The 57,069-nt window shown below is 59.8% G+C and carries 50 protein-coding genes, 4 tRNA genes and 1 pseudogene (2 of these 55 running past the window's edge); 16 read left to right on the top strand and 39 right to left on the bottom strand.

Annotation, left to right across the window (positions count from 1 at the left end; all coding sequences use genetic code 11):
* Nucleotides 1–175, bottom strand: the start of a protein-coding gene (locus tag GH769_RS05615; protein WP_014717764.1) for a polyamine ABC transporter substrate-binding protein. Its footprint begins 929 nt before the window's first position; the window shows 175 of its 1,104 coding nt (coding positions 1–175); it begins with the start codon at nt 173–175; its stop codon lies off the left edge, out of view.
* A gap of 137 nt (nt 176–312) precedes the next feature.
* On the opposite strand from GH769_RS05615, the gene GH769_RS05610 reads away from it, so the two are divergent.
* Nucleotides 313–1,104, top strand: a complete 792-nt coding sequence (locus GH769_RS05610; RefSeq protein WP_014717763.1) for a LuxR C-terminal-related transcriptional regulator — start codon at nt 313–315, stop codon at nt 1,102–1,104.
* 79 nt (nt 1,105–1,183) lie between these two features.
* On the opposite strand, the gene GH769_RS05605 is transcribed toward GH769_RS05610, so the two are convergent.
* From GH769_RS05605 to GH769_RS05590, 4 genes are all read right to left on the bottom strand, one after another.
* Nucleotides 1,184–1,259 (bottom strand) — tRNA-Gly (locus GH769_RS05605).
* Nucleotides 1,260–1,262: 3 nt separating this feature from the next.
* A tRNA-Glu gene (locus tag GH769_RS05600) sits at nt 1,263–1,338 on the bottom strand.
* Nucleotides 1,339–1,443: 105 nt separating this feature from the next.
* A tRNA-Gly gene (locus GH769_RS05595) sits at nt 1,444–1,519 on the bottom strand.
* A 3-nt stretch (nt 1,520–1,522) separates the two neighbouring features.
* Nucleotides 1,523–1,598, bottom strand: a tRNA-Glu gene (locus GH769_RS05590).
* A 371-nt stretch (nt 1,599–1,969) separates the two neighbouring features.
* Here GH769_RS05590 and GH769_RS05585 point away from each other — a divergent pair.
* Nucleotides 1,970–2,728, top strand: coding sequence for a hypothetical protein (locus GH769_RS05585; RefSeq protein ID WP_019816693.1), 759 nt, complete (start codon nt 1,970–1,972; stop codon nt 2,726–2,728).
* Nucleotides 2,729–3,037: 309 nt separating this feature from the next.
* On the top strand, nt 3,038–3,850 hold the full coding sequence (locus tag GH769_RS05580; RefSeq protein WP_032903006.1) for an alpha/beta fold hydrolase: 813 nt from the start codon (nt 3,038–3,040) through the stop codon (nt 3,848–3,850).
* 36 nt (nt 3,851–3,886) lie between these two features.
* On the opposite strand, the gene GH769_RS29330 is transcribed toward GH769_RS05580, so the two are convergent.
* The 4 genes and pseudogenes from GH769_RS29330 to GH769_RS05565 form a co-directional block, all read right to left on the bottom strand.
* Nucleotides 3,887–4,729: a methyl-accepting chemotaxis protein gene (locus GH769_RS29330; protein ID WP_370706333.1), complete on the bottom strand. Its 843-nt coding sequence runs from the start codon at nt 4,727–4,729 to the stop codon at nt 3,887–3,889.
* Between the two features lie 15 nt (nt 4,730–4,744).
* A pseudogene (locus tag GH769_RS29325) lies at nt 4,745–4,972 on the bottom strand (HAMP domain-containing protein); the annotation flags it as partial.
* A 995-nt stretch (nt 4,973–5,967) separates the two neighbouring features.
* Nucleotides 5,968–7,380 (bottom strand): PLP-dependent aminotransferase family protein, encoded by a 1,413-nt coding sequence (locus tag GH769_RS05570; RefSeq protein ID WP_032903001.1) that lies wholly within the window; start codon nt 7,378–7,380, stop codon nt 5,968–5,970.
* 200 nt (nt 7,381–7,580) lie between these two features.
* The gene (locus GH769_RS05565) at nt 7,581–8,342 is read right to left on the bottom strand and encodes an SDR family oxidoreductase (protein WP_014717758.1); all 762 of its coding nucleotides are present in this window, start codon (nt 8,340–8,342) and stop codon (nt 7,581–7,583) included.
* A gap of 228 nt (nt 8,343–8,570) precedes the next feature.
* Here GH769_RS05565 and GH769_RS05560 point away from each other — a divergent pair, with 228 nt between their 5' ends.
* Complete coding sequence (locus tag GH769_RS05560; protein ID WP_032902999.1) at nt 8,571–9,578, top strand: NADP-dependent oxidoreductase; 1,008 nt, start codon at nt 8,571–8,573, stop codon at nt 9,576–9,578.
* A gap of 123 nt (nt 9,579–9,701) precedes the next feature.
* Here the strand turns inward: GH769_RS05560 and pyrF are convergent, their stop codons facing one another.
* Nucleotides 9,702–10,400, bottom strand: a complete 699-nt coding sequence (gene pyrF, locus GH769_RS05555; RefSeq protein WP_003190068.1) for an orotidine-5'-phosphate decarboxylase — start codon at nt 10,398–10,400, stop codon at nt 9,702–9,704.
* A gap of 259 nt (nt 10,401–10,659) precedes the next feature.
* On the opposite strand from pyrF, the gene GH769_RS05550 reads away from it, so the two are divergent.
* Both GH769_RS05550 and GH769_RS05545 read left to right on the top strand, forming a co-directional pair.
* Complete coding sequence (locus tag GH769_RS05550; RefSeq protein WP_014717756.1) at nt 10,660–11,424, top strand: response regulator; 765 nt, start codon at nt 10,660–10,662, stop codon at nt 11,422–11,424.
* Entirely contained in the window at nt 11,424–12,455 is a 1,032-nt protein-coding gene (locus GH769_RS05545) for a HAMP domain-containing sensor histidine kinase (RefSeq protein WP_032902998.1), read from the top strand. Before GH769_RS05550 ends, GH769_RS05545 begins: the two co-directional genes overlap by 1 nt.
* 207 nt (nt 12,456–12,662) lie before the next feature.
* On the opposite strand, the gene GH769_RS05540 is transcribed toward GH769_RS05545, so the two are convergent.
* The 9 genes from GH769_RS05540 to GH769_RS05500 form a co-directional block, all read right to left on the bottom strand.
* On the bottom strand, nt 12,663–13,727 hold the full coding sequence (locus GH769_RS05540) for an AI-2E family transporter (RefSeq protein WP_003190063.1): 1,065 nt from the start codon (nt 13,725–13,727) through the stop codon (nt 12,663–12,665).
* Nucleotides 13,728–13,800: 73 nt separating this feature from the next.
* Nucleotides 13,801–14,619: a DUF4892 domain-containing protein gene (locus GH769_RS05535; RefSeq protein WP_019816697.1), complete on the bottom strand. Its 819-nt coding sequence runs from the start codon at nt 14,617–14,619 to the stop codon at nt 13,801–13,803.
* Nucleotides 14,620–14,721: 102 nt separating this feature from the next.
* Entirely contained in the window at nt 14,722–15,576 is an 855-nt protein-coding gene (locus GH769_RS05530) for an alpha/beta hydrolase (RefSeq protein ID WP_032902996.1), read from the bottom strand.
* Nucleotides 15,573–16,376 carry an alpha/beta fold hydrolase gene (locus GH769_RS05525; protein ID WP_032902995.1) on the bottom strand — a complete coding sequence of 268 codons (804 nt, stop codon included), beginning with the start codon at nt 16,374–16,376 and terminating at the stop codon, nt 15,573–15,575. The genes GH769_RS05530 and GH769_RS05525 overlap by 4 nt, the downstream gene beginning before the upstream one ends.
* 97 nt (nt 16,377–16,473) lie before the next feature.
* Entirely contained in the window at nt 16,474–16,917 is a 444-nt protein-coding gene (locus GH769_RS05520; protein ID WP_014717751.1) for a hotdog fold thioesterase, read from the bottom strand.
* Nucleotides 16,918–16,947: 30 nt separating this feature from the next.
* Nucleotides 16,948–18,597, bottom strand: coding sequence for an AMP-binding protein (locus GH769_RS05515; RefSeq protein ID WP_032902993.1), 1,650 nt, complete (start codon nt 18,595–18,597; stop codon nt 16,948–16,950).
* Nucleotides 18,598–19,056: 459 nt separating this feature from the next.
* Complete coding sequence (gene sixA / locus GH769_RS05510) at nt 19,057–19,506, bottom strand: phosphohistidine phosphatase SixA (protein WP_014717749.1); 450 nt, start codon at nt 19,504–19,506, stop codon at nt 19,057–19,059.
* Complete coding sequence (locus GH769_RS05505; RefSeq protein ID WP_014717748.1) at nt 19,503–19,850, bottom strand: DUF4389 domain-containing protein; 348 nt, start codon at nt 19,848–19,850, stop codon at nt 19,503–19,505. Before GH769_RS05505 ends, sixA begins: the two co-directional genes overlap by 4 nt.
* Before the next feature lie 10 nt (nt 19,851–19,860).
* On the bottom strand, nt 19,861–20,886 hold the full coding sequence (locus GH769_RS05500) for an NAD(P)H-dependent glycerol-3-phosphate dehydrogenase (RefSeq protein ID WP_014717747.1): 1,026 nt from the start codon (nt 20,884–20,886) through the stop codon (nt 19,861–19,863).
* A gap of 195 nt (nt 20,887–21,081) precedes the next feature.
* On the opposite strand from GH769_RS05500, the gene GH769_RS05495 reads away from it, so the two are divergent.
* From GH769_RS05495 to fabB, 5 genes are all read left to right on the top strand, one after another.
* The gene (locus GH769_RS05495; RefSeq protein ID WP_317147082.1) at nt 21,082–23,202 is read left to right on the top strand and encodes a TonB-dependent siderophore receptor; all 2,121 of its coding nucleotides are present in this window, start codon (nt 21,082–21,084) and stop codon (nt 23,200–23,202) included.
* Between the two features lies 1 nt (nt 23,203).
* Complete coding sequence (locus GH769_RS05490; RefSeq protein WP_020301703.1) at nt 23,204–24,133, top strand: ABC transporter substrate-binding protein; 930 nt, start codon at nt 23,204–23,206, stop codon at nt 24,131–24,133.
* Nucleotides 24,130–26,031, top strand: a complete 1,902-nt coding sequence (locus GH769_RS05485) for an ATP-binding protein (RefSeq protein WP_014717744.1) — start codon at nt 24,130–24,132, stop codon at nt 26,029–26,031. Before GH769_RS05490 ends, GH769_RS05485 begins: the two co-directional genes overlap by 4 nt.
* 249 nt (nt 26,032–26,280) lie before the next feature.
* Entirely contained in the window at nt 26,281–26,796 is a 516-nt protein-coding gene (gene fabA / locus GH769_RS05480) for a 3-hydroxyacyl-[acyl-carrier-protein] dehydratase FabA (RefSeq protein ID WP_003190035.1), read from the top strand.
* Between the two features lie 11 nt (nt 26,797–26,807).
* The gene (fabB, locus tag GH769_RS05475; protein ID WP_003190033.1) at nt 26,808–28,028 is read left to right on the top strand and encodes a beta-ketoacyl-ACP synthase I; all 1,221 of its coding nucleotides are present in this window, start codon (nt 26,808–26,810) and stop codon (nt 28,026–28,028) included.
* 186 nt (nt 28,029–28,214) lie between these two features.
* Here fabB and GH769_RS05470 read toward each other — a convergent pair whose 3' ends face one another.
* Nucleotides 28,215–29,840 (bottom strand): methyl-accepting chemotaxis protein, encoded by a 1,626-nt coding sequence (locus tag GH769_RS05470; protein WP_020301701.1) that lies wholly within the window; start codon nt 29,838–29,840, stop codon nt 28,215–28,217.
* A 96-nt stretch (nt 29,841–29,936) separates the two neighbouring features.
* Nucleotides 29,937–30,959 carry an amidohydrolase family protein gene (locus GH769_RS05465; protein ID WP_032902990.1) on the bottom strand — a complete coding sequence of 341 codons (1,023 nt, stop codon included), beginning with the start codon at nt 30,957–30,959 and terminating at the stop codon, nt 29,937–29,939.
* A gap of 139 nt (nt 30,960–31,098) precedes the next feature.
* Between GH769_RS05465 and GH769_RS05460 the strand changes: the two genes are divergently transcribed.
* A complete protein-coding gene (locus tag GH769_RS05460) occupies nt 31,099–31,515 on the top strand; it encodes an OsmC family protein (RefSeq protein ID WP_014717741.1) in 417 nt (138 codons plus the stop codon).
* A 62-nt stretch (nt 31,516–31,577) separates the two neighbouring features.
* Nucleotides 31,578–32,444, top strand: a complete 867-nt coding sequence (locus tag GH769_RS05455; protein WP_032902988.1) for a pirin family protein — start codon at nt 31,578–31,580, stop codon at nt 32,442–32,444.
* Between the two features lie 99 nt (nt 32,445–32,543).
* Here the strand turns inward: GH769_RS05455 and GH769_RS05450 are convergent, their stop codons facing one another.
* The 4 genes from GH769_RS05450 to GH769_RS05435 all read right to left on the bottom strand — a co-directional run bounded on the left by GH769_RS05450 (nt 32,544) and on the right by GH769_RS05435 (nt 36,258).
* Complete coding sequence (locus tag GH769_RS05450; protein ID WP_032902986.1) at nt 32,544–33,272, bottom strand: dienelactone hydrolase family protein; 729 nt, start codon at nt 33,270–33,272, stop codon at nt 32,544–32,546.
* A gap of 66 nt (nt 33,273–33,338) precedes the next feature.
* On the bottom strand, nt 33,339–35,243 hold the full coding sequence (gene htpG, locus GH769_RS05445) for a molecular chaperone HtpG (protein WP_014717738.1): 1,905 nt from the start codon (nt 35,241–35,243) through the stop codon (nt 33,339–33,341).
* An 89-nt stretch (nt 35,244–35,332) separates the two neighbouring features.
* The gene (locus tag GH769_RS05440; RefSeq protein WP_032902985.1) at nt 35,333–35,785 is read right to left on the bottom strand and encodes a PaaI family thioesterase; all 453 of its coding nucleotides are present in this window, start codon (nt 35,783–35,785) and stop codon (nt 35,333–35,335) included.
* Nucleotides 35,782–36,258 carry a PaaI family thioesterase gene (locus GH769_RS05435; protein WP_032902984.1) on the bottom strand — a complete coding sequence of 159 codons (477 nt, stop codon included), beginning with the start codon at nt 36,256–36,258 and terminating at the stop codon, nt 35,782–35,784. Before GH769_RS05435 ends, GH769_RS05440 begins: the two co-directional genes overlap by 4 nt.
* 157 nt (nt 36,259–36,415) lie before the next feature.
* On the opposite strand from GH769_RS05435, the gene GH769_RS05430 reads away from it, so the two are divergent.
* The gene (locus tag GH769_RS05430; RefSeq protein ID WP_003190018.1) at nt 36,416–36,673 is read left to right on the top strand and encodes a hypothetical protein; all 258 of its coding nucleotides are present in this window, start codon (nt 36,416–36,418) and stop codon (nt 36,671–36,673) included.
* A gap of 84 nt (nt 36,674–36,757) precedes the next feature.
* Here GH769_RS05430 and GH769_RS05425 read toward each other — a convergent pair whose 3' ends face one another.
* The 11 genes from GH769_RS05425 to sdhC form a co-directional block, all read right to left on the bottom strand.
* Nucleotides 36,758–37,498: a DUF599 domain-containing protein gene (locus GH769_RS05425; protein ID WP_019816707.1), complete on the bottom strand. Its 741-nt coding sequence runs from the start codon at nt 37,496–37,498 to the stop codon at nt 36,758–36,760.
* Between the two features lie 256 nt (nt 37,499–37,754).
* Nucleotides 37,755–39,068, bottom strand: a complete 1,314-nt coding sequence (gene brnQ / locus GH769_RS05420; RefSeq protein WP_003190014.1) for a branched-chain amino acid transport system II carrier protein — start codon at nt 39,066–39,068, stop codon at nt 37,755–37,757.
* A 428-nt stretch (nt 39,069–39,496) separates the two neighbouring features.
* Nucleotides 39,497–40,378, bottom strand: coding sequence for a succinate--CoA ligase subunit alpha (gene sucD, locus GH769_RS05415; protein ID WP_003190013.1), 882 nt, complete (start codon nt 40,376–40,378; stop codon nt 39,497–39,499).
* The gene (sucC, locus tag GH769_RS05410) at nt 40,378–41,544 is read right to left on the bottom strand and encodes an ADP-forming succinate--CoA ligase subunit beta (protein ID WP_003190011.1); all 1,167 of its coding nucleotides are present in this window, start codon (nt 41,542–41,544) and stop codon (nt 40,378–40,380) included. Before sucC ends, sucD begins: the two co-directional genes overlap by 1 nt.
* A 204-nt stretch (nt 41,545–41,748) precedes the next feature.
* Nucleotides 41,749–43,185, bottom strand: a complete 1,437-nt coding sequence (gene lpdA / locus GH769_RS05405; protein ID WP_014717733.1) for a dihydrolipoyl dehydrogenase — start codon at nt 43,183–43,185, stop codon at nt 41,749–41,751.
* A gap of 99 nt (nt 43,186–43,284) precedes the next feature.
* The gene (gene odhB / locus GH769_RS05400; RefSeq protein ID WP_032902983.1) at nt 43,285–44,514 is read right to left on the bottom strand and encodes a 2-oxoglutarate dehydrogenase complex dihydrolipoyllysine-residue succinyltransferase; all 1,230 of its coding nucleotides are present in this window, start codon (nt 44,512–44,514) and stop codon (nt 43,285–43,287) included.
* Nucleotides 44,515–44,558: 44 nt separating this feature from the next.
* Nucleotides 44,559–47,390 carry a 2-oxoglutarate dehydrogenase E1 component gene (locus GH769_RS05395; RefSeq protein WP_014717731.1) on the bottom strand — a complete coding sequence of 944 codons (2,832 nt, stop codon included), beginning with the start codon at nt 47,388–47,390 and terminating at the stop codon, nt 44,559–44,561.
* 262 nt (nt 47,391–47,652) lie between these two features.
* A complete protein-coding gene (locus GH769_RS05390; RefSeq protein ID WP_003172807.1) occupies nt 47,653–48,357 on the bottom strand; it encodes a succinate dehydrogenase iron-sulfur subunit in 705 nt (234 codons plus the stop codon).
* Nucleotides 48,358–48,368: 11 nt separating this feature from the next.
* The gene (gene sdhA, locus GH769_RS05385; protein WP_014717730.1) at nt 48,369–50,141 is read right to left on the bottom strand and encodes a succinate dehydrogenase flavoprotein subunit; all 1,773 of its coding nucleotides are present in this window, start codon (nt 50,139–50,141) and stop codon (nt 48,369–48,371) included.
* 3 nt (nt 50,142–50,144) lie between these two features.
* Entirely contained in the window at nt 50,145–50,513 is a 369-nt protein-coding gene (sdhD, locus tag GH769_RS05380; protein WP_003172805.1) for a succinate dehydrogenase, hydrophobic membrane anchor protein, read from the bottom strand.
* A complete protein-coding gene (sdhC, locus tag GH769_RS05375; protein WP_014717729.1) occupies nt 50,507–50,881 on the bottom strand; it encodes a succinate dehydrogenase, cytochrome b556 subunit in 375 nt (124 codons plus the stop codon). Before sdhC ends, sdhD begins: the two co-directional genes overlap by 7 nt.
* A 365-nt stretch (nt 50,882–51,246) precedes the next feature.
* On the opposite strand from sdhC, the gene gltA reads away from it, so the two are divergent.
* On the top strand, nt 51,247–52,536 hold the full coding sequence (gltA, locus tag GH769_RS05370) for a citrate synthase (protein WP_014717728.1): 1,290 nt from the start codon (nt 51,247–51,249) through the stop codon (nt 52,534–52,536).
* A 228-nt stretch (nt 52,537–52,764) separates the two neighbouring features.
* Here gltA and GH769_RS05365 read toward each other — a convergent pair whose 3' ends face one another.
* The 3 genes from GH769_RS05365 to GH769_RS05355 all read right to left on the bottom strand — a co-directional run bounded on the left by GH769_RS05365 (nt 52,765) and on the right by GH769_RS05355 (nt 55,839).
* Nucleotides 52,765–54,423, bottom strand: a complete 1,659-nt coding sequence (locus GH769_RS05365; protein ID WP_014717727.1) for a cation acetate symporter — start codon at nt 54,421–54,423, stop codon at nt 52,765–52,767.
* Nucleotides 54,420–54,731 carry a DUF485 domain-containing protein gene (locus tag GH769_RS05360; protein ID WP_003190001.1) on the bottom strand — a complete coding sequence of 104 codons (312 nt, stop codon included), beginning with the start codon at nt 54,729–54,731 and terminating at the stop codon, nt 54,420–54,422. Before GH769_RS05360 ends, GH769_RS05365 begins: the two co-directional genes overlap by 4 nt.
* 256 nt (nt 54,732–54,987) lie before the next feature.
* Nucleotides 54,988–55,839: a glycine betaine ABC transporter substrate-binding protein gene (locus GH769_RS05355; RefSeq protein WP_003233255.1), complete on the bottom strand. Its 852-nt coding sequence runs from the start codon at nt 55,837–55,839 to the stop codon at nt 54,988–54,990.
* Nucleotides 55,840–56,171: 332 nt separating this feature from the next.
* Here GH769_RS05355 and GH769_RS05350 point away from each other — a divergent pair, with 332 nt between their 5' ends.
* Nucleotides 56,172–57,069, top strand: the 5' portion of a protein-coding gene (locus GH769_RS05350) for a glycosyl hydrolase family 17 protein (protein WP_032902981.1). It continues 656 nt past the right edge of the window; only the first 898 of its 1,554 coding nucleotides appear in the window; the start codon lies at nt 56,172–56,174; the stop codon falls past the right edge of the window.

Raw genomic sequence — 57,069 nt, 5'->3', positions numbered from 1 at the left:
CATCCATATGCAGCTTGATGCCGGTCTCCTGCTGGAATTGCTTGGGCGTCTGCGGTTCAAGAAACCCGAACCAGTTATACAGATACACCGAAGATTCAGCGGCGGCTGCGGGCGTGCTGATTGCAGCGCCCATAAGCGAAGCTAAAAAAATAGCTCGCAAGTGTGCTCGACTCATATGACTATCCCTGTCCACACGACGCGCCCTCATGGCTATCGTAAGCTCGGGGTGAATATACCGAGCCTCGACGAATAGTAAATACCTACAAGTACTTAGCTCTGGCCTGCAAAGCCCTAACCCTAAAGGGGTAGAACATGTCGCTTGACCTTCATAGCCTGGCTTGGCACCGATCGGTTGGAAAACTGATCATGCAGCTCAATCGCCCTGAGTTCTGGAGTTCGTTGATTCGCGTATTGAATGAATATGTGCAGATAGACAATTGGGTGGTGCTGGTTTTTGGCGACCACGCAGTGCGTGTGATCAGCCTGCCCGAAGTAGCAGACAGCGAAGAAATCGACGCCTTTATTCACCGCTATGTGAAAGGCCTGTATCTGCTGGACCCGTTTTATATCGCTGATCGAGAAAACCCACAGAGCGGGTTCTTCCATCTGCTCGACATTGCGCCGGAACACTTCCGGGAAACCGAGTACTACCAGCAATATTTCGCGCAATACATCTCGGTCGATGAGGCGCAATACAATGTAAGGCTCGATGCCGGTACAACGCTGTGCATGTCGTTTGGCAGCAACCTGCGATTCACCCAGGCGCAGATAACGGTATTGGACATGATCAAGCCGTGGGTAACGGCAATGATGCATCAACGCATGGGCTTTGAAACTGACCCGGCAAAAAATCTTGCCGAGCCGGCCCCATGGGCTGAGGCACTTACTCAGTTGGAAGCACAAGTAACGGCACGTGAAAAGGACGTACTCAAGTTACTGCTCAGTGGGTTCTCCAACAAAGAGATCGCCGGCAAGCTGTCGCTGTCGACGGAAACCATCAAGGTTCACCGCCGCAACATCTACAGCAAGCTGAATATCAAATCGCAGTCCGAACTGTTTGCGCGGTTTTTTATGCCACGGCAGGAGATTCCTTCGACGCTTTGAACGGGGGCGGTGCGCTGGCGAAGTAAATTGCGCACAAACAAAAACGCCGATCATCACTGATCGGCGTTTTCGTTAAATATGGAGCGGGAAACGAGACTCGAACTCGCGACCCCGACCTTGGCAAGGTCGTGCTCTACCAACTGAGCTATTCCCGCAAATGGCGTCCCCTAGGGGACTCGAACCCCTGTTACCGCCGTGAAAGGGCGGTGTCCTAGGCCACTAGACGAAGGGGACACGCTACTGAAACACATGGTGTGTGTTCCAGTGCCCAGAGGCCTTGTCCGAAGACTTGGTCCTGGTTTCACTCAATGCCGCCCGAAGGCCACACTGCTTGTAAATTGGAGCGGGAAACGAGACTCGAACTCGCGACCCCGACCTTGGCAAGGTCGTGCTCTACCAACTGAGCTATTCCCGCATATGGCGTCCCCTAGGGGACTCGAACCCCTGTTACCGCCGTGAAAGGGCGGTGTCCTAGGCCACTAGACGAAGGGGACACACGTACAACATTCACTCCCTACCGCGTTTCGCTGTGTGCTTTACGCTGTAAGTGGCGCGCATTCTATGGATGGATTGAAAGGTCGTCAACCCCCAAGGATAAATTTATTTAAATCAATGACTTCGCCATGGTTTCACGGCCTTCGCGGGCATTGGCACCGTCCGAGCCTTGACGCCTATATTCTGGCGTTCGACAAGACGCTATAGTTCACCCAGGCAAATGATGGCAATGTGCATCCATTCAGGGAACGCCTACTTATATAGAAGAAATCACCTGGGCAACTGGTCGATCGGTCCTATCCGCCGGATGACCCAGTCACTACACTCCACAGCAAACCCTATTAAAGAGGTCACACCAGTGACACCACTCATGATCACCCTGCTGGTAATAGCCGGGATCGTAATACTGATCGCCATTGGCTACATGAACCACGTGGTGGAAAACAACAAGCTGGAAAAGAAGCGTACCGAGATCGAGCTTAACGATCGGCTGCGTCGCTGCGGTGAAATTACCGAGACCTTCCCCGGCCAACTGATGACCCCAGCGCTCAAGCTGTTGCTGGCTCGCCTGGAACTGAACGTCAACCAGCGCCTGTTGAATCTCAACAAGTCCAGCACACCGCTCAAGGCGCGTATCACCGAACTGAATGCGCTGATCGCCCAAGGCGAATCGATTCCGGTGGCCAACCCACCGGCACCGATCCAGACCGAGGCCAAGGCCAAGGACGTGCGCTTCCTGCTCGAAGCCCTGCACGGCCAAGTCACCCGCGCCGCGCAGGATGGCTTCCTGCCGACCAACGAAGCCAAGCACTGGATCAAGGAAATCCGTCATATCCTGGTGCTGCTGCACATCGAGTTTTTCAACAACCTCGGCCAGCACGCCCTGCTGCAAGGCCAACCCGGCCAGGCACGCCTGGCGTTCGAGCGCGGCGTGCAGTACCTGCGCAAACAGCCGGAGCCTGTGCTCTACAGCGCCCAGTTGCAACTGCTGGAGTCCCAATTGGCGCGCGCCAACTCCACAGTGCTGACCAACAGCCAGCCTGCCGAGGACGAAGTCAACGAGTTGACCGAGGGCTTGAAAGTTGTTGACGCTGACGCCGAGTGGAAGAAGAAAGCTATTTACGATTGATGGCATCGCGAGCGCAATGCTCAAAGCAACGAAGGTCAAAGGTGGGGCTTGCCGGCGACGACGTCGGCTCAGCAAGGATTGATGTTGACTGACCCGCCGCTTTCGCGAGCAAGCCCGCACACAGTTCGATGGTGGGGTGTCAGGTAGATCAGCATCGGCTGGCAGGCCTTTATCGCAGGCAAGCCAGCTCCCACAATGGGGCCGCTAAGGAAAATCCGATTCTGCCACATGCCATTAATATGACCCTATCCCCCCGCCCCCGACTAGCGTAAAAAAGTGCCCCTCACTCCGTGAAACTAGAGGCCTGTTATGCCTGTCGCCGTGATTGATGGACAACCGCTGCACTATATCGACCAGGGCGCCGGCCCCGTCGTGCTACTGGGTTCGAGTTACCTGTGGGCCAGCGACATGTGGGCGCCGCAGATTGAAGCGCTGTCGCAGCAATACCGCGTGATCGTCCCCGAGTTGTGGGGCCACGGTGAGTCCGGGCCGTTGCCAGCAAACACCCATTCCCTGGATGACCTCGCCCGCCAGGCCCTGGCGCTGCTGGATCACCTGGGCATCGAGCAAGCCAACCTGGTGGGGCTCTCGGTCGGCGGCATGTGGGGCGCACGCCTGGCGCTGCTGGCTCCCGAGCGCATCAACAGCGTGGTGCTGATGGACACCTACCTAGGGGCTGAACCCGAAGCAACGCGCCAGTACTATTTCTCGCTGTTCAAGATGATTGAAGACGCCGGGGCGATCCCCGAACCGTTGCTGGATGTGATCGCACCGATCTTCTTCCGCCCGAACATCGACCGCGAATCCGCGCTGTACCAGGGCTTTCGCCAGTCACTGCAAGGCTTCCCCAAAGAACGCTTGCTGGACAGTATCGTGCCACTGGGCCGCCTGATCTTCAGCCGCAAAGACATCTTGGCGCACTTACCTGCATTGGACTCCGACACCACCCTGGTGATGTGCGGCGAGCAGGACAAACCCCGGCCACCCGCCGAGTCCGAGGAAATGGCCGACCTGATCGGTTGCAGCCTGATCCTGATCCCCGAAGCCGGGCATATCTCCAGCCGCGAGAACCCGGATTTCGTCAACGAGGCGCTGCTGACCTTCCTCGCCAACCACGCCTGATCGCCCAGCCCTCAGATCGCAGCGTCTACGCTGCGATCAAAGGCGGAAATGCCCCACCATCCCCTTGAGTTGCGCGCCCAACTGCGCCAACTGGATGCTCGAGGCGGCATTGCCTTGCATGCTCAACGCAGAATGATCGGCACTCGCCCGAATACTGGTGACACTGCGGTTGATCTCTTCGGCCACCGAGCTTTGCTCCTCGGCGGCGGCGGCGATCTGTTGGTTCATCTGCTGGATCAATGAAACAGCCGCCGCAATGCTGCCCAAGGCCCCTTCGGTCTCCAGTGCATCACTGACCGCCAGTTTCACCAGCTCGCCACTCTGCTGGATCTGCTGCACCGAGGACTGCGCCGCACTGCGCAGCGTGCTGACCAGCCGTTCGATTTCCTCGGTCGATTGTTGGGTGCGCTTGGCCAGTGCCCGCACTTCATCGGCCACCACCGCAAAGCCACGCCCCTGCTCACCGGCACGCGCCGCCTCAATCGCAGCGTTCAAAGCCAGCAAGTTGGTCTGTTCGGCCACGCTCTGGATCACGCTCAAGACGGTACCTATATTCTGGATTTGCGCGCTGAGGCTTTCGATGCTGGCGCTGGCACTGTTGCTCGACGTCGCCAGCAATTCGATACGCTGAAGGCTCATGCGTACCACCTGTTGGCCGCTATCGACTTTGGCATCCGCGGTCTGCGCGGCTTGGGCCGCCTGCTCGGCATTGCGTGCCACATCGTGCACCGTGGCGGTCATCTGGTTCATCGCCGTGGCGACTTGCTCGGTTTCGTCCTTCTGGTTGCTGACTTCGGCAGTGGTTTGCTCGGTGACGCTGGACAATGAATGCGCGGAGCTGGCGAGCTGTTCGATCCCCGCCTGCAACCCGCTGACCATCTGGCTCAAGCTATTGCCCATCTGCTGCATCGCCTGCATCAACTGGCCGATTTCATCACGACGGCTGATCTCCATGCGCCCACTCAGGTCACCCGAGGCGATCTGCTGGGCCACGGCGATCACCGCGCGCAACGGCGCAACAATCAAGCGAGTGATCACCCATGCAGCGATCAAGCCCACCAGCAGCGCCAGGGCGGATGAGCCGATGATCAGCAACGTGCTGTGCTGCAACTGTGTTTGCATGGACTGGTCTTCGGCGGCATACGCCTGGTTGACCCGGCTGACCACTTGCTCGGCGCGGTCATGCAATTGCGTGTAGACCACTTTTTCCTGGGCCAGCAGCCCGGTGTATTCGCCGAGCTTTTCACTGAACGACGCGATATGCCCGGCGACTTCGTTGAGCACGGTCTGGTAGCCGGGGTCCTTGACCGTGGTTTTGAGTGTCTCGACTTCAGCCAGGGCCTGGTCGGCTTGCTCGATCTTGCCCTGCGCGGCGTCGTCTGCGTCCGCCCTGCGGCTCTGATCCAGGCGCACCCGCGCTTCGTTCATGGCCTGCAACATCAGCCGCGACACCTGGCTGACCTGCCCTGCCTGCTCGATAAACGCCGCGCCCTCCTTGCCTTGGCTTTCCTTGAGGCCATAGGCGCCGTCGTCCGCCAGCCCGGCTTGCAGCACATCCAGGTTATTGGCCACGCTGGACACCGACCAACTGGCCATTTCCAGGGCGAGGTCTTTGGTCTGGGTCAACTCGACGAACTCATCGAATGCCTGGCGATAGGCGACCAAAGCTTGCTCAACATCACCCATCACTCGCTCGTTGCTGGCGGACCGTGCCTTGAGACGCGTGGCCTGGGCCATCAGCGCATCGACACTGGCACGCAGGGCCTCAACGGCCTTGGGGTCGGCGTGCAACGCATAGTCTTGCTCGATCAAGCGCACCTTGAGCAGGTCGCTGTTGAGCGTCGACATCGACGTAAGGCCTTCGAAGCGCTGGCCGATGGTCTGCAGGGACCACACACCGATGGCCGCTACCAGGGCCGTCAACAGCAGTACCAGGGTAAAACCCAAGCCGAGTTTTTTTGCCATACCGAGGTTGGCGAAACGTCGTTGCACGCCCGAAATCATTGCACTTGATCCTCTTGCGATGGCAAATGCCATAAGCCAGGTTTACAAGCAGCGAGATTCGCAACCCCGAGGCACTGAGCACAAGCCGCTGGCGCCGGAATAATGGCAAAAAGCTACATGTGCGTCGTTTTCAGAATGGTCGAGGTCGATCTCGCTGCACCCATAGCGCGGAACAGCGTCAATGCGCGTTGATCAGCGGCGTAGGCCACATTGATGCGCAGCCATTCGCTGCGCTCACCCGTGGGGCTGAACAACGCACCCGGCGACAGCAACACACCCAGCCGCTGGGCGCAGGCTTGCAATCGCAAGGGGTCGGCCAAGCCTGGTCGTGCCCACAGGAACATCCCGCCCGCGGGTGCGGCAAATACCTGCCACTCTTCATCCTCCAGCACCTGCAGAGTGGCAGCCATCTGCGCAGTCAGGCGCTTGCGCAGGCGCTGCATCCACTTACGGTAAGTGCCGTTACTCAGCAACGTCGCCACCATGGCTTCGGCAAACCGTGAGGTGCCGATGCCTGTCAGGGTCTTGAGCTGGACCAATTGCGTGATGATCGCGGCATTGGCGCACAGGTAACCCACGCGCAGGGCACTGCTCAGTGTCTTGGAAAAGCTCGACACATAGATCACCCGCTCATCATGGGCAAGCGCCGACAAGCGTGTGCAACTGGCATGTTGCAGGTCGCCGTAAACGTCCTCTTCGATAATCAGGAAGTCGCGCTCGCGTGCCAACTCCAACAAGCGCTCCGCCACCGGACGACTCAAACTGGTCCCCGTGGGGTTGTGATACAGGCTGTTGATGAACAGGCACTTGGGCCGGTGGGTGTGCAGCAGCGCTTCCAATGCCGGAATATCCGGGCCACCACGGGTGCGCGGCACTTGCAGCAGCGTAACGCCCTGAAAGGCCAGCTGGCGATAGAGATTGCCATACCCGGGTGTCTCGACCACCACCTTATCACCTGGCTTGAGCAGCGTGCGTATCAGCAGGTCCTGGGCATGGCTGGCGCCGTGGGTGGTGAGAATACGGTCCAGGCTGGTGGGCACGTGTATCTGGGTCAGGCGTTTGAGCAGTTGTTCGCGCAACGCCGGCAACCCCAAGGGTGTGCTGTAGTTGAACAGGCCGCCAGTGTCGGTACGGCTCAGTTCGCGGATCGCGTAGTTGATGTCATCGCTTTCGCGCCAGGTGTCGGGTAGCCAGCCGCAGCCCAGCTTCAGCTGGCCCAGTGGGCCATCGGTAAATGCCCCCCAGCCCTGTTCCGCACCCTCATACCAATGGTTTTCCTGGACCGTCGTGGGTGACGCCACCACAAACCCCGAGCCATGTCGGGGGGCCAGCAGCCCCTGGGCCACCAATCGTTCGAATGCCTCGATCACACTGGCCTGGCTCAGCAGGTTATCGAGGGCCAATTGGCGAATGGACGGCAAGCGTGTGCCAGGGCTCACCCCCTCCTTGCGAATCCATTCTGCCACCGCGCTGACGATCTGCTGAACAACCGGTACCAGGGCTTGTCGATCGATCCCTAAATCCATGAGCCACTCACTTCAACTGTCTGTTAACCCAAAACAGTTAAGCACAGAAGCTCAGTAAAACCGGCCGCCAACTTTTATTAAAGTATTGATTTTATTGGGTTATTTACCTAGTGAAACATATTCGGGCGCAGCCCACTGCCCGCCATGGAAACGCCCCACAGCACCTGGCTCTGTTTTCGAATGCCACGCGACCTGCCGTCCTAGATCGCTGTCGCGCCGCCGTCCACCGCCAGGGCCTGACCGGTGGTAAATGCTGCGCCATCACTGCACAGGTACAACACGGCGCTGGCGATTTCCTCAACCTTGCCAATGCGTCCGACCGGGTGCATGGCGGCGGCAAACTCAGCCTTGCGTGGGTCGGCCTCATAGGCGCGGCGAAACATGTCGGTATCAATCACGGCCGGGCAGACCGCATTCACGCGGATTTTCTTCTTCGCATACTCGATGGCCGCCGACTTCGTCAGCCCGATCACCGCATGCTTGGACGCCGCATAGATGCTCATCTTCGGTGCCGCCCCCAACCCCGCCACCGATGCGGTGTTGACGATGGCCCCACCGCCCTGGGCCAACAGCAACGGCAGCTGATACTTCATGCACAGCCACACGCCTTTGACGTTAACCCCCATGATCGCATCGAACTCATCAAGACTGCCGTCGGCCAGCTTGCCCTTCTCGATCTCGATGCCGGCGTTGTTGAAGGCGTAGTCCAGGCGTCCATAGGTGGCGACGGTCTGAGCCATCAATTGCTGCACGTCCGCGTCGAGCGTGACGTTGCAGCGCACAAATATCCCTTCGCCACCGGCCTGGTGGATCAATGCCACAGTGCCCTCACCTCCCGCCACATCAAGGTCAGCGACCACCACCTTCAAGCCTTCGGCGGCGAATGCCAGCGCGGTGGCGCGGCCAATACCAGCGGCGGCGCCGGTCACCAAGGCGACCTGGCCGGAAAACGTCATGCTCATGGGAACTGTCCTGTGGGGTTAGTAGCGATGGAGCGAGTCTAGCCAACGCCGGGAGCCGCACGTCAGCACTATCAGAAGGCCGGTTGGCGCTGCATGAATCGCAGTGATAAAGCGGACCGGCTGATTATCAATGAGGCCTATTGCCGGGCATTCGCCTGCGCCGCACACCCTTGCCCTTCTGCCACTGAGGGTCTATCACTCATGTTCCATTTCTAAAGAGTCCTTGCCATGACCGCCCAGACCAACCGCCAATTTCTGCTCGCCAAACGCCCGGTCGGTGCCGCCACGCGCGAGACCTTCACTTACCAGGAAGTACCGGTGGGCGAACCCCAGGAAGGCCAGGTGCTGGTGCGCAATGAATACCTGTCCCTCGACCCGGCCATGCGTGGCTGGATGAATGAAGGCAAGTCCTACATCCCACCAGTAGGCATCGGCGAAGTGATGCGCGCCCTGGGCGTAGGCAAGGTGATTGCCTCGAAGCATCCGAACTTCGCGGTGGGGGACTACGTGAACGGTGCACTGGGCGTGCAGGATTACTTCCTTGGCGAGCCCCGTGGTTTCTATAAGGTGGACCCCAAGCTAGCGCCCCTGCCCCGCTACCTGTCCGCCCTGGGCATGACCGGCATGACGGCGTACTTTGCCCTGCTGGACACCGGCGCACCGAAAACCGGTGACACCGTGGTGATCTCTGGTGCTGCCGGTGCCGTGGGTAGCATCGCCGGGCAGATCGCCAAGCTCAAAGGCTGTCGCGTGGTGGGGATCGCCGGTGGCGCCGAAAAGTGCAAGTTCCTGGTGGATGAGCTGGGCTTCGACGCCGCCATCGACTACAAAAACGAAGACGTGCCCGCCGCCCTCAAGCGCGAGTGTCCCAAAGGCGTGGACGTGTATTTCGATAACGTCGGCGGGGATATTCTCGACGCCGTGCTCAGCCGCCTGGCGCTCAAAGCCCGCGTAGTGATTTGCGGCGCAATCAGCCAGTACAACAGCAAGGAAGCGGTCAAAGGTCCGGCCAACTACCTGTCATTGCTGGTCAATCGTGCGCGCATGGAAGGCTTTGTGGTGATGGACCACGCGGCGAACTTCGCGGCGGCGGGCCAGGAAATGGCCGGCTGGATGGCCCAGGGCAAGCTCAAGAGCAAGGAAGATATTGTCGAAGGGCTGGAGACATTCCCGGAAACGCTGATGAAGCTGTTCAATGGCGAGAACTTCGGGAAGTTGGTGCTCAAAGTCAGCTGAAACAACACAAAAACAAATGTGGGAGCTGGCTTGCCTGCGATGCAAGCAACTCGGTTTCTAAGTGATACCCAGTTGATACTATCGCAGGCAAGCCAGCTCCCACATTTTTGCTCACTCTAAAAATCAGGCGATCTCGGCGACGACCGCTGCCAACGCCTTGGCAGGATCCGCCGCCTGGCTGATCGGACGGCCAATCACCAGGTAATCCGAGCCCGCATCCAGGGCCTGGCGTGGGGTCAGGATGCGGCGTTGGTCATCCTGGGCGCTGCCGGTGGGACGGATACCCGGTGTCACCAGTTGCAACGACGGGTGAGCGTTCTTCAAGGCCTGGGCTTCCAGGGCCGAACACACCAGGCCGTCGAGGCCGGCTTTCTGCGCCAGGGCTGCCAGGCGCAACACCTGAACCTGCGGCTCGATATCCAGGCCAATACCTGCCAGGTCTTCACGCTCCATGCTGGTGAGCACGGTTACACCGATCAACAACGGTTTTGGGCCGCTGCGCTGTTCCAGCACTTCGCGGCAGGCGCTCATCATGCGCAGGCCACCGGAGCAGTGCACATTGACCATCCACACGCCCATCTCGGCCGCGGCTTTGACGGCCATCGCCGTGGTGTTGGGGATGTCATGGAATTTCAGGTCCAGGAACACTTCGAAGCCTTTGTCACGCAGGGTGCCGACGATTTCCGCCGCGCAACTGGTAAACAGTTCCTTGCCGACCTTGACCCGGCAAAGCTTGGGGTCCAACTGGTCAGCCAGCTTCAGTGCGGCGTCACGGGTGGGGTAATCCAGGGCGACGATGATAGGAGTCTGGCAGACGGACATTGGAATGGGCTCTCAGGCAAGTCGAAATCGGCGCGGATTGTAGCGCAAGCAGCGCCGTTGCGGGATCCGATGATCGGTAAATACTGATCAAGCGCCCAATACCGGCGATTCAGAGCAATTGTTTCAACCCCGATACATTCACGACACGCCCCCAATACGCCGCCCGGCTAGCCTCGCGCACATGACCGTCCGCCCAGCACTTCCAGCCCTGGAACTGGGCGCCTATGCTGACAGCCACACTCAGGCAGATGACCTCGCTATGCATACCCCTTGCGACCCTGTAAACGAAGCGCCAAAAGACGCGGTGATCGCCGAAGACAAGCGCTGGAATACTCGCGCGCTGATTGTCGACGACGACGTGCCGATCCGCGAACTGCTGATCGACTACCTGGCACGCTTCAATATTCTCGCCTCGGGCGTCACCGACGGCACCGCCATGCGCCAGGCCATGCAAGCGGAGACCTTCGATGTGGTGGTGCTCGACCTGATGCTGCCGGGCGAAGACGGGCTGACATTGTGCCGCTGGCTACGCGCCGAGTCGGATATTCCGATTTTGATGCTCACCGCCCGCTGCGAACCTACCGACCGCATTATCGGCCTGGAACTGGGCGCCGATGACTATATGTCCAAGCCGTTCGAGCCGCGGGAGTTGGTCGCGCGTATCCAGACCATCCTGCGCCGGGTGCGTGATGACCGCACCGAACAGCGGGCCAATATCCGTTTCGACACTTGGCGCCTGAACAGCGTGCTGCGCCAGCTGGTGGCCGATGATGGCCTGGTGGTGCCGTTGTCCAACGCCGAGTTTCGTTTGTTGTGGGTGTTTATCGAACGCCCCCGCCGTGTGCTGAGCCGCGAACAGCTGCTGGACGCGGCCCGTGGGCGTTCCATCGAGGCCTTTGATCGCAGCATCGACCTGCTGGTGTCGCGCCTGCGCCAGAAGCTGGGGGATGACCCCAAGGCTCCGCAATTGATCAAGACGGTACGCGGCGAAGGCTACCTGTTCGACGCCCGGGATATCGGTTGATGCGCGCGCCCTTCAACACGCTGTTCGGGCGACTGTTCGGCCTGTTGCTGGTGGCGATTGTGCTGGCCCATGTGCTGGCGTTCTTCTGGTTCCACCACTACGGCCCGCCGCCACCACCCCGCGCGGCCTTCGTCGAACAACCAGATGGCAGCCTCACGCCCTTGCGCAAGGCGCCTCGCCCCTGGTTCGGCGGCCCGGTGGTGCCCCTGACATTTCAATTTATCTCGCTGATCATCGCTGCCTGGTACGGCGCCAAACTGCTGAGCCGGCCAATCCAGCGCCTGAGCGCAGCGGCCGAGCGCCTGAGCGTCGACCTCGACAGCCCGCCCCTGGTGGAAACCGGCCCTCGCGAAGCACGCCAAGCGGCCTCGACCTTCAACCTGATGCAAAAGCGCATCCGCGAACAAGTCAGCCAGCGCGCACGCATGCTCGGCGCGGTCTCCCACGACCTGCGCACCCCGCTCTCGCGCCTCAAGTTGCGCCTGGAACAAATCGAAGACCCCAAGCTGCAAGGCCAGATGCGCCAGGACCTGGACGACATGATCGGCATGCTCGATGCCACCTTGAGCTACCTGCACGAACAGCGCACCAGCGAGACACGGCACTGGCTCGATGTACAGGCGTTGGTGGAATCCCTGAGTGAAAACGCCCAGGACCAAGGCCGCGACGTGCAGTTTGCCGGCACCTGTACACCGTTGCAGGTACAGCCGATGGCCCTGCGTTCATGCCTGAACAATTTGATCGATAACGCCCTGCGCTATGCCGGCACCGCCCGGGTGGAACTGGCCGACAGCCGCGGTGCGTTGGTAATCCGGGTGATCGACCACGGCCCGGGAATCGCCGCCGATAAGCGCGAAGCGGTGTTCGAGCCTTTCTTTCGCCTGGAAGGGTCGCGCAACCGCAATTCGGGAGGGGTCGGTTTGGGGATGACCATTGCCAGGGAGGCCGTCGAGCGACTCGGCGGCCACCTGAGCCTGGAAGATACACCGGGCGGTGGGTTGACGGCGGTGATGTGGTTGCCGAGGGGGTGAAGTATCCAATTACACAACCATGGCACGACGCCGCACCTGTGGGAGCTGGCTTGCCTGCGAAAGCGGTAGTGCAGTCACAGATGCGGCGACTGACACACCGCCTTCGCGGGCAAGCCCGCTCCCACAGGGGATCTTCGCCTAACTGACTGAAATGAGGGCAATCTCCCTTCCACAGCTACAGTGCCGCACCACAGTTAGGTACACCCATCAGTTACACGGTTTGTCTTCACGACGCACTTGCGCCTGGCTCGCGCTCCAGTCTGTCAACAGGCTGTAGGCCACCGCCAGCAACGTCGGGCCAATAAACAGGCCGATAAAGCCGAACGCTATCAACCCGCCAAATACACCCAACAACACAATCACCAACGGCAGGTTGCCGCCACGGCTGATCAGGTACGGCTTGAGCACGTTATCCACGCCGCTGATCACGAACGTGCCCCACACGCCCAGGAATACCGCGTAGGTGTAGTCGCCCTTCCACGCCAGCCACGCCGTGGCCGGGATCCACACCAGCGGCGGCCCCATGGGAATAAGGCTGAGCAGGAAAGTCACGATACCCAGCACCAGCGCGCCCGGTACGCCGGCGATCAGAAAGCCGATCAGCGCCAGCAGCGCCTGGGCCGCAGCGGTGCCGATCACACCATTGACCACTCGCTGTACCGTGCCAGCCACCAGTTCGATGTAATAGCCGGCGCGTTCGCCGATCAGGCGCTCCAACAGGCGGTGCACAAACATCGCCAGGCGCGGCCCGTCACGGTAGAAAAAGAATACGAAGACCAGGCTCAGGGTCAGCTCGAGAATGCCGCCGCCAATTTGCGCACTGCGCGCCAACAACCAATTGCCGACCTGGCCCAGGTACGGCTTGATGCTCACCATCAGCGCCGCGCCTTGTTGATCAATGCTGTCCCAGGTCGCCACCAGGCGCTCGCCTACAAAGGGGATCGACCCCAACCAGGTCGGCGCCTCGGGCAAGCCGTCGACCTGGATGTCCTTGATCAGCGCCACCGCATCACGCACATGGTCCGCCAGGTTGAACCCCAGCCATACCAATGGCACCGCCACCAGCAACATCCAGCCCAACGTCAAGATGCCAGCGGCCAGGGACTCCCGGCCGCCGAGCCAACGGGTGAGCAAACGCATCAGCGGCCAGCTGGCAAATGCCAGCACCGCGCCCCAGAACAGCGCCGACCAGAACGGCGCCATGACCCAGAAGCTGGCACCAAACAGCACCAGCAGCAGGATTTGCACCAGCAGGCGATCGTTATTGAGCATCGGGTATCTCGAGAAGAAGGCTGTAGGAAGAGAGCTTAGGCGAACGGCGCGGGTCCGTTCGCCCGTGTGATGCTTAGCGTATCAGATGCAGATGCAGTCCTTGGGTTTCACCGGCGCCGGTTTCCAGACGGGCGGTGCGCACGCCCTTCTCCACCAGCGCCTGGCGCCAGGCCTCGGTGTGCGGCCCGCTCAGGCTCACGCGCAGGGTGGTGTCGAGGTTCAAGGCACGGGATATCAAGGTCAGCCAGGTGTCATCAGGCTCGGCGCCCAGCGCGGGGAAATCCAGCTCGCCGGTGCTTTTGAGTTCACGCAGCAGGGTGGCCGAGGTGGGCAGCAGGTTGCCCAGAGGCGCGCTGGCGTCGAGTTGCTCCACATGCAGGTAGGCGCGACGGTTTCCGCGGGTAATGCCATACAGCGCGACCAGGGAATTGTCCTGCGGGGCGGCCAGGCGAAGCAGCAGGTACTCCTGTTGGCCGTCGGCGCCCACTAGCTTGGCGTTACCAAACACCTCGTTGGCCCACAGGCTGCTTTCGCCACAATCGCGGGCCTTGCACCAGAACAACAACTGCGCGCCCTTGGCCTGCAAGGCTTCGCGTGTTGCGGTAAAGGCGGCGCTGGAGCTGTGTTCGGCGGGTAGTTCATAGGTGATGGCAGTGGCTGGGCCGCGTGCGATGGCCTGGCCTTCGTAGCGCAACTGGCCGCTGATCTTGCGGATTGCGCCCATGGGGTAGATGCGTTCCTTGTCTTCAGCAGGGCGGTAATCGACGATTTGCGCATCAACCTGACGGGCTACCGCCGGTAAATCCTGGCTGCCGGGCAGATCGGCGGCAAATACCAGGGGGCTGAAACAGCAAAGGCCAAGGGCACGGATACATCCTTTACCCAGGCTCATCGGATCAATGAGCCCTGGCCAATGGTGGTCACAGCAATATTGAGTGTGTTCATGGTTGACTCCCTTTCAATCCGCCCAGCCTCGGCAGTTGACCCCGCCAAGTCAAGGCGTGGAGAAGAACCGATTGAAACAGTCTGCAACAAGAGCTGCACCGGGCTCGTCATTCAGGTGTAAATGATGGCCGCCTGGCAGCGTGGTAACCGTGAAAGGTAGCTGAGAAAGCAATTCGGAATGTTTCGCCAGCATGCCGTCAGCCGCGACCACCAACTGGGTAGGGCACCCTACCCTTCGCACGAAAGCCATGGCCTGTTCATCGGTCAGGCGCATCGGCGACGCCAGGGTCAGGCGGCTATCGCTGCGCCAAGTGTAACCGCCCGGCACCGGCATCAAACCGCGCTGGGCCAGGAGTTGCGCCGCTTCACGGCTGACCGCCACCACGCCTTTCATCCGCGCCTCAACGGCCCGATCAAGGCTGTTGTAGACGGGTTTGCGCTTGTCCTGCAGGCTCAATTGCGCCTGCAACGCCATGCCCAGGCGCTCGGCCGCGTTCTCGCCGCTGGCGGTCGGTGGGATCACGCCGTCGATCAGGCCCAGGTGTGTCACCCGCTCCGGCAAGGCCCCGGCCAACACCAGGGAGACTATGGCGCCAAGGGAGTGGCCAAGTAATGCAAAACGTTTCCAGCCCAGTTGCTCGGCCACCTGCAGCACGTCGTAGACGTAATCCCACAAGGCATAACCGGCGCCAGCCGGGCGGTGCGCCGAATGCCCATGCCCCGCCATGTCCAGGGCGACGATGCGCAACCCGTGCAACTTGGGCGCCAGGCGCGCAAAGCTGTTGGCGTTGTCCAGCCAGCCATGCAAAGCAATCACCGGCAGCCCATCCTCGGCCCCGAACAGATGCGCGGCCAATTCGATGTGCGGCAAGCTCAGGCGAACCTCTTCGACAGGCGTACTCATGCGCAACTGCGCTCGCGGGCCTGCCAGCGGGCGAACAGGTTTTTGATCAAGGCAGCGGTGTCCTGGGGGCGTTCAAGAGGGAACATATGGCCCCCGGGCATGGTGAGCATTTCGCCCATGGGCAAGCGGTCGACACCGCTGGCATGGTGACGCATCACCACCTGGCTCTGGCGGCCACGCACCACGGCCAGCGGCACCTTCAACTGGCGCACCTGGCCCGGGCTGGTGTGGGGCACGCCGCGATAGATGCTGATTTCGGTGGCTGGGTCGAACCGCAGGCGCAGGCGATCGCCCACTTGCTGCAGACCATGTTGCAGGTACGCGTCAAAGCAATCGGGGTCAAAGCCACGGAACAGGGTCTTGCCGGCGAAATAGCTGCGCGCGGTGTCCAGGTCGGTGAATTCTTCGCGCCGGCCAAGCGTGCGCCCAGCCGGGGTGAGGCGGTCGATAAAACCAAAGCGCTTGGCAGCGCGGATCACCCAGCGGTCTGCGCGGGTGAGCACCGGCGAATCCAGCATCACCACGCCCCGGTACAGGTGCGGGCAGCGCATGGCCGCGTGCAAATGCAGCACGCCTCCCAGGGAATGGCCCACGCCCCATACCGGTTCTGGCTGCTGCTCCAGATGGTGGATCAGTTCGTCCACCAGGTTCTGCCAGTTATCATCCACCGGGAACCTGGGGTCGTGACCGTGCTGCGGCAGATGTGCCACCGCATATTCCGGGGCCAGGGCGGCAAACAGCTTGCCGTAAGTGGCCGAAGGGAAGCCATTGGCGTGGGTAAAAAACACGTGCTGCGACATACAGGTTCCATCAACAAAAACAGAGGGGGATTGTCACCATGCCCGGCCTCTATAGCAATGACTGTAACTGCCAGGAATGATGACACTCACGCCACGCCTATCGCGCCGGCGGTTGTTCACCCAGCGGCACCACGGCCATGGTCAGGCGCGAGACACAACTGGCCTTGCCCTCGTCGCTGCTCAAACGGATGTCCCACACTTGGGTAGTGCGCCCGATATGAATAGCCTTGGCCACCGCCGTCACCCGACCGCTGCGCACACCGCGCAGATGGTTGGCGTTGACCTCCAGGCCCACGCAATAGAACTTGCTTGCATCAATGCACAAGTAGGCGGCCATGGAGCCGACACTTTCGGCCAGCACCACCGAGGCCCCGCCGTGCAGCAGGCCGTAGGGCTGATGGGTGCGGTGGTCGACCACCATACTGGCGGTAAGGGATTCGTCGTCGAAGCTTTCGAAACGAATATCCAGCATTTCACCGATGGTGTTTTTCTGGATCGCGTTGAGGTGTTCGATATTCGGTTGGGTACGCCACAGGCTCATACGGTTGTCCTTGTTGGTTTTATTACGACCCTAATCCTGCCACAGAACGGTTTCGGCGCGCGCGCTCCATGCTTGCAATTGTGGCCCGTACGTCGACTCGATCACGTTGCGTTTGATCTTCAAGGTCGGCGTGAGAAAACCGTTTTCCACCGCCCAGTGGTCTTTCACCACCACCAATTGCCCCATGCGTTCGTGCTTGTCCAGGCCCGCGTTCACCTGTGCCAGCCAGCGTTCAAGACCACTGCCGAGGGCTTGGCGGTCCTCGCCGGGTGCCGACAAGACGCACAGCCCTATCGGCGCGCTGAGCCCCTCGCCGACCACACACACCTGTTCAATACGTGCATGTTCGGCCAGGCGGTTTTCAATCGGCGCCGGGGCCACGTATTTGCCTTTGCTGGTCTTGAAAATTTCCTTGAGGCGTCCGGTCAGGCGCAGGCGACCGTCCGCGTCCTGCTCGCCCTTGTCACCCGTGCGCAGGAAGCCATCTGCGGTGAGCGTATCCGCGGTTTTCTGCGGGTCCTTGAAGTAGCCCAACATGGTCGCGCCACTGTGTACCTGCACTTCGCCTGACGGGTCGATACGCACTTGCACGCCTGGGCAGGGCTGGCCGATCCAACCAAGCGTTTGCCCACCTGGGCGACACACATGGGAATAGCCGCAGTTTTCGGTCATGCCATATACCTCCAGCACATCCAGGCCCAGGCGCTGATACCAACGCAGCAACGCCTCGGGCACCGGCGCCGCGCCGGAAAGGGCGATGCGTAGCGCGTCCAGACCCAGGCCGGCGAGGACTTTATGGCCGACGCGCTTGCCGATAAAAGGCAGGCGTAACAGGGTATCAAGGCGTTTTTCCGGGATTTTGGCGTAGACGCCCAGTTGGAATTTGGTCCAGATGCGCGGCACGCCAAACAAGGCCGTCGGCCGCGCCCTGCGCAAATCGGTCAGGAAGGTCTCCAGGCTCTCAGCAAAAAAAACGGTTTGCCCGGTATAGATCGACGCCATTTCCACAAACATTCGCTCCGCCACATGGCACAGCGGCAGGTACGACAGCAACCGGTCATCCTCTCCCAGGCCAAACAACTCAGTACCGCGCGTGGCAGCACACCCCAAGGCGCCGAAACTGTGCATCACCCCTTTGGGCAGGCCGGTCGTGCCGGAGGTGTAGATGATGGTAGCCAGGCTGTCGGCATCCGGTAGCGGGTTGTCCTGAATCGGCGAGCAGGCTTGCAGGTTCGCCCAGTTGAAATCGAAAGCCCCGTCAGGACACAGCGGCAGGCTGATAGTCGGGACACCCGCAGGGATGCCAGGCGCCATCGCCGACCAATCATCAAGCTTGCCGATCAGCGCCAACCGCGCCTGCGAGTGAGTCAGCACATGGGCGACTGAGTCCGCGGTGAGGTTGGGATAAAGCGGCACCGACACATGCCCGGCCATCCAGATCGCCAGGTCGGCGATGATCCAGTGGGCGCAGTTTTTTGAAATCAAGGCAATGTGCGAGCCCTGGGGCAACTCCCGCGCACGCAGCCAGTGCGCAGCGCAACGGACCTGGTGGCCGACATCGCCCCAGGTGAGGGCCTGCACCTCACCGCCGCCGATGGGCTGAACGAGGAAGACTTTGCGCGGGTGCCGCGCTTCACGCTCGAAGAAGACCTGCAACGGCAAACGAAAAGCGACAGGCATGGGACGCGCTCCTTTGTGATCCGAGATACAGCCGACCAAGCACTTGCTTGGTTGACGGTATAGCACAGGTAAAGGAAATGGCTTGTCGCTAACCACGATGCGAAGCGAGCCGCTCTTGATCTGCTCTTGATCTTGATCTCAGGCGCCCCGTCGAACCACGCTGGCCGGAATTCCGGGTCCTTTTCCAAAAGTGACCCGCCGTTGGGCGGAACTCTAAGTGGCCGTTACCGCAGCAGTGGATATGTACTCGGTATAACAGTGTCGCCTGTCAGGTCGTCATCGCAGGCAAGCCAGCTCCCACATTTGGATTGCGGGGTGTCATGTAGATAGGCGTCGGCTGTCAAGCCGTCATCGCAGGCAAGCCAGCTCCCACAGTTGGATCGCGGGGTGTCAGCGAGATAGGCGTCGGCGGCAGGCCGTCGCGGGAGCAAGCGCCCTCGCCACAGCGTCGCACGATGCCTAGGGATTCTTCACACCCACCAGACTCATCAACCCCGCCAACGGAAAATCACCCTCAAGCTCCGCCAGGCTGGCCGTGTACATCGGCTGTGGCTGACGCTGATGCCCATGCTGCAAAAAACTGATCAGGCTGCCCACCAGCGGTTGGTGGCTGACCAACAGCACGTCGTCATCGCTGTCGAGTTTCTCCAGCACTCGCTGAACATCCCCATCGGGCGTCAGCCACGGCACAGTACGGATTTCGGGCTGAAACCCCAGCACATCGCGCACCAACTGCGCCGTCTGTTGCGCCCTTACATAAGGGCTGGCAATGATGGCGCCCAAGGGCTGGCCAATCAGGTGCGCAGCACTGCGCAAGACTTCGGCACGCCCATGCTCGGTAAGGTTGCGCTCGGCGTCCGTGGGTGCGTGCCCTTCAGCTTCACCGTGACGCAGAATCCATACCTTCATAGCTTCGGCTCTTCATCACGCACCGGGTGCGGTGCCGGCGGTACGCTGTGGGCCGCTTCGCCTTCGGGCGCACGTGGGGTTGGCCAATCGGCGAACGGCCAGGGCTTTTGCTCGGTGTGGAAGCTGCCGAAGCGGCCAATCTGCGCCAGGAACTGGCTGAGGCTGTCGCCAAAGTTCATCAGGCCCAGGTTCGGCGCTCCGTAGACCAGCCGGTAAATCAATTGCACCACCACCAACGCGCCGAGCAGGAATTGCGCCACCTGCCACACCAGCGCAAACACCAGCATCCACAGAATGCGCAAGACAATCGACTCGTATGGGGGGGCAGCTTTGGGATCGTTCATGACGCGCTCCTCAGTTAAAACCACTGGTGGAAATGAAGTCGACATCGGTCTTGGGCTCGGCCCGCATCAGTAACTCGATGACTTGGTTCAAGGTGCGCCCTTCGAACAGGATCGCGTGCAGCCCGGCGACCAGCGGCATGTACACGCCCACTTCCTGGGCCTTGGCCTTCAAAACCTTGAGGGTGTTGACCCCTTCGGCCACTTCACCCAGGCGCGTCACCGCCTCCTCCAGGCTCAGCCCTTGGCCCAGGGCAAATCCAACCTGATAGTTGCGGCTTTTAGGCGATGAGCAGGTGACGATCAAGTCACCCACGCCCGCCAGGCCGAGGAAGGTCATGGGGTTGGCGCCCTGGTTCACCGCAAAACGCGTCATCTCGGCCAGGGCACGGGTGATCAGCATGCTCTTGGTGTTTTCGCCCATGCCCAGGGCCACGGCCATGCCGGCGATGATCGCGTAGACGTTTTTCAAGGCGCCGCCCAATTCGACGCCGAAGCGATCGGCGCTGGCGTAGACCCGGAAAGTACGGCCATGCAGCACCGCCTGGACGCGCTCGCACAAGGCCTCGTCTTCACTGGCGACCACGGTGGCGGTCAACGCGTGCTCGGCGACTTCCCGCGCAAGGTTTGGCCCGGACAGCACGCCAATGCGCGCCTGAGGGGCGATTTCGGTGAGGATTTCACTCATCAACTTGAAGGTGTGGGCTTCGATGCCCTTGGTCAGGCTGACCAACAACTTGCCAGCCAGGCGTTCGGCGTGGGGCGCCAATACCGAACGCAAGGCGCTGGAAGGCAGCGCGACGAAGCACAGGTCGCAAGCCGTGAGGGTGTCCAGCAGGTCGGTCACCGGTTCGACGGCAGGATGAATCTTGATACCTTTAAGGTAACGGGGGTTTTCGCGATGCACGCGAATGGCTTCGGCCTGCTCGGGGTCGCGCATCCACTGACGCACCGCGTGGCCGTTCTCGGCCAGCAGGTTAGCCACGGCGGTACCAAAACTTCCGCCTCCCAGGACCGCAATAGGGCGCTGTTCAGTCATATGCAATCCGTTAATCCATACCAGTGGCGATGGCGGCATTATACGGGGCGCCCGGCTTGCGGCCAGCCCCCCTATCAATTCGCGGTTTTGTCAGAAAATGCCACGGGTGTGCGAAGTAAATGCAAGTCCGACGACTGGCAAATAGCCGCGCCTCGGTTAACATGGTCGGCTATCCGCAATTAACAAGGCCGTGCCGTGTATCTAGGCCCTCCTCCTCGCTCATCACTGTTATTGATGCTGGTGTGCGCTACCTGCGCACAGGCCGACGACCTGTTCCTCGACAGCCAGCCGCTGCCCCAGGTCTTGACCGCCACGCGCCTCAAGCAATCGGCCGCCGCCGTGCCCGGCAGCATGACGGTGATCGACAGCGAGCTGATCAAGGCCAGTGGTGCCCGGGACATCTCGGAACTGCTGCGGCTGGTTCCCGGGATGATGGTCGGCTACACCAGCGGCAACCAGGCCTCGGTGAACTACCACGGCACCAGCGCCAGTGATGCCCGGCGCATGCAGGTGTTGATCGACGGGCGCTCGGTCTACCGCGCTGGCCTGGCCACGGTGGACTGGAGCGATATCCCGGTGGCCATGGAGGATATCGAGCGCATCGAGGTCTTTCGCGGCCCCAACACCGTCAGCTACGGCGCCAATGCACTGATGGCGGTGGTGAATATCCTCACCCGCTCGCCGGCCAACAGCCAGGGTTCACGGATAAAGGTGGTCCGTGGCGAACGTGGCATCAATGACTTCTATGCCAGCCAGGGTGTGGGCTGGGAGACCGGCGATTTGCGCTTGTCCCTGTCCGGGCAACAGGACGATGGTTTTGACAGCGACGCAGCCGGCGCCGACCGCCGTGACGGGCGCCGTCTCAACCGTTTCAGCCTGGCGGTGAGCCAGACCTTGAATGGGCAACAAAGCCTCGATTGGCAACTGAACGTCAAGGAAGGCACGAACCAGCGCCCTTATACCTACACCCCGGTGTTTGCCGGGATTACCGAAGGCGGTAGCAATTCCGACGCCACCGCCAAAGACTATGCGGGCTCCCTGCGCTGGAACTTCGACTTCAACCCCGACCACAGCCTGTATATCCAAGGTTCGGCACAGCAATGGGACCGCAAGCAAATCTGGAAAGCCTGTGACGCCAAGGTCTCGTTCAGCCCGGAGCTGACCCAGCTATGGCAGCTCAACCCCAACTATGCCGAACAGCTGGCGCGGCACATGGACACCTACAGCCAAGGCTCCGCACCACCCGGCAGCGCCGCCGAACAGGCCTTGGCCAATCAGGTGCTGGGCCAGTGGCGCAACGGCGCCAACCAGAGCGTGTGCGGCGATATCGACCAGAGCGCCCGTGAAAGCCGCTACGACGTGGAGATTCAGGACACGCTCAGCCTTTCCGACAGCCTGCGCCTGGTCAGCGGCATGAATTACCGCTACGACCGCGCCGACTCCGAGACCTACTTCAATGGCACCCTGGACGACACCACCTGGCGTCTGTTCGGGCATCTGGAATGGCGCGCCAGCGAACACTGGCTGCTGCAAGGTGGCGCCATGTACGAAGACACGCACCTGAGCGGTAACTCGCTGACGCCCCGTGTGGCGGTCAATTACCTGATCAACCCCCGCCACGGCTTGCGCGCGGTTTACTCCGAGGCCATCCGCTCGCCGGACATGTTCGAGAACAACGTCAACTGGAGCTACCGTGTCACCAATCTCAGCTCCCCGACCTACGGGCAAAACGCCGGGCAATATTTTGTCGTGACGCGCGGCCCCGGCAACCTCGACAAAGAGTTGATGCGCTCACGCGAGCTGGGCTACAACGGCTTCTTTGCCGAGCTGGGGCTGAATGTCGACGTGAAGCTGTTCTATGACGAAATCACCGACATGATCAGCTCGCCGCTGCGCAACAACCAGTACATCGCCAGTAACGCCAACAGCTCGCGCTTCACCGGTGCCGAGTCACAGTTCGACTGGCGCGTGAGTAGCGCCGACCGCCTGCGCCTGACCTATGCTTATGTAGACGCCACCTCCAGCAACCCGCTGGACAAAGCGCAAACCGCGCGTAACAGCGGCTCGGCCGGTTGGCTGCGTGAATGGGGCCAGGGGTGGTCCAGCGCCTTGTTCTACTATGGCGACGACGCACTCAACCAATATCGCTTCCAGCGGGTCGACCTGCGGGTGGCCAAGCGCATTGCCGTAGGCAAAACCAACGTGGAGCTGGCGGGCATGTTGCAACAACGCCTGGATAACCAACCCACCACCTGGGCGGACAACAACTACGACCATCGCCACGTTCTCTACTTCAGCGCCGAGCTGGACTTCTGACATGGCCGATCAGTCACGGATGACACGCCTCCTGGTTTCACGATTGTGGCGCCGCGGCCTGCTGCTGGCGTGCCTGCTGCTGGCAGCGCCGGCCTGGAGTGCCAGCATCCTGCTCACGGCCGCCGAGGACGGTGCCGGTGTGCGCGCCTTTACTCAGGCCCTTGCCCAACAGCGCCCCAACGACCAGGTCAGCTTTACCCCCCTCAACGAGTTGCCGGCGCCCAGGGACTTGCCCGCCAGCACCCGTTTGATCCTCCTCGACCTGCCCGGCCTCGACTGGCGCCTGCAGGATGCCCAGGGGCCGCCCGCTCTGGTGTTGCGCATCAGCCGCCTCCAGGCCCGGCAACGCCTGGGCAACACGCACCCGGCGAAAATCAGCCTGCTCTGGAGCGACCCGCCGCTGGAGCGTCAGTTGCGCCTGATCGTCCATATCCTGCCCCAGGCCCAGCGCGTTGGCGTGCTTTACGATGCCGGCAGTGAGTTCCTGCTGCGCGAACTGATGCAGGCCGCCAAGCCCATCGGCCTGGAAATCGTGCCCCAGCTCTGGGACAACACCAGTGACAGCCGCCCGTTGCAAAACCTGTTCAAGAACAGCGACGTGCTACTGGGCCTGGACGATCCGAACCTGTACAACCCCAAAACCGTAAAAAACCTGTTGCTGAGCAGTTACGCCCGACAACTGCCGTTGGTGGGGCCCAATGCCGGCTTTGTGCGGGCCGGCAGCCTGGCCAGCACCTACAGCGATCAGGCCGACTGGCTCGCCGTGCTGGACCATCTGCTGGACCAGCCGCCGGCCAATTGGCCGCACACGCTCTACCCTGAACACTTCAAAGTCGTGGGCAACCCGCAAGTCGCACGCTCACTGGGCATCGAACAGGTCGATGAAGTCGCCGTTGCCGCCCGCTTGGCCGAAGGAGAACAACGTCCATGACCTTGCGTCGTCGTTGGGATATCAACACCCGCACCCAGCTCATTACCCTGGGCCCCGCGCTGCTGTTGACCCTGCTGCTCATCACCTTCTTCACCTTTGTGCGCATCCAGGATTTGCGCCAGGAACTGGACCACACCGGTCAATTGATCGCCAACCAGCTGGCGCCCGCCACTGAGTACGGCGTGATTTCCGGCAACAACGACGTGCTTGAATCCCTGCTGCGTGCAACCCTGGCCACGCCCCATGTACGCTTCCTGGAGATCCAGGACAGCGCCGAGAACATCCTGGTGTACGTGGAGCAGCCGTCCGAGCGACATGATCGCTCGCTGTCGGTGAAGGTGTTCCAGGCACCGATCCGCCTGCAACACATCCAGCTCAACAATGACTTTTTCCAGGACAACCTCAACGAACCCAAGGCCCCCCGCGCGGACTACCTGGGGCGGGTGATCGTGGGCATGTCCAATGATGCGTTCAGCCAGCGCCAGCAGGAGATCCTGTTCAAGGCCGGGATCCTGGCCTTGTTCGCCCTGCTGTTTACCTTCCTGCTGGCGCGGCGCTTGTCGGCGAGCCTGTCAAAGCCGATCAGCGCCATGGGGCATGCGGTCAAGGCCATCCAGCAAGGCGATTACAAGACGCCACTGCCCATCGTCGATGACTCGGAACTGGGCGACCTCTCGCGGCATATCAACAACCTGGCCGAGGGCCTTCACCAGGCCAGTCGCGAACAGCAACAAGCCATGGCCCAGTTGATCCAGACCCGTGAAGAAGCCGAGCGGGCGAACAACGCCAAGTCGGATTTCCTGGCGATGATGAGCCATGAACTGCGCACGCCCATGAATGGCGTGCTGGGCATGCTGCAACTGCTGGAAACCACCGAGATGACCGAGGAGCAGACCGAGTATGCGGCGCTGGCTTCGGAGTCTACCGAGCACTTGCTCAAGGTGATCAATGACATCCTCGATTTCTCACGCATTGAACGCGCCGCACTGGAGCTGGAGCATATTCCGTTCAACCTGGCGGACCTGATCAGCAGCTGCGCCCAAGCGTTCCAGCACAGTGCCCAACAGCGCGGGCTGAGCCTGGAGTTGCCCATCCCCATGGGCCTGGAAGCCCTGCGGGTGCGCGGCGACCCGACGCGGATCCGCCAGATTCTGGTAAACCTGATCGGCAATGCATTGAAATTTACCGAACATGGCAGCGTGACCGTCGAGCCCCACTGGCAAACCCTGGACCATGAGTTGCTGTGGTTCACCTGCACCGTGCGCGACAGCGGCATCGGTATTTCTGCCGAACGCCTGGATTTGATGTTCGATGCCTTCCAGCAGGCCGACAGCTCCATTTCCAGGCGTTACGGTGGCACGGGCCTGGGCCTGCCGATTGCGCGCACCCTGGCCGAACGTATGGGCGGCACCTTGCGCGCCCAGAGCGAAGAAGGTCGAGGCTCAGTGTTCACCTTGGAGATTCCGCTGGCCATTGACCAGCAGCATGTGCCGGTCGCCGCTCCTGATGCGCTTGGCAAAGCCAGCGCGGGCGATGGGCGCCACGTACTGTTGGTGGAGGACAACCCGGTCAACCGCACCGTGGTCGAAGCGATGCTGCGCAGCCTGGGCTTCGAAGTCAGCCTGGCCACGGACGGCGCCGAGGCGATCCGCAGCGCCGAGAGCTTGATTTTCACCGCCATCCTGATGGATTGCCGCCTGCCCTTGATTGATGGCTACGAGGCCACGCGGCAGATTCGCCAACTGCCTGGCTGCGCCGATCTGCCGATCATCGCCCTGACGGCCAACGCCTTGCAGGGCGATCGCGAAGCCTGCCTGGCAGCCGGAATGAACGATTACCTGGCCAAGCCGTTCAAACGCACGGATTTGCAGCAAATCCTGCAGCGCTGGGTGCAATAGCGCCGCGCCATCAGCCAACTGCGACTGGCGTGAAAGACGAAAGTGGGGCAGTCTTAGGCACCCGAACGGGCTGATAAACAGGCCCGGTTTAAAATTTCAGTGAACAAGTGTACATTCAGTGCCTTGCCGCTGTGACTTTCACTACAACGCAATAGTCTATGTGTAGGCTGCCGCTATGAGGCATGAACGCTTCATTCGGTTCGGGAAGATTTGCCCTACCCTGCCGCATGGGATTATTGAGGAGCTCGCATGACCAAACAAAACGCCTTTACTCGGGAAGACCTGCTGCGCTGCAGTCGCGGTGAGCTGTTCGGCCCAGGTAACGCGCAACTGCCCGCCCCGAACATGCTGATGGTGGATCGCATCACCCATATCAGCGAAGAGGGTGGCAAGTACGGCAAAGGTGAATTGGTCGCCGAGCTGGATATCACCCCTGACCTGTGGTTCTTCGCTTGCCACTTCGAAGGCGACCCTGTGATGCCAGGCTGCCTGGGCCTTGATGCCATGTGGCAGCTGGTCGGTTTCTACCTGGGCTGGCAAGGCCTGCCGGGCCGCGGTCGCGCCCTGGGTTCGGGCGAAGTGAAGTTCTTTGGCCAGGTACTGCCGAGCGCCAAGAAAGTCACCTACAACATTCAAATCAAGCGCGTCCTCAAGGGCAAGCTGAACCTGGCCATCGCCGACGGTTCGGTGACTGTCGACGGTCGCGAGATCTATACTGCCGAAGGCCTTCGGGTCGGCGTATTTACTTCCACTGACAACTTTTAAGGGTTATCCGCATGCGCCGCGTCGTTATCACTGGTCTGGGCATCGTTTCTTGCCTGGGCAATGACAAAGAGACCGTCACCGCTAACCTGCGTGCAAGTCGCCCTGGCATCCGCTTCAACCCGGAATATGCCGAAATGGGTCTGCGTAGCCAGGTTTCCGGCTCCATTGACCTGCCCCTCGAAGAACTGATCGATCGCAAGATCTATCGCTTCGTCGGCCACGCTGCCGCCTACGCCTACCTGGCCATGAAAGACGCGATCGCGGACTCCGGCTTGAGCGAAGACCAGGTTTCGAACGTACGCACCGGCCTGATCGCCGGCTCCGGCGGCGCATCGACCCTCAACCAGATGGAAGCGCTGGATATCCTGCGCGAAAAAGGCGTGAAGCGCGTCGGCCCTTACCGTGTCACGCGGACCATGGGCAGCACCGTTTCCGCTTGCCTGGCTACGCCATTCCAGATCAAGGGCGTGAACTACTCGATCTCCTCCGCATGCGCCACCAGCGCCCACTGCATCGGGACTGCCGTTGAGCAGATCCAACTGGGCAAGCAGGACATCGTATTTGCCGGCGGCGGTGAAGAAGAGCATTGGAGCCAGTCGTTCCTGTTCGACGCCATGGGTGCATTGTCCACCCAGTACAACGAAACCCCAGAAAAAGCCTCCCGCGCTTACGACGCCAAGCGTGACGGTTTCGTCATCGCCGGCGGTGGTGGCATGGTGGTGGTCGAGGAGCTGGAACACGCCCTGGCCCGTGGCGCGAAGATCTACGCGGAAATCGTTGGCTATGGCGCGACGTCCGACGGCTACGACATGGTTGCGCCAAGCGGTGAAGGCGCCATCCGCTGCATGCAGATGGCAATGTCCACCGTCGACACCCCAATCGACTACCTGAACACCCACGGCACCTCGACCCCGGTCGGCGATGCCAAGGAAATGGAAGGCGTGCGTGCGGTATTTGGCGACAAGGCTCCGAAAATCAGCTCCACCAAGAGCCTGTCGGGTCACTCCCTGGGCGCCGCTGGCGTTCACGAAGCGATCTATTGCCTGCTGATGATGGAAGGCAACTTCATGGCCGGCTCGGCCAACATCGACGAGATTGATCCGGTTGTGGCCGATATGCCGATCCTGACCAAGACCGTTGAAAACGCCAAGATCGACACCGTGATGAGCAACAGCTTTGGTTTTGGTGGCACCAATGCCACCTTGGTACTGAAGCGCTGGCAGGGCAAGTAAGCCCCGCAGGTTGATCACATGAAAAAGCCCCGACTGGTTCGGGGCTTTTTTTTGCGTTTGATTTGAAACCGCGTCGCCTTTATCGCAGGCAAGCCAGCTCCCACCTTCGACCGCGTTCACCCTGAAGGAATACGGTCCAGTGTGGGAGCTGGCTTGCCTGCGATTGGGCCAACCCGGTTCCCCGCCCTACACCGAAAACCGCGCCACCATCGAATTCAGATCCACCGCCAACCGCGACAACTCCTGGCTCGCTGCACTGGTCTGATTGGCCCCGGTCGATGTCTGGTGCGCCAGGTCGCGGATATTCATCAAGTTACGATCCACCTCCCGCGCCACCGCCGCCTGCTGCTCCGAGGCACTGGCAATCACCAGGTTGCGTTCGTTGATCAAGGTGAATGCCGAGGCAATCTCTTCCAGGGCCATGCCCGCCGATTTGGCGATCTCCAGTGTGGAGCGCGCCCGTGTGTTGCTCTGTTGCATCGAGCTGACAGCCTGGTCGGTGCCCTGCTGAATCCCGCTGATCATCTGCTCGATTTCCTGGGTCGACTGTTGTGTGCGATGAGCCAAGGCCCGCACCTCATCGGCTACCACCGCAAACCCGCGCCCGGCATCCCCTGCTCGCGCCGCTTCAATCGCCGCGTTCAGTGCCAGCAAGTTGGTTTGCTCGGCAATCGAGCGAATCACATCCAGCACTGTGCTGATGCCATAGACCTTTTGCGCCAGCGCTTCGACCTGGGTCACATTGGCGGTCACATCGGTGGCGAGGGCTTCAATCGAGACCACCGTCTGCTGCACCTGTTCACGCCCTTGCTGGGCAATGCGGTCGGATTCGCGAGACGCCTGGGACGTGGCCACGGCATTGCTCGCCACCTCCTCCACCGCCACCGTCATCTGATTGACGGCCGTGGCCGCCTGTTCGATTTCCTGGTTCTGCTGGTGCAAGCCACGGGTCGCATCCTCGGTGACGCAACTGAGCTCTTCGGAAGCCGACGCCAATTGGTTCGATGATTCTGATATGCGCCGGATAGTGTCGCGCAAGCTCTCCTGCATACGCTTGAGCGCCTGTTGCAAGCGCGCCGGCTCGTCGCTGCCACTGAGCCTGATGTCGCCCGTCAAGTCGCCACTGGCAACGCCCTGGGCCACTTTCAACGACTGTGCCAGCGGCAGCACGATGCTGCGCGTCAGCCACACCGCCAGGCCAATCGTGATCAACGCCGTGACGCCAATCATGGTCATTACCCAGACCCGCGACTGGCTGAACACCTGCTGTGCCAGCCGGGCGGCCTCGTTGGCGCTGGACTTGTTCAGATTGACCAACTCACGCAGCGTCACGGCCATCTGGTCGGCCATCTGATTCATTTCGCCATTGACCACCGCAATGGCCTCCTCCAGCCGATTGGCCTTGGATAAGCCCACCACTTGCTCCTGGCGTTGCAGGTACTGCTGCTCCTCGACCTTGAAGCGATCAAACAGCACCCGCTCCTCAGGCAAGACGATCAATGCCTCGTACACGCCTTCAGCGTGATGCAAGCCGGTTTTGATCTCGGCGATTTTCTGCTCGTTCTGCGCCACCGCCTGGGGGTCGCGGTTGACCAGCAAGCGCAACGTCAGCGCCCGAATGCGCAACACATCCTGATTCATCTCCCCCACCGCCATGACGCTGGGCAGCCAGTTGGTCTCCACCTGGTCCGACTGCTGGCGCATATTAGCCATCTGCAACAGGGCAAAGCCGCCCAAGACGAACACCATCAACGCCAGCACACCAAAGCCCAGGCCGGCGCGAGGGGCGATATTCAAACTGCGGATATTCATGCCAGGGTTCCTTCCAAAAGTACTGCATCCACCTGCAGCGGGTCTCTTGGACGTTATCGGCACCTGAGGTCATGAGCATAAGATCAAAACGCGATATCAACGCGCGTCGCCATCGCGATGCGGCTTGGGCAGGATGGCGAGGAAGTTGTCGCGCGCAACCTTGTGGGCAACGTCTTCGGGCAACGCATCGAGGAAAGGATCGAAACGGCGCATCTCCTTGCCCAACTTATTGAAGCGCCCCACAACATCGGAGCCGAGCATGAAGCGATCCGGGAAGCGCTCCACCAGCGCAACCCATTGCGACCGTGGCTTGCCGGCGTCGTCCAGCAGATACGGTGTGAGCATGCTCCAGGACAAGTCGATATACAGGTTGGGGTAAGCCTCAAGCAGGCGCGCCAAGGTGGGCAGCAAAAACTCCATTTGCACCTGATGACGGTGGATTTCCTTGCTGGTACCGGCATGGGCCCAGATAAAACGCGTGTGCGGGTGGTTGCGTAACGGCTGCTCGACTTCCGCCAGGTACAGTGGGTTGCGCTCACGTTTGGAGGTAATGTTGGAATGCAGCATCACCGGCAGGTCGTTTTCGGCCGCCAGGTGGTAGATGCGCGTCATGGCTTCGTTATTGGCACGCGGCGTGTCGCCGGAAGTCAGCGCGGTGAGGTCATCATGGCGGGTAAACACTTCACCGATGCCCTGCCACAGCCCAGGGTTGAGGTCGAGCATGCGCTGGATGTGGGCGGCGGAGTTCTTGTCGTTGGGATTGAAACCGGCGAGGAACGGGTGAAAGTGCTGGCGTTGCGCAGGAGAAAGTTTATTCACTGCCGCCGCGACGATCACATCCGTGGCGCTGTACCAATAAGCATCGGCGTCGTCACCGGCGTAATAGCGCGGACGCTTGGGCTCGTCTTCGTGCCATTTCTTGGCCACGGGAATCCCGGAAATCATGACGTGCTCAATGCGGTTGTCCGCCATGGCCTTGAGCAGCTTGTCCATGCCGGCGCTCTCCTGAAAGAAATCCACGTAATGCAGGTGCGCGTCGCTGTAGGCATAGTCACGAGCCTGCGCGGCAAGGCTGCTGATGGCAAGCAACAAGGCAAGACTCAGGCGGGTTCCAGACACGGTAAAACCTCAATATGGGCTGATACGGGTAGACCTTGCGCCAGCCTTCAGGGTTCAGCATGGAAAAAACCGGAACACTGGAGTGCCAGCATGCTCTATAACTGCATGACCTTCATCCTGCGCCCTTATGAGGTTTGCCATGCCTGTTACCGTCAATACGCTGAACGCTGAAAACTTTCGTCACAGCGTGAATATCAATAATCACGAGCTGTTTACCGACCTGCCCAAGAGCCTGGGCGGTGACGATTCGGCGCCCTCCCCCCACGATTATTTCGATGCTGCGCTGGCGTCGTGCAAAGCTTTGACCGTGAGGCTCTACGCGCAGAAAAAAGCTATCCCGCTGACCGGCGTGACCGTGGAGGTCACTCACGACAGCGCCGAAGAGCAAAAGGGTAAATACAAGCTCAACGTCAAGCTGACTCTCAAGGGCGTACTCACCGACGCCCAGCGCGATGAACTGCACCGCGTCGCCGATAAATGCCCGGTACATAAGCTGATGACCACTGCCGAAGTCACTATCGAGACGAAATTGTCGGAAGGTGCCTTCAGCCAATAGCCCCACCTTCCCATCGAGCGGGTTATGCTCAAAGCATCCAACCCGCTCAGACTGGGATGCCCATGACCACTCTCACCGTGATTCGCCCTCGCCCCGAAGATGTAGAAGGCCAGCCTATCCTGCGGCCCCTGCCCTCGCGTGAATGCCGCAGCGTCGGGCCCTTTGTGTTTTTCGACCACATGCTGCCGACCCGCTACGCACCGGGTAACGGCATGAATATCCGCCAGCATCCCCATATCGGCCTGTCCACCCTTACTTACCTGTTTGAAGGCGTCTTGCAGCATAAGGACAGCCTTGGCTCGGACCAGGTGGTGCAAGCCGGCGATGTCAGCTGGATGACCGCCGGCAGCGCGATTGCCCACGTCGAGCGCACACCTGAAGCGGTCAAGGCCAGTGGCTTCAACCTGCACGGCCTGCAGGTATGGCTGGCCTCGCCCAAGGACCACGAGACCGGGCCCGGACACTACAGCCATCACCCAGCGGCGAGCTTGCCGATAAGCGATAACCTCGGCGTGCAGGTGCGTTTGATCGCCGGTGATGGTTTTTGCCTCAGGTCACCGGTGCCGGTACTGTCGCCGACGCTGTATGCCGAGGTACAGATGCAAACCGCCACCACCCTGTTGATTCCTGATGAACATGAGGAACGTGCGGTGTATGTGCTGGAGGGTGAGGTGCAGTTGGACGGTGAAGCCCTGGAGGTGAACAGCTTGGTGGTATTGCCGACTGGGCAGGAGATGACCCTGTATGCCGAGAGTGATTGCCACCTGATGGTATTTGGCGGGGCTCCGCTGGATGGGCCGCGACGGATCAACTGGAATTTTGTGGCGAGCGACCCGGCGGTGATCGAGCAGGCGAGACAGCGTTGGGCGGCTGGGGATTGGCCGACTGTGCCGGGGGAGTCAGAAAGAATCGAGTTGCCTGTGAAATAGCTATCGCAGGCAAGCCAGCTCCCACATTTGATGGGTATACACATTTTAGAATGTAGGAGCTGGCTTGCCTGCGATGGCGTCCGATCAGGCGCTGAGAAATCAGCCCTTGAACACTTCATCCAACAAGTTATGCATCGACTGGAAAGCCCGCGCAGCGGTCTTGGCGTCGTACATCATCTTGCCTGGCACATTGGCATGGGGGTCGGTGAAGGAATGCACCGCACCGCCGTAGCTCAGCAACTGCCAATCCACACCCGCCGCGTTCATTTCATCTTCGAACGCCGGCAGTTGCTCTTTGGGCACCAACGGGTCCGAGGCGCCATGCAGCACCAGCACTGAACCCTTGATGTTCTTCGCGTCTGCGGGGTTCGGTGTATCCAGAGTGCCATGGAACGACACGGCAGCCTTCAGCGGCGCGCCGGTACGGGCCAGTTCCAGGGAGCAGCAACCGCCAAAGCAGAAGCCGAAGGTGGCCAGTTTCGACGTGTCCACCGCGGCTTCAGCTTGGCCTTGCAGTTGCTCGAAGGCGGCTTGCATGCGCTTGTTCAGCAACGGGCGATCATTCTTCAACGGCATCATCGCCGCGCCCGCTTCATCGCCATTTGAAGGACGTACGTTTTGCCCGTAGAGGTCGGCAATCAGCACCACGTAGCCTTTGCCGGCAACGGCCTTCGCGATCTCTTCGGCCCCCCCACTCACGCCCATCCAGTTCGGCGCCATCAGCAGTCCCGGCAACGGGCCCTTGTGGCTGGCATCGAATGCCAGACGGCTTTCATAAGACTGGCCATCAATCTGATAGACCACGGAACGTACAGTGACTTGGCTCATGATTCACTCCAGTTGAGGTGCGCACAAACGAAAAAACCCGCCGAAGCGGGTTTTTCTACAACGGTGTTAAACCGACAATTCAACCAACAGCTTGTTCAGTCGGCGCACATACGCGGCCGGGTCCTTCAAGCTGTCGCCGGCTGCCAGGGCGGCCTGGTCGAAGAGGATGTGCGACAGGTCACCAAACCGCTCTTCGCTCTGCTCGCCATCGAGTTTCTCGATCAGCGGGTGAGACGGGTTGAATTCGAAGATGGGCTTGGAATCCGGCACTTTCTGGCCGCTGGCTTCCAGGATCTGGCGCATCTGCATGCCCAGGTCCTGCTCGCCGATGGCCAGGATCGCAGGAGAGTCGGTCAGGCGGTGGGAAACCCGCACTTCACTCACCGCTTCGCCCAGGGAAGCCTTGATGCGCTCAACCAGGCCCTCTTTGGACTTGGCGACTTCTTCGGCTTCTTTCTTCTCTTCTTCGGAGTCCAGGTTACCCAGGTCCAGATCACCACGGGCCACGTCGACGAAGGTTTTGCCGTCGAACTCGGTGAGGTAGCTCATCAGCCACTCATCGATACGGTCGGTCAGCAGCAGCACTTCGATGCCTTTCTTGCGGAAGACTTCCAGGTGCGGGCTGTTCTTGACCTGGGCGTAGGTTTCGCCGGTCAGGTAGTAGATCTTGTCCTGACCTTCCTTGGCACGTGCCAGGTAGTCAGCCAGGGACACAACCTGCTCGCCGTCTTCACCCTGAGTCGAGGCAAAACGCAGCAAACCGGCGATTTTTTCCTTGTTGGCAAAATCTTCCGCCGGGCCTTCTTTCATGACCTGGCCGAAGTTTTTCCAGAAGCTCTTGTATTGCTCAGGCTCGTTCTTCGCCAGCTTTTCCAGCATGTCGAGTACGCGCTTGGTGAGCGCCGACTTCATGGAGTCGATGATCGGGTCTTTCTGCAGGATTTCCCGCGACACGTTCAGCGACAGGTCGTTGGAGTCGACCACACCTTTGATAAAGCGCAGGTACAGCGGCAGGAAGGATTCCGCCTGGTCCATTACGAACACGCGCTGCACGTACAGCTTCAGGCCTTTTGGCGCTTCACGCTGGTACAGGTCGAACGGAGCACGGGCCGGTACGTAGAGCAGCGAGCTGTATTCGAGCTTGCCTTCAACCTTGTTGTGGCTCCAGCTCAGCGGGTTCTCGTAGTCGTGGCCGATGTGCTTGTAGAACTCCTGGTATTCCTCGTCCTTGATCTCGGTACGCGGACGGGTCCACAGGGCGCTGGCGCGGTTGACGGTTTCCCACTCCACCGCCGGGGCTTCTTCGCCTTCGGCAACGGTCTGTTCCTTGGGCAACTCGATCGGCAACGCGATGTGGTCGGAGTACTTCTTGATGATGTTGCGCAGGCGCCAGCCATCGGCGAATTCATCTTCACCGGCTTTCAGGTGCAGCACGATGCGCGTGCCACGGTCAGCCTTGTCGATCGTGGCGATTTCAAATTCGCCCTCGCCCTTGGAAGCCCAGTGCACGCCTTCGCTGGCGTCAAGGCCGGCGCGGCGGCTGAAGACTTCAACCTTGTCGGCGACGATGAAGGCCGAATAGAAGCCCACGCCGAATTGGCCGATCAGGTGAGAGTCTTTTTTCTGGTCGCCCGACAGGTTCTTCATGAAATCTGCGGTGCCGGACTTGGCGATGGTCCCCAGGTGGGTGATCGCATCGTCACGGCTCATGCCGATACCGTTGTCTTCGAGGGTGACGGTCTTGGCGTCTTTGTCGTAGCTCACACGGATCTTCAGTTCCGCGCCGCCTTCCAGCAACTCAGGCTTGGACAGGGCTTCGAAACGTAATTTGTCGACAGCGTCAGAGGCGTTCGAGATCAATTCGCGAAGGAAAATTTCCTTGTTGGAATACAGCGAATGGATCATGAGGTGCAGCAGTTGCTTCACCTCGGTCTGGAAGCCCAGGGTTTCCTTTTGAGTTTCCACACTCATGGTCATCAAACTCCAATTGGATGGCAGTGGCCGCGCCCTTGAGGGTTGGCGGCGGGTTGTCATCAAAGTTGGGGACTAAGACCAGGATTTCAAGGGCGAACCAATTCCTCAATTTTGAAATGTGCCCGGGCAATGGCAATCGGTTCGGCCGGCGTGCTCTGCCAGGCGGTAATCGCCACGTTGGCCACGCGCCGGCCCTGGCGCCATACCTGACACTTGGCATAAGTGTCCCGAAACTGGCCGGCGCGCAGATAATCCAGGGAGAAGTCGATGATTTTCGGCAGGCCCGGAGCGCCGGTGAACACCAGCAGGTGCATGGCGGCTGCCAGCTCCATGAAGCCGGCGATCACCCCGCCATGCAACGCTGGCAATATGGGGTTACCAATATTGTCCTTGCTGGCCGGCAGGCGAAACAGCAACTCATCCCCAAGGCGGGTGCATTCGATGCCGATCAGCCTGGCATAGGGCACCAGCTCGAGCAGCGCATCGTAGTCGCCACGATCGAGGGCTTGCTCCAGGCGCGTCTTGAACCGATGCGTCATGCCTGTTCTCCCTTGACGACAGTGCCCAAGCCTTGGGTGCCTTTGAGGCGCTTGCCCATGCGCATGAACGTGCCTACCACATGGGCGATAGGTTGTTGCGGGTCATCCTGATAGGCAACGCCACGGGTGAAGATCACGTCGGTGGTCACCCGGTAGCATTGCGCGAAGCCATACACCGGCTTATGGGGTTCGGCGGGATGCATGTAGTCGATACGCAGGTCCAGGGTGGGGCACACCTCGAACTCGGGCAATACGCACAGGGTCGCCATGCCGCAAGCGGTGTCCATCAAGGAGGTCAGCGCGCCGCCGTGGATCACCCCGGTCAGGGGATCACCGACAATATGCGGCCCATAAGGCAGTACGAGGGTCATGCCCTCCTCGCTGGCTTCATGCACCGCCACACCCAGCACCTGGCAATGGCGCAGGGCCGAAACGAAGCGCACCGCACGCTCTAACAAAGGGTTTTCGGTCATTGTTTTTAGACTCTTATTAGTGTGAATTCGGCGGATTGGAATGACTGGGTAAAGTTCCTGTACGAAACATGCTATATATCTGTGGGACATAAGGAACTAATGCTGGCCCCTTGGGTTCGAAAGGCCAGTAGATATCTTCAATAAGGAGAAACACCCCATGCGTAAGACATTAGCTATTTCCATGATGCTGGCCGCTGCTCTCGGTCTGGCTGCCTGCGACAAGAAATCCGAAGACAAAGCCCAAGATGCAGCTGCACACTCTGAGCAAGCACAGCAAGACATGGCTAAAGCACAGGATAAAGTGAACGACGCTGCGAAAGAAAACGCTGAAGCTGCCAAAGCTCAGGCCGAATCGAACGAAGCTGCTGCAAAAGAAGCTGCACCTGCCGCACCTGCAGAACCTGCCAAGCAGTAATCGCAGGGTTTAAAGCAGTATTGCAGCAAAAGAAAGCCCGCTGATTAAAGCGGGCTTTTCTTTGTCTGCGATTTGCTTGCAGCGCTACTGTGCGCCGTCTTTTACAACGTCGGCTCCCGGCATATCGGTCGGGGTATACACCATCACCTGCAATACATCGGAATGGAACTCGCGGCGGTACAGCACCAGCACCACCCCGCTACTCATCAACATGAACAACCAGGGGCTGACAAACCAGGCCAGCATGGTCATGCCGAAGTAATAGGCGCGCAGGCCAAAGTTGAACTGGTTGGCCGCCATCGAAATCACTCGAGCCGCCCGCAAAGCAAACGCCTTGCGCTCCTGCTCTGACACGTGCCGTTCACCGATCATGGGCGCCGAGCCCACCAGCACCGCCGCGAAGTTGTACTGGCGCATGCACCAGCTGAAGGTGAAAAAGGCATAGACGAACACCAGTGCCAGGCACAGCAATTTGATCTCCGACATGCCCTGGGATGCCTGCTGCACCATGGGAATGTCCGCCAGCAGTGACACTGCGCGTTCCGAAGCCCCCAGCACCGTGAGAATACCGGCGAGGATGATCAAGGTGCTGGAGGCAAAGAACGAGGCATTGCGCTCCAGGTTACCGATCACACTGGCGTCGGCGATACGGTTGTCGCGCAGCAGCATGCGGCGCATCCAGTCTTCACGGTACAGGTGCAACACACTGGCCAGGCACGCCGTGTCCCGGGCTTTCCACGTTGCGTAACGGGTGTAGCCGCCCCAGCAGATGACAAACCAGAGTGCGGCGATCAAATGGATCCAATTGACTTCAACGAACGACATGCAGGTCCTTGTACACAGGATGATAGGGCCGACACAGTCCAAATGTGGGAGCTGGCTTGCCTGCGATAGCGTCTTTGCAGTCACCACCGCGCACAACCGATGTGCCGCCATCGCAGGCAAGCCAGCTCCCACACCGACCAGTGTTTTCAACTTGAGATTTTTGACGCCATTCCCAAAAAAAAGACACTGCCAGCGACTCAAAAAAAATGCCCCGTATCGTTTGATACGGGGCATTTCAGTAGAGCTCAACCGCGCGTTACGCGATGGCTTCGCTGCGCTTGCCCAGCATACGGTCAATCACCACGGCCACGACCAGCGTCATCACCGACGGCACCAGCCACGCCAGGCCTTGTTCGCTCAACGGCAGGTTTACCAGTTGCGTAGGCATCCAACCCGCCAGGCCCGCACCCTTGAGTGCGTCGATGCAGCCAAAGATGAACGACACCAGCATCACCGGGCCGACAATACGGCCCTGTTCCTGCCAGAACCCTTTGCAGAAGCTCAAGGCCACCAACACGATGCATGGCGGGTAGATCGCGGTCAGCACCGGGATCGAGAAGGCAATGAGTTTGGTCAAGCCCAGGTTGGACACAAACAGCGAGAACAATGCCAGGATCACCACCAGGGTCTTGTAGGACAGCGGCAGGATCTTGCTGAAGTACTCGGCGCAGGCACAGGTCAGGCCCACGGCGGTCACCAGGCATGCCAGGGAAATCAGCACGGCGAGGAAACCACTGCCCAGGGAGCCGAACGTGTATTGCACATAGGCGTGCAGTACCGCCGCGCCATTGCTGGCACCCGCGGCCACGGCATGGCTGCCCGAACCCAGGCGAAACAGGCTGACGTACACCAGTGCCAGGCCCACGCCGGCAATCAGCCCGGCAATGATCGCGTAGCGAGTGATCAGCTTGGGTGACTCGACGCCACGGGAGCGAATCGCGTTGACGATCACGATGCCGAACACCAGGGCGCCCAGGGTATCCATGGTCAGGTAACCATTAATAAAGCCTTGGGAGAACGGCGCGGCAACGTATTCCGGCGTGGCAACCCCCACCTCACCGGCGGGCAAGGCAAACGCAGCGATGCCGAGAATAGCCAGGGCGATGATTTTCAGCGGCGCCAGGAAACGGCCCACGGTGTCCAGCAGTCGACCTGGGTACAGGGAGACAAAGAACACCACCAGGAAATACACCGAGCTGTAGAGGAACAGTGCCAACGGGCTCTCACCGGTCAAGGGCGCCAGGCCCACTTCAAACGATACTGTTGCGGTGCGCGGGGTCGCAAACAGCGGGCCCACTGCCAGGTAGGCCGCTGCCGCCAGCAAGCCACCGGCGATCTTGCCAATCGGGCTGCTCAGCGCATCCATGCCACCACCGACCTTGGCCAGGGCGATCACAGTGACCACCGGCAAACCGACCGCGGTGATCAGAAAGCCCAGCGCCGCCATCCACACATGCGGCCCGGACTGCAAACCAACGATAGGCGGGAAGATGATGTTGCCGGCGCCCACGAACAGGGCAAAGGTCATAAAGCCCAGCGCCAGGATATCCTGGCTTTTCAACACTTTCATTTGAGGAAATACCACACTACTGAATCGGAATTTAGAGAGGGCTTCCCTATGGATGAGGGAAATGCTGCCGGCCCTTGTGGGGACCGACCGGTCTAGCGCGCAGCTTCCTTTTGGGACGCGGACGCATAAAGAGGCGGCTAGAGTACAGAATTAGGCTGACAAACGCACTGTTGCGGGGCGGACTGTCCGATAAGCGACATTTCAATGTCGCGTTTTCATACTTAATTGGGCAACACAGAACCCTGTGGGCGCTGGCTTGCCTGCGATGGCATCGACTGGGCATGGCTGATGCGCCGAGGTGTCTGCATCGCAGGCAAGCCAGCTCCCACATTGAACCGAGCACATTCGTCAATCTGGCTATATCCAGAAAGCACAAAGGCCACCCGAAGGTGGCCTTTGTGTGGTGAAGCGTCAGCTAAGCGCGAGGCTTACTTGACAGCCCAACCGGTCAGCTCGGCCAGGGCCTTGCCGATGTCTGCCAGCGAACGCACGGTTTTAACGCCTGCGTCTTGCAGTGCAGCGAATTTCTCGTCTGCAGTGCCTTTGCCGCCAGAGATGATTGCGCCAGCATGGCCCATGCGCTTGCCCGCAGGGGCAGTCACACCAGCGATGTAGGAAACAACCGGCTTGGTCACGTGTGCCTTGATGTAGGCAGCCGCTTCTTCTTCAGCCGAACCGCCGATCTCACCGATCATTACGATCGCTTCGGTCTTCGGGTCTTCCTGGAACAGCTTCAGGATGTCGATGAAGTTGGAGCCTGGGATCGGGTCACCGCCGATGCCGACGCAAGTCGACTGACCGAAACCGGCGTCAGTGGTCTGCTTGACAGCTTCATAGGTCAGGGTGCCGGAACGGGAAACGATACCGACTTTACCTGGCAAGTGAATGTGACCTGGCATGATGCCGATCTTGCATTCGCCTGGGGTGATCACGCCTGGGCAGTTAGGGCCGATCAGGACTACGCCCAGTTCGTCGCACTTAACTTTAGCGTCCAGCATGTCCAGGGTAGGAATGCCTTCGGTGATGCAGACGATCAGCTTGATGCCGCCGAATGCCGCTTCCAGGATCGAGTCCTTGCAGAAAGGAGCTGGAACGTAGATCACGCTGGCGGTGGCGCCAGTGGCTTCTACTGCTTCTTTCACGGTGTTGAACACGGGCAGGCCCAGGTGCTCGGTGCCGCCTTTGCCTGGAGTTACGCCGCCAACCATCTGGGTGCCGTATTCGATGGCTTGCTGGGTGTGGAAACTACCTTGCGAACCGGTAATACCCTGGCAGATAACTTTGGTGTCTTTATTGATCAGGACGCTCATTACTTGCCCTCCGCAGCTTTGACAACTTGTTGAGCAGCGTCGGTCAGGCTGGTAGCCGCGATGATGTTCAAACCGCTTTCTGCCAGTACTTTAGCGCCCAGTTCAGCGTTGTTACCTTCAAGGCGAACAACAACCGGGATTTTAACGCCGACTTCTTTCACTGCACCGATGATGCCTTCGGCAATCATGTCGCAACGAACGATGCCGCCGAAGATGTTGACCAGTACTGCAGCGACGTTGGAGTCGGACAGGATGATCTTGAACGCTTCGGTAACGCGTTCCTTGGTAGCGCCACCACCTACGTCGAGGAAGTTGGCTGGCTTGCCGCCATGCAGGTTGACGATGTCCATGGTACCCATGGCCAGGCCGGCACCGTTGACCATGCAGCCGATGTTGCCTTCCAGGGCTACGTAGTTCAGTTCGAACTTGGCAGCGTGCGCTTCGCGCGGATCGTCTTGCGACGGATCGTGGAAAGTCTTCAGCTTAGGCTGACGGTACATGGCGTTGGCGTCGATGTTGATCTTGGCATCGAGGCAGTGCAGATCGCCGTCAGCCTTGATCACCAGCGGGTTCACTTCCAGCAGGGCCAGATCGTGATCCTGGAACAGTTTGGCCAGACCTACGAAGATCTTGGCGAACTGGGCAACTTGCTTGCCTTCCAGGCCCAGCTGGAAAGCCAGTTCACGACCCTGGAATGGCTGAGCGCCAACCAGTGGATCGATAGTGGCCTTCAGAATTTTTTCTGGGGTTTCGTGAGCAATTTTCTCGATGTCCACGCCACCTTCGGTGGAAGCCATGAACACGATGCGACGGCTCGAACGGTCAACGACAGCGCCCAGGTACAGCTCTTTAGCGATATCAGTGCACGATTCAACCAGGATCTTGGTGACTGGTTGGCCATTGGCATCAGTCTGGTAAGTCACCAGACGCTTGCCCAGCCACTGCTGTGCGAAGGCCTTGGCGTCTTCTTTGCTGCGAACCAGCTTGACGCCGCCCGCTTTACCGCGACCACCGGCGTGGACCTGGGCTTTGACAACCCACTCGCTGCCGCCGATTTTGTCGCAAGCTTCTGCTGCTGCTTCCGGGGTGTCTACTGCGTAGCCCTTGGAAACTGGCAGGCCGTATTCAGCGAACAGCTGCTTACCCTGATACTCGTGAAGATTCATGCTTTTTACCGTCTTCGTTAGGTACTGCGCATTCGGCGCTGCGCTCATTATGAGTGCCGCGCCACCTGTGACTGCTGCTCGCGCAACTTGCGGGGCTTATGGCCCGTAAAGCTGCGCAAGGCTGCGTCCAGCGGATATTCCGCGGTGAGTCTTGCGCGCAAGGCTCACGACGGGCAACTCCGCCGTGGTTTCTTATTATCTCGCTTAGCGCTTCTTCTTGTTGGCAATGTGGATGGCGCCGCCATTCACTGCCAACGCAGCTTCGTGCAGCGCTTCGGACAGGGTCGGATGGGAGAAGACCATCATGCCCAAGTCCTCGGCACTGGTGCCGAATTCCATGCCGATCGCGCCTTGCTGAACCAGTTCTGCAGCGCTTGGGCCAATCACGTGGACGCCCAATACGCGGTCAGTCTTGGCATCAGCGATGACTTTGACAAAACCACCGGTGTCGTTGGCTGCCATGGCACGGCCAGAAGCGGCAAACGGGAAGGTGCCGACGTTAACTTCAACGCCTTCAGCTTTCAACTGCTGTTCGTTCTTGCCGACCCATGCAATTTCCGGGTGGGTGTAGATAACCGATGGGATCAGGTCGTAGTTCATCTGGGTCTTGTGACCCTTGATGCGCTCGACAACCATGATGCCTTCTTCGGAAGCCTTGTGGGCCAGCATCATGCCACGAACCACGTCACCAATGGCATACACGCCAGGCACAGTGGTAGCGCAATGATCGTCAACGTGGATGAAACCACGCTCGTCGATGTTCACGCCGCTGTCGGAAGCCAGCAAGTCGTTGGTCACTGGGCGGCGGCCCACGGCGACGATCAGCTTGTCGAAAGTGATGGTCTGCTCGCCGTCTTTATCGGTGTAGGTCACCACGACTTCTTCGCCGTTGACCTTGGAACCGGTAACACGGGCGCCGAGCTTGATGTCCAGACCTTGTTTGGTCAGGGTTTTCAGCGCTTCCTTGGACACCGCGGTGTCGGCAGCCAGCAGGAATGTATCCAGGGCTTCCAGCACGGTGACTTGAGCACCCAGGCGGGACCATACCGAACCCAGTTCCAAACCGATCACGCCAGCGCCGATGACGCCCAGACGCTTAGGCACAGCTTGGAATTCCAGGGCGCCGGTCGAATCAACGATCACGTTGTTATCAACAGGAGCAGGCGGAATGTCGATTGGACGCGAGCCGGGTGCCAGGATCACGTTTTCGGCTTCGATGACTTCAACCGAACCGTCTGGCTTGGTGACTTCAACTTTCTTGCCGGCCAGCAGCTTGCCGTGGCCTTGAATGGAAGTCACGCCGTTGGCCTTGAACAAGGTGGCAACGCCGGAAGTCAGGCCTTTGACGATGTTGGCTTTACGGCCGACCATTGCGGGTACGTCCATGGTCACGCCAGCATGGTTGATGCCGTGGATCGCAAAGCCGTCTTGGGCTTCGTGGAATTTCCAGGAGCTGTCCAGCAGCGCCTTGGACGGAATGCAACCCACGTTCAGGCAAGTACCGCCCAGCGCCAGTTTGCCTTCCTTGTCGGTGTATTTTTCGATGCAAGCAGTGGACAGGCCCAGTTGCGCAGCCTTGATGGCGGCAACATAGCCGCCAGGGCCTGCACCAATCACTACAACGTCAAATTTCTGTGTCATGAAAATAGATCCTCTATTTGCGACAAGCTTCTAGTCACACGTTGCAAGCCAAGCTGCTTTTTCCTACAGCTTGTAGCTCGCAACGTGCAACTGCTTCTATCAGATGTCCAGGAGCAGGCGAGCCGGGTCTTCCAGCAGGTTCTTGATGGTCACCAGGAACGTCACGGCTTCTTTACCGTCGATCAGGCGGTGATCGTAAGACAGTGCCAGGTACATCATTGGGCGGATCACGACTTGGCCGTTGATGGCCATCGGACGCTGGATGATGTTGTGCATGCCCAGGATCGCGGCCTGCGGTGGGTTGACGATCGGCGTCGACATCATCGAACCGAAGGTACCACCGTTGGTGATGGTGAAGGTACCGCCGGTCATCTCGTCGATGGTCAGCTTGCCGTCACGGGCTTTCTTGCCGAAGCCAGCGATGCCGCCTTCGATTTCGGCCAGGCTCATCAGCTCGGCGTTACGCAGGACTGGAACCACCAGGCCGCGGTCGCTGGAGACGGCAACGCCGATATCCGAGTAGCCGTGGTAAACGATGTCGCCGCCGTCGATCGAAGCGTTGACTGCCGGGAAGCGCTTCAGCGCTTCGGTGGCCGCTTTCACGAAGAACGACATGAAGCCCAGGCGCACACCGTTGTGGGACTTCTCGAACAGGTCCTTGTACTTCGAACGCAGGGCCATGACTTCGGTCATGTCGACTTCGTTGAAGGTGGTCAGCATCGCCATGTTCGACTGAGCTTCAACCAGGCGCTTGGCCACGGTGGCACGTACGCGAGTCATCGGTACGCGCTTCTCGGTGCGGTCGCCAGCGGCAAACACAGGCGCAGCGGCAGCAGGCGCTGCAGCCTTGGCAGGTGCGGCAGCCGGAGCGTTCTTCTTGGCTTCAACTGCGGCAACCACGTCTTCCTTGGTCACACGGCCATCTTTGCCGGTGCCCTTGATGGAAGCCAGGTTGATGCCGTTTTCCTCAGCCAGTTGACGCGCAGCCGGTGCAGCGATTGGATCTTCGCCACCCGCAGCCGGTGCGGCAGGCGCAGAAGCAGCCGGTGCAGCAGCGGCAGGAGCAGGAGCAGCGGCAGCGGCAGCAGCGCTGCCCTCTTCGATCGAGCCCAGTACCTGGTTCGACAGAACGGTAGCGCCCTCTTCAGCAACGATTGCGCCCAGCACGCCGTCAGCTTCGGCCAACACTTCCAGAACGACTTTGTCGGTCTCGATGTCGACGATCAGGTCGTCACGCTTGACGGCCTCGCCTGGTTTCTTGTGCCAGGTGGCAACGGTGCCATCGGCAACCGATTCCGGGAATGACGGGGCTTTGATTTCGATAGCCATTATCTGTAGGTCCTTAAAATTCGGTTTCAGTCAGCGCGAAGGCGTTAAACAGTGAAAGCATCTTGCAGCAGTTTTTCCTGCTGCTCGGCGTGCATCGACGCGTAACCACAGGCAGGTGCAGCAGAAGCATCACGACCGGCGTACTCAAGGACCAAAGCCTTGTTGTGGTTGCCGATGCTGCGACGCAGATGATGCTGGCTGCTGTACCAGGCGCCCTGGTTCATCGGTTCTTCCTGACACCACACTACGTTCGTGAGGTTGGTGTAAGGCGCGATGATCTCCATGAGGTCATCTTCCGGGAACGGATAAAGCTGCTCGATACGCACGATGGCGATGTCTTCGCGGCCTTCGGCACGGCGTTTTTCCAACAGATCGTAGTAGACCTTGCCGCTGCACAGGATCAGGCGAGTGACCTTGGCGGCGTCCAGCGTATCGATCTCTGGAATCACGGTCTGGAACGAACCTTGGGCCAGATCTTCCAGGGTCGAAACGGCCAGCTTGTGACGCAACAGCGACTTCGGCGTCAGTACCACCAGCGGCTTGCGCAGCGGACGGATCACCTGGCGACGCAGCAAGTGGTAGATCTGCGCCGGGGTCGTCGGCACGCACACCTGAATGTTGTGCTCGGCGCACAATTGCAGGTAACGCTCCAGACGGGCCGAGGAGTGCTCAGGGCCCTGACCTTCATAACCGTGTGGCAGCAGCATGGTCAGACCGCACAGACGGCCCCACTTGTGCTCGCCGCTGGTGATGAACTGGTCGATAACCACCTGGGCACCGTTGGCGAAGTCGCCGAACTGGGCTTCCCAGATCACCAGCGCGTTCGGCGTGGTGGTCGAGTAACCGTATTCGAACGCCAGTACGGCTTCTTCGGACAGGAACGAATCGTACAGGTCGAAACGTGGCTGGCCTTCGTACAGGTTCTGCAACGGGATGTAGGTGCCCGCGTCTTTCTGGTTGTGCAATACAGCATGACGGTGCGAGAACGTACCGCGGCCGATGTCCTGGCCGGTCATGCGGATCGGGTGACCTTCGAACGCCAGGGTCGCGTACGCCATGGTTTCGGCGTAACCCCAGTTGATCGGCAGGCCACCGGCTTGCATCTTCTGACGGTCTTCGTAGATCTTCGCAACCTGGCGCTGTACGACGAAGCCTTCGGGAATTTCCAGCAGCTTGGCGGACAGTTCCTGCAACGTCTTCAAATCGAACGAGGTATCGTGACGTGCAGTCCAGGTGTGACCCAGGTATGGGCGCCAGTCAACGAACAGCTCTTTGTTCGGCTCCTTGACCAGGCTTTTCACTACATGCAGGCCGTTGTCCAGCGCGTTGCGGTATTCGTCGACTTTCGCCTGAACACGCGCATCGTCAACCACGCCGGCCTTGGTCAGGCTTTCGGCGTACAGCTCACGGGTGGTGCGCTGCTTGGTGATCTGCTGGTACATCAACGGCTGGGTGCCGCTTGGCTCGTCCGCTTCGTTGTGACCGCGACGGCGGTAGCAAACCAGGTCGATGACCACGTCACGCTTGAACTGCATGCGGTAGTCGACAGCCAGTTGGGTCACGAACAGCACGGCTTCCGGATCATCGCCATTCACATGGAGGATCGGCGCCTGGATCATCTTGGCAACGTCGGTGGCGTACTCGGTGGAACGCGCGTCCAACGGGTTGCTGATGGTGAAGCCCACCTGGTTGTTGATGACGATGTGAACGGTACCACCGGTCTTGAAGCCGCGAGTCTGCGACATCTGGAACGTTTCCAGGACCACGCCTTGACCGGCGAATGCCGCGTCACCGTGGATGGAAATCGGCAGAACCTTCTCACCGGTGGAATCGTTACGACGATCCTGGCGAGCACGTACCGAACCCTCGACCACTGGCGAAACGATTTCCAGGTGGGAGGGGTTGAATGCCATGGCCAGGTGAACTTCACCGCCGGTGGTCATCACGTTGGACGAGAAGCCCTGGTGGTATTTAACGTCACCGGAACCCAGCTCGACCTTCTTCTTGCCTTCGAACTCGTCGAACAGCTCACGCGGGTTCTTGCCGAAGGTGTTGACCAACACGTTCAGGCGACCACGGTGAGCCATGCCGATCACGATTTCCTTGGTGCCATAGGAACCGGAACGCTGGATCAGCTCGTCGAGCATCGGAATCAGGCTTTCGCCGCCTTCCAGGCCGAAACGTTTGGTGCCTGGGTATTTGGTGCCCAGGTATTTCTCGAGGCCTTCGGCCGCGGTCACGCGCTCCAGCAGGTGGCCGCGCACATCGGCGGACAATACCGGACGGCCACGCACGCCTTCCAGGCGGTGCTGGAACCACTGGCGCTGCTCGGAATCGGTGATGTGCGTAAATTCAGCGCCGATGGTGCGGCAATATGTCTGCTGCAACGCTTCGTGAATTTCGCGTAGGCTCGCTTCCTCTTTGCCGATGAACAGGTCGCCGGCACGGAAGGTCGTATCAAGATCGGCATTGGTCAAGCCGTAATGATTGATCGACAGGTCTGCAGGTGCAGGACGCTGCCACAGCCCCAGCGGGTCAAGCTGGGCTGCCTGGTGGCCACGCATACGGTAGGCCTGGATCAGTCGCAGTACTTCAACTTGCTTCTTCTCATGCTCACTGCTCACGCTGCCGGCGGAAACCGGTTGGGCGCGGCGCTGGTTCTTTGCCAGCAGCACGAACTGATCGCGAATTGTTGCGTGCGATACATCGGTGGCAGCGTTGCCGTCTGAAGACAACGTCTGAAATTTGGTGCGCCATTCTTCTGGCACAGCGTTAGGGTCGTGCAGGTAGAGCTCATAAAGCTCTTCCACATAGGCAGCGTTACCACCTGAAAGATAGCCGCTGTTCCACATGCGCTGCATCACGCTTTCTTGCATGCTTGGTCACCCTCGATTTGGGGACACCACCGGCGAAAACACCGAGTTTGCTTGCAAAAGGCCAAGTGCAGCGACCAAAACAAGCCACTTAGGATCACGCTGATAGTTCGGGTACCAACCCGAATGCCCCTGCTTGTCTCATTTCTTCAAAATAAGAGCCGCGGCTTTGTAAGTCGCTGCTCAAGTTAAAACTACGGCGCCGGTTGAAGCCTGCGCCGCAGCATTTACGGGCACAACGGTCCTGCTTTTACTACAACGTCAGTTACACGCCGCTCTGCAGCAGCATGTTACGGATGTGACCAATGGCCTTAGTCGGGTTCAGGCCTTTAGGACATACGTTGACGCAGTTCATGATCCCGCGGCAGCGGAATACGCTGAACGGGTCATCCAGCGAAGCCAGACGCTCGGACGTCTTGGTATCACGGCTGTCTGCCAGGAAGCGGTAGGCTTGCAGCAGCGCAGCTGGACCCAGGAACTTGTCCGGGTTCCACCAGAAGGACGGGCAGGATGTCGAGCAGCAAGCGCACAGGATGCACTCGTACAGGCCATCGAGCTTTTCACGTTCTTCCGGGGACTGCAGACGCTCGATGGCCGGAGCCGGCGTGTCGTTCTGCAGGAACGGCTTAACTTTCTCGTATTGCTTGTAGAAGATGCTCATATCGACGACCAGGTCACGGATAACCGGCAAACCTGGCAGTGGACGAACGATCAGCTTGTTGCCTTTGACCACGGCGGACAGCGGCGTGATGCACGCCAGGCCGTTTTTGCCGTTGATGTTCATGCCGTCGGAACCGCACACACCTTCACGGCAAGAGCGACGATAGGAGAAACCCTCGTCCTGCTCTTTGATCAGTGCCAGTACATCCAGCACCATCAGGTCTTTACCACCGGTATCGACCTGGAACTCCTGCATGAACGGCGCGGCGTCCTGATCAGGGTTGTAGCGATAAACACTGACTTTCAACATGGCAGCCACCCTTAGTAAGTCCGAATCTTCGGTTCAAACGTCGGCACCGTCTTCGGCGAGAAGTTCACGGCACGCTTGGTTACGCGCTTGTCACCCGGGAAGTACAGGGTGTGGCACAACCAGTTTTCGTCGTCGCGATCTTCAAAGTCTTCACGAGCGTGAGCACCACGGGATTCTTTACGAACCTCGGCGGCGATCGCCGTCGCTTCAGCCACTTCCAGCAGGTTTTGCAGCTCAAGGGCTTCGATACGAGCAGTGTTGAACGCCTGGCTCTTATCGTTGATCTTGACGTTGGCGATGCGCTTGCGCAGGTCAGCCAACTGGGCAATACCCTTCTGCATGTATTCGCCGGTACGGAACACACCGAAGTAGTTCTGCATGCAGCTTTGCAGCTCGCGACGCAGGGTTGCTACGTCTTCGCCATCCGTGCGCTCGTTCAGAGCGTTCAGACGCGCCAGGGCCGCTTCGATGTTGGCGTCGGTGGCGTCATCGTATTCGATGCCGTCAGTCAGCGCCTTCTCAAGATGCAGGCCGGCCGCACGGCCGAATACCACCAGGTCGAGCAGCGAGTTGCCGCCCAGGCGGTTGGCACCGTGAACCGATACGCAAGCCACTTCACCTACTGCGAACAGACCATGGATGATCTCGTCCTGGCCGTCGGCGTTCTGGGTGATTGCCTGGCCGTGAATGTTGGTCGGCACGCCGCCCATCATATAGTGGCAAGTTGGAACCACCGGAACCGGAGCAACTACCGGGTCAACGTGGGCGAAGGTCTTGGACAGCTCGCAGATACCAGGCAGGCGGCTGTGCAGCACTTCTTCACCCAGGTGATCGAGCTTGAGCAGTACGTGGTCGCCATTCGGGCCACAGCCGTTACCGGCGATGATCTCTTTAACCATCGAACGTGCCACAACGTCACGGCCAGCCAAGTCTTTGGCGTTCGGAGCATAACGCTCCATGAAACGCTCGCCGTGCTTGTTGATCAGGTAACCACCTTCACCACGGCAACCTTCGGTCACCAGTACACCGGCGCCGGCGATGCCGGTCGGGTGGAACTGCCACATTTCGATGTCTTGTACCGGTACGCCAGCACGCAGGGCCATGCCGACGCCGTCACCGGTGTTGATCAGGGCATTGGTGGTAGAAGCGTAGATACGACCTGCACCACCGGTCGCCAACACAGTCGCCTTGGCGCGGATGTAGGTGGTTTCACCGGTTTCGATGCAGATGGCGATCACACCGACGAACTCGCCCTTGCCGTTCTTCACCAGATCAACCGCGTAGTACTCGTTCAGGAACGTGGTACCGGCTTTCAGGTTGCCTTGGTAAAGGGTATGCAGCAGCGCGTGACCGGTACGGTCGGACGCAGCGCAAGTACGGGCAGCTTGGCCGCCTTTACCGTAATCCTTGGACTGGCCACCGAATGGACGCTGGTAGATACGGCCTTGCTCGGTACGGGAGAACGGCAGACCCATGTGGTCCAGCTCGAACACCGCGGCCGGGCCTTCCTGACACATGTATTCGATAGCGTCCTGGTCACCGATATAGTCGGAACCCTTGACGGTATCGTACATGTGCCAGCGCCAGTCATCGTTCGGGTCGGCGGAGGCGATGGCGCAGGTGATACCACCCTGGGCCGATACGGTGTGGGAACGCGTCGGGAACACCTTGGTGATCACGGCAGTCTTGTGACCGCCCTGGGCCAGCTGCAGCGCAGCGCGCATGCCAGCACCGCCGCCACCAATAATGATGGCGTCGAATGAAATAGTTGGAATGTTAGCCATGAATCAGATACCCCAAAGAATCTGCACACCCCAGACGAAGTAAGCGAACATCGCGACGCCGCATACTGCCTGGAAGAGGAAACGTACTGCAGTCGCGGACTTGCCCAGCGCCATCGGCGTCAGGTAGTCAGTCGCGATGGTCCACATGCCAACCCAGGCGTGAGCGCCCAGGGCTACAAGGGCCAGCAGACTGAAGATTCGCATCGCATTGTGGGAAAACAGGCCGTGCCATTGCTCATAGCCGATGCCCGGGTTTGCGACGAGGTATCCGATCAGGAAAATGAAATAAGCCGCGAGAACGACCGCAGACACACGCTGTGCCATCCAGTCATAGAGGCCCGAACGCGACAGATTCGTTACGCTGGTTACCATATCCAAACTCCTGCCAGAACGATCAGCACCACGGAAATGGCGACGATGATTTTCGAGCCCAGGCGGCCGCCTTCCAGCGTCTCACCGATGCCCATGTCCATGATCAAGTGGCGCACACCGGCTACCAGGTGATACAGAAGAGAGGACAGGAGGCCCCATGCTACGAACTTGGCCAGCGGGCTGGTCAAGCATGCCTTCACCTCGGCGTATCCTTCCTCGGAACCCAGGGATTTGCTCAATGCATAAAGCATGATGCCCAAGCCCAGGAACAGGATGATGCCGGAAACACGGTGCAGGAACGACGTAACGCCGGTGATGGGGAGTTTGATGGTCCTTAGGTCTAGGTTTACAGGTCGTTGGCTATTCACGGCTTTTTTTCACACTGAAGAGCCCCTAACAATCAGGGCAAAGTTGTTGGGGAGTGCGACTGGTCAGGTAAGCACCACCCAGGGAGTGCGACCCCCAATGAAAGCAAGCCCAAAAGCCCTTGGCGGTCGGTGGCCGAGTATAGACAGTTAGGTTACTAATGACAACGCGCACACCTCACCCTAATAGCTGATTGCGCTGGCGGGATAAAAGGCGTAAATGGCAGTCAATTTCGACGAAAAAGTACGGTTAAAGCCTTCTGGCGCAAGACTTTAGGCAAATTGACATCTGGATTTATATCAATATAGTGGTGCGGGCCCTGCGTGGGGGGTCTGTCTGATGATTTGAAGCATAAATAGGAGGCCACATGGCTGACAAAAAAGCGCAGTTGATCATCGAGGGCGCAGCCCCCGTCGAGCTGCCCATTTTAACCGGCACCGTTGGTCCCGATGTTATCGACGTACGGGGCCTGACGGCCACGGGCCGTTTTACTTTCGACCCAGGCTTCATGTCGACCGCTTCCTGCGAGTCGAAGATCACCTATATCGATGGTGATAATGGCATTCTGCTTCATCGCGGCTACCCGATCGAGCAACTGGCTGAAAAGTCGGACTACCTGGAAACCTGCTACCTGCTGCTAAATGGCGAATTGCCAACAGCCGAGCAGAAAGCCCAGTTCGTCAGCACCGTGAAGAACCACACCATGGTTCACGAGCAGTTGAAGACCTTCTTCAACGGCTTCCGTCGCGACGCCCACCCGATGGCCGTCATGTGCGGTGTAGTAGGCGCCCTGTCGGCCTTCTATCACGACTCCCTGGACATCAATAACCCGCAGCATCGCGAAATTTCCGCGATCCGCCTGGTTGCCAAGATGCCTACCCTGGCCGCAATGGTTTACAAGTACTCCATGGGCCAACCCATGATGTACCCGCGCAACGACCTGACGTACGCGGAAAACTTCCTGCACATGATGTTCAACACCCCGTGCGAGATCAAACCGATCAGCCCGGTGCTCGCCAAGGCCATGGACCGGATCTTCATCCTCCACGCCGACCACGAGCAGAACGCTTCCACCTCTACCGTGCGCCTGGCGGGCTCTTCGGGTGCCAACCCGTTCGCCTGTATTGCCGCCGGCATCGCCGCACTGTGGGGCCCTGCCCACGGCGGTGCGAACGAAGCCGTATTGACCATGCTCGATGAAATCGGCGATGTGTCCAACATCGACACCTTCATCGCCAAGGCCAAGGACAAGAACGATCCGTTCAAGTTGATGGGCTTCGGTCACCGGGTCTACAAGAACCGCGACCCGCGCGCTACTGTCATGAAGCAGACCTGCGACGAAGTGTTGAAGGAACTGGGCATCAAGAACGATCCGCAACTCGAACTGGCCATGCGCCTGGAAGAGATCGCCCTGACCGACCCGTACTTCATCGAACGTTCTCTGTACCCGAACGTCGACTTCTACTCTGGGATCATCCTCAAGGCGATCGGCATTCCAACCAGCATGTTCACCGTGATCTTCGCCCTGGCGCGGACCGTGGGCTGGATCTCCCACTGGAAAGAAATGCTCTCCAGCCCGTACAAGATTGGCCGCCCGCGCCAGCTGTACACCGGCTACGAGTCGCGTGACATCACCAAGCTGGAAGACCGCAAGTAAGCATTCAACTGCTTAGCTGCATTGAGAACGGCCTCCCTTAGTGGAGGCCGTTTTTGTTGGTGTGGCCTGATCTACCGTCATCGCAGGCAAGCCAGCTCCCACATTGGACCGCATTCCAACAAAAGGACACGACCCAGTGTGGGAGCCGGGCTTGCCCGCGATGAGGCCAGCCCAGGCAAAAAAATACCCCGGCCTTGCGACCGGGGTATCTCTTATGCAACTGACGACTTAGTGATTAACCGCCCCACTCGCCCCAAGGCCAGTCTGCGAACGCACGAACTGCGGGAAGTACAGCGCACGCTCTTTCTCCGCCGCCGCCGACTTGTCGGTGATGGAGAAGAACCAGATGCCGACGAAAGCGATGATCATCGAGAACAGCGCCGGGTACTCGTACGGGAAGATCGCCTTTTCATGGTGCAGGATCGACACCCAGATGGTCGGACCGAGGATCATCAGGCCCACGGCGCTGATCAAGCCCAGCCAGCCGCCAATCATGGCACCACGGGTGGTGAGGTTTTTCCAGTACATGGAAAGCAGCAGCACCGGGAAGTTACAGCTGGCGGCGATGGAGAACGCCAGGCCGACCATGAACGCGATGTTCTGGCTTTCGAACAGGATACCCAGGCCGATGGCCAATACACCCAAGGCTACGGTAGTGATCTTCGACACGCGAATCTCATCTTTCTCGTTGGCCTTGCCCTTCTTGATTACGCTGGCATACAGGTCATGGGACACCGCCGAAGCACCCGCCAGGGTCAAGCCGGCAACCACCGCCAGGATGGTGGCAAACGCCACGGCCGAGATGAAGCCCAGGAAGATACTGCCACCCACCGCGTTGGCCAGGTGCACCGCCGCCATGTTGTTACCGCCGAGCAAGGCGCCCGCTGCATCCTTGAACGCCGGGTTGGTGCTGACCAAAAGGATCGCGCCGAAGCCGATGATAAAGGTCAGGATATAGAAGTAGCCGATGAAGCCGGTTGCGTACAGCACGCTCTTACGCGCTTCCTTGGCGTCGCTTACCGTGAAGAAGCGCATCAGGATGTGCGGCAGGCCAGCGGTACCGAACATCAGTGCCAGGCCCAGGGAGAATGCCGAGATCGGGTCTTTCACCAGGCCGCCGGGGCTCATGATCGCCTCACCTTTGGGGTGAACCTTGATCGCCTCGGAGAACAGCATGTTGAAATCGAAGTTGACGTGCTTCATCACCATCAGCGCCATGAACGAGGCACCGGACAGCAACAGCACCGCCTTGATGATCTGCACCCAGGTGGTCGCCAACATGCCGCCGAACAGCACGTACAGGCACATCAGGATACCCACCAGGATCACCGCCACATGGTAATCAAGGCCAAACAGCAGCTGGATCAGCTTGCCCGCGCCGACCATCTGCGCGATCAGGTAGAACGCCACCACCACCAGCGAGCCACACGCCGACAGGCTGCGGATCTGGGTTTGCCCCAGGCGATAGGACGCCACGTCGGCAAAGGTGTATTTGCCCAGGTTACGCAAGCGCTCGGCGATCAGGAACAGAATGATCGGCCAGCCCACAAGGAAGCCGATCGAGTAGATCAAGCCGTCGTAGCCGGAGGTGAACACCAGCGCGGAAATCCCCAGGAAGGACGCCGCCGACATGTAGTCACCGGCAATCGCCAGACCGTTCTGGAAACCGGTGATCTTGCCGCCCGCCGCATAGTAGTCCGCCGCCGACTTGTTGCGCTTGGACGCCCAATAAGTGATGCACAGGGTGGCGCCGACAAACGCGACGAACATCACAATGGCCGAGATGTTCAGCGGTTGCTTGTGCACTTCACCGGTCAATGCGTCCGCCGCCCAAACGGCCGGAGCCAACAGCGAAGCACCGAATAGAGCCAATAGACGCCGGATCATTGCGCAGCCTCCTTGAGAATCGCATTGTTCAGGTCGTCAAATTCGCCGTTGGCCCGACGCACGTAGATGCCGGTGAGAATGAAGGCCGACACAATCAGCCCGACGCCCAGGGGGATGCCCCAGGTAATCGAGGAACCGGGGCTGATCTTGGCCCCCAGCACTTGTGGCCCGTAGGCGATCAACAGGATGAAAGCGGAGTAAAGCCCTAGCATGATCGCCGAGAGAATCCAGGCGAACCTTTCCCTTTTCCTGACCAGCTCCTTGAAACGCGGGCTGTTTTGAATCGAGAGGTAAATGCTGTCGTTCATTGTTTTTATCCTCGCAGCACAGCTTTTTATTATTTTGGAACGTATCCACTGTATGCGGCTGCGCAATGGGTTCCAGACGACCTTAGTAGTAGATCGAGTGTAGCGAGGGATTGCTGGGGCGCAGGAAGATTTGAGTCAGTGCAAAACGAATGTGGGAGGGGGCTTGCTCCCGAAAGCGGTGTGCCAGTCAAAAATCTGTGACTGGCACACCGCTTTCGGGAGCAAGCCCCCTCCCACAGGGTTGCATCGGTGGCTTTTATTTAGCGGTCCATTCGGCAACGCGCTCGGGGTGCTTGGCTACCCAGTCCTTGGCCGCGGCGTCCGGCTTGGCGCCTTCTTGAATCGCCAGCATGACTTCACCGATTTCATCCTTGGAGGCCCACTGGAATTTCTTCAGGAAGGCTGCGACTTCCGGCGCTTTCTTCTCCAGGCCCTTGCTGCCGATGCTGTTGACGGTTTCAGCAGCACCATAAATCCCTTTTGGGTCGTCCAGGAAACGCAGTTTCCACTTGGCGAACATCCAGTGCGGTACCCAACCGGTGACCGCAATCGACTCCTGCTTGTCTTCGGCGCGGGTCAGTTCGGCAATCATCGCCGCACCCGAGCTGGCTTGCAGTTTGTAGTCCAAGCCATATTGCTTGATGGCTTCGTCGGTCTTGAGCATTACGCCTGAACCGGCGTCGATGCCGACGATCTTGTTCTTGAAGGTGGTGTCGGTCTTGAGGTCTTCGATGGACTTGGCCTTGACGTACTCCGGCACGATCAGGCCGATCTTGGCGTCCTTGAAGTTGGGGCCGTAGTCGACCACCTTGTCCTTGTTCTTGGTCCAGTATTCCCCGTGGGTCACCGGCAGCCAGGCGGAGAGCATGGCATCGAGTTTGCCAGTGGCAACGCCCTGCCACATGATCCCGGTGGCAACCGCTTGCAGTTTTACGTCGTAGCCGAGTTTTTGCTTGATTACCTCTGCCGCCACATGAGTGGTGGCCACGCTGTCGGACCAGCCGTCCACGTAGCCGATGCTCAGGGTCTTGCTGTCGGCACTGGCCAGTGTGGAGCCCATCGCAACTACCAGAGTGGCAGCTGCGCCCAAGAGTCGTCGCATCTTCATAGTACTTCCCCGAAAGTGCTGCGCCCGACGGATGCCGAGCGACGTCAAACTGTTGTTATAGGGTGCACCGCGCCCCCTTCACGCGCATCGATCCGGTTGCTGAGGCATCAGTGGAGTACTGACAGTTTTATCTTCAACCTGCGTAGGCATTTGCCCTGCTCTGTCAGCGACCTTGGTTGAGCAGGAAACGACATCACATCGCCAGCAGGACGCTTTGTAGGCGTTATCGCCAGAATCCCGCCCGAAGTTTGCATGTCAAAATTATGCAGCCGCACTGGGCTGCGGCAAATCCGGGTAAGATGCGCGCCTTTGCTCCCCCAGATAAGCCGACCATGCCCGCGACTGCCCGCTTCCCTGCCCTGCCCTATTTCTTCGCCTTGATCCTCGGCGCGCTTGCCCTTGTCGGCTACTGGTACGGCCTCGGCCGGCCCGTGGTGTTGCCAGACGTCGCCAGCGCCAGCCATAAGCTGCAATGTGCGTCCTACACACCGTTCGACAAAGACCAGTCCCCATTCGACCAACCGTTCACGCTGCGCCCCGAGCGCATGGACGCCGACCTGGCGCTACTGGCTACGCGCTTTGAATGCATTCGCACCTATTCCATGACCGGCCTGGAGGCCCTGCCGGACATGGCGCGCAAGCATGGGTTGAAAGTGATGGCCGGGGCCTGGGTCAGCAGCGACCCTGTGGCGACCGAAAAAGAGATCAACGAGTTGATCGCGGCGGCCAACGCTAGCCCGGATGTAGTGACCTCGGTGATCGTCGGCAACGAAGCCCTGCTGCGCAAGGAAGTTACTGCCAAGCAACTGGTGGCGCTGATCCATCAGGTTAAAAGCCAGATCAAGCAGCCCGTCACCTATGCCGATGTCTGGGAGTTCTGGTTGCAACACCCGGAAATCGAGCCGGCGGTGAACTTCCTGACCATTCACCTGTTGCCGTATTGGGAAGATGAGCCGTCCGGCATCGACCAGGCGCTCAAGCACGTGGGCGATGTGCGCCAGACCTTCGGCCATAAATTCGCGCCCAAGGACATCGTGATCGGCGAAACCGGCTGGCCCAGCGAAGGCCGACAGCGCGAAACCGCCGTGCCCAGCCGGGTCAATGAGGCCAGGTTCATGCGCGGCTTCGTGGCCATGGCCGAAGCCAATGGCTGGCGCTACAACCTGATCGAAGCCTTTGACCAGCCATGGAAACGTGCGAGTGAAGGGGCTGTGGGTGGTTACTGGGGGC

Origin of the sequence: Pseudomonas sp. CFSAN084952 (assembly GCF_009648855.1) — a bacterium.
GTDB classification, from domain to species: domain Bacteria; phylum Pseudomonadota; class Gammaproteobacteria; order Pseudomonadales; family Pseudomonadaceae; genus Aquipseudomonas; species Aquipseudomonas paracarnis.
This window is presented reverse-complemented; position numbering and strand designations above follow the sequence as displayed.

Excerpts from the sequence above, each read along its gene's own strand:
- sdhD (WP_003172805.1), bottom strand. The coding sequence starts at position 50,513 with ATGGTAACCAGCGTAACGAATCTGTCGCGTTCGGGCCTCTATGACTGG.
- GH769_RS05580 (WP_032903006.1), top strand. The coding sequence starts at position 3,038 with ATGCCTGTCGCCGTGATTGATGGACAACCGCTGCACTATATCGACCAG.
- fabB (WP_003190033.1), top strand. The coding sequence starts at position 26,808 with ATGCGCCGCGTCGTTATCACTGGTCTGGGCATCGTTTCTTGCCTGGGC.
- pyrF (WP_003190068.1), bottom strand. The coding sequence starts at position 10,400 with ATGTCCGTCTGCCAGACTCCTATCATCGTCGCCCTGGATTACCCCACC.
- gltA (WP_014717728.1), top strand. The coding sequence starts at position 51,247 with ATGGCTGACAAAAAAGCGCAGTTGATCATCGAGGGCGCAGCCCCCGTC.
- GH769_RS05430 (WP_003190018.1), top strand. The coding sequence starts at position 36,416 with ATGCGTAAGACATTAGCTATTTCCATGATGCTGGCCGCTGCTCTCGGT.
- GH769_RS05530 (WP_032902996.1), bottom strand. The coding sequence starts at position 15,576 with ATGAGTACGCCTGTCGAAGAGGTTCGCCTGAGCTTGCCGCACATCGAA.
- GH769_RS05470 (WP_020301701.1), bottom strand. The coding sequence starts at position 29,840 with ATGAATATCCGCAGTTTGAATATCGCCCCTCGCGCCGGCCTGGGCTTT.
- GH769_RS05490 (WP_020301703.1), top strand. The coding sequence starts at position 23,204 with ATGGCCGATCAGTCACGGATGACACGCCTCCTGGTTTCACGATTGTGG.
- GH769_RS05505 (WP_014717748.1), bottom strand. The coding sequence starts at position 19,850 with ATGAACGATCCCAAAGCTGCCCCCCCATACGAGTCGATTGTCTTGCGC.
- GH769_RS05610 (WP_014717763.1), top strand. The coding sequence starts at position 313 with ATGTCGCTTGACCTTCATAGCCTGGCTTGGCACCGATCGGTTGGAAAA.
- GH769_RS05450 (WP_032902986.1), bottom strand. The coding sequence starts at position 33,272 with ATGAGCCAAGTCACTGTACGTTCCGTGGTCTATCAGATTGATGGCCAG.
- GH769_RS05570 (WP_032903001.1), bottom strand. The coding sequence starts at position 7,380 with ATGGATTTAGGGATCGATCGACAAGCCCTGGTACCGGTTGTTCAGCAG.
- GH769_RS05390 (WP_003172807.1), bottom strand. The coding sequence starts at position 48,357 with ATGTTGAAAGTCAGTGTTTATCGCTACAACCCTGATCAGGACGCCGCG.
- GH769_RS05550 (WP_014717756.1), top strand. The coding sequence starts at position 10,660 with ATGCATACCCCTTGCGACCCTGTAAACGAAGCGCCAAAAGACGCGGTG.
- GH769_RS05535 (WP_019816697.1), bottom strand. The coding sequence starts at position 14,619 with ATGAGCCTGGGTAAAGGATGTATCCGTGCCCTTGGCCTTTGCTGTTTC.
- GH769_RS05395 (WP_014717731.1), bottom strand. The coding sequence starts at position 47,390 with ATGCAAGAAAGCGTGATGCAGCGCATGTGGAACAGCGGCTATCTTTCA.
- GH769_RS05365 (WP_014717727.1), bottom strand. The coding sequence starts at position 54,423 with ATGATCCGGCGTCTATTGGCTCTATTCGGTGCTTCGCTGTTGGCTCCG.
- GH769_RS05540 (WP_003190063.1), bottom strand. The coding sequence starts at position 13,727 with ATGCTCAATAACGATCGCCTGCTGGTGCAAATCCTGCTGCTGGTGCTG.
- GH769_RS05360 (WP_003190001.1), bottom strand. The coding sequence starts at position 54,731 with ATGAACGACAGCATTTACCTCTCGATTCAAAACAGCCCGCGTTTCAAG.
- GH769_RS05565 (WP_014717758.1), bottom strand. The coding sequence starts at position 8,342 with ATGAGCATGACGTTTTCCGGCCAGGTCGCCTTGGTGACCGGCGCCGCC.
- GH769_RS05485 (WP_014717744.1), top strand. The coding sequence starts at position 24,130 with ATGACCTTGCGTCGTCGTTGGGATATCAACACCCGCACCCAGCTCATT.
- GH769_RS05585 (WP_019816693.1), top strand. The coding sequence starts at position 1,970 with ATGATCACCCTGCTGGTAATAGCCGGGATCGTAATACTGATCGCCATT.
- GH769_RS05455 (WP_032902988.1), top strand. The coding sequence starts at position 31,578 with ATGACCACTCTCACCGTGATTCGCCCTCGCCCCGAAGATGTAGAAGGC.
- GH769_RS29330 (WP_370706333.1), bottom strand. The coding sequence starts at position 4,729 with ATGGTCAGCGGGTTGCAGGCGGGGATCGAACAGCTCGCCAGCTCCGCG.
- sucC (WP_003190011.1), bottom strand. The coding sequence starts at position 41,544 with ATGAATCTTCACGAGTATCAGGGTAAGCAGCTGTTCGCTGAATACGGC.
- GH769_RS05440 (WP_032902985.1), bottom strand. The coding sequence starts at position 35,785 with ATGACGCATCGGTTCAAGACGCGCCTGGAGCAAGCCCTCGATCGTGGC.
- GH769_RS05520 (WP_014717751.1), bottom strand. The coding sequence starts at position 16,917 with ATGAGCCTGTGGCGTACCCAACCGAATATCGAACACCTCAACGCGATC.
- sucD (WP_003190013.1), bottom strand. The coding sequence starts at position 40,378 with ATGAGCGTCCTGATCAATAAAGACACCAAAGTTATCTGCCAGGGTATT.
- GH769_RS05515 (WP_032902993.1), bottom strand. The coding sequence starts at position 18,597 with ATGCCTGTCGCTTTTCGTTTGCCGTTGCAGGTCTTCTTCGAGCGTGAA.
- sixA (WP_014717749.1), bottom strand. The coding sequence starts at position 19,506 with ATGAAGGTATGGATTCTGCGTCACGGTGAAGCTGAAGGGCACGCACCC.
- sdhA (WP_014717730.1), bottom strand. The coding sequence starts at position 50,141 with ATGGCTAACATTCCAACTATTTCATTCGACGCCATCATTATTGGTGGC.
- GH769_RS05355 (WP_003233255.1), bottom strand. The coding sequence starts at position 55,839 with ATGAAGATGCGACGACTCTTGGGCGCAGCTGCCACTCTGGTAGTTGCG.
- odhB (WP_032902983.1), bottom strand. The coding sequence starts at position 44,514 with ATGGCTATCGAAATCAAAGCCCCGTCATTCCCGGAATCGGTTGCCGAT.
- GH769_RS05425 (WP_019816707.1), bottom strand. The coding sequence starts at position 37,498 with ATGTCGTTCGTTGAAGTCAATTGGATCCATTTGATCGCCGCACTCTGG.
- GH769_RS05525 (WP_032902995.1), bottom strand. The coding sequence starts at position 16,376 with ATGTCGCAGCACGTGTTTTTTACCCACGCCAATGGCTTCCCTTCGGCC.
- htpG (WP_014717738.1), bottom strand. The coding sequence starts at position 35,243 with ATGAGTGTGGAAACTCAAAAGGAAACCCTGGGCTTCCAGACCGAGGTG.
- GH769_RS05435 (WP_032902984.1), bottom strand. The coding sequence starts at position 36,258 with ATGACCGAAAACCCTTTGTTAGAGCGTGCGGTGCGCTTCGTTTCGGCC.
- GH769_RS05545 (WP_032902998.1), top strand. The coding sequence starts at position 11,424 with ATGCGCGCGCCCTTCAACACGCTGTTCGGGCGACTGTTCGGCCTGTTG.
- GH769_RS05560 (WP_032902999.1), top strand. The coding sequence starts at position 8,571 with ATGACCGCCCAGACCAACCGCCAATTTCTGCTCGCCAAACGCCCGGTC.
- GH769_RS05500 (WP_014717747.1), bottom strand. The coding sequence starts at position 20,886 with ATGACTGAACAGCGCCCTATTGCGGTCCTGGGAGGCGGAAGTTTTGGT.
- GH769_RS05460 (WP_014717741.1), top strand. The coding sequence starts at position 31,099 with ATGCCTGTTACCGTCAATACGCTGAACGCTGAAAACTTTCGTCACAGC.
- brnQ (WP_003190014.1), bottom strand. The coding sequence starts at position 39,068 with ATGAAAGTGTTGAAAAGCCAGGATATCCTGGCGCTGGGCTTTATGACC.
- lpdA (WP_014717733.1), bottom strand. The coding sequence starts at position 43,185 with ATGACACAGAAATTTGACGTTGTAGTGATTGGTGCAGGCCCTGGCGGC.
- fabA (WP_003190035.1), top strand. The coding sequence starts at position 26,281 with ATGACCAAACAAAACGCCTTTACTCGGGAAGACCTGCTGCGCTGCAGT.